General features: G+C 33.1%; 57 protein-coding genes, 2 tRNA genes and 1 pseudogene (2 of these 60 cut by a window edge). 24 read left to right on the forward strand and 36 right to left on the reverse strand.

Annotated elements, in window-relative coordinates; translation table 11 throughout:
• On the reverse strand, nucleotides 1–211 hold the beginning of the coding sequence (folE, locus tag C1X07_RS20405) for a GTP cyclohydrolase I FolE (RefSeq protein WP_103071900.1). Its footprint begins 467 nt before the window's first position; the window shows 211 of its 678 coding nt (coding positions 1–211); its start codon is at nucleotides 209–211; the stop codon falls past the left edge of the window.
• 298 nt (nucleotides 212–509) lie between these two features.
• Here folE and C1X07_RS20410 point away from each other — a divergent pair, with 298 nt between their 5' ends.
• Nucleotides 510–2,018, forward strand: a complete 1,509-nt coding sequence (locus C1X07_RS20410) for a T9SS type B sorting domain-containing protein (protein WP_164914212.1) — start codon at nucleotides 510–512, stop codon at nucleotides 2,016–2,018.
• A 79-nt stretch (nucleotides 2,019–2,097) separates the two neighbouring features.
• Here the strand turns inward: C1X07_RS20410 and C1X07_RS20415 are convergent, their stop codons facing one another.
• Nucleotides 2,098–3,612 carry an OmpP1/FadL family transporter gene (locus C1X07_RS20415; protein ID WP_103071902.1) on the reverse strand — a complete coding sequence of 505 codons (1,515 nt, stop codon included), beginning with the start codon at nucleotides 3,610–3,612 and terminating at the stop codon, nucleotides 2,098–2,100.
• Nucleotides 3,613–3,711: 99 nt separating this feature from the next.
• Nucleotides 3,712–4,776, reverse strand: a complete 1,065-nt coding sequence (locus C1X07_RS20420) for a hypothetical protein (RefSeq protein WP_103071903.1) — start codon at nucleotides 4,774–4,776, stop codon at nucleotides 3,712–3,714.
• 99 nt (nucleotides 4,777–4,875) lie between these two features.
• Between C1X07_RS20420 and proS the strand changes: the two genes are divergently transcribed.
• The 4 genes from proS (at nucleotide 4,876) to rpsT (ending at nucleotide 6,928) form a co-directional block, all read left to right on the forward strand.
• Entirely contained in the window at nucleotides 4,876–6,354 is a 1,479-nt protein-coding gene (gene proS, locus C1X07_RS20425; RefSeq protein ID WP_103071904.1) for a proline--tRNA ligase, read from the forward strand.
• Between the two features lie 78 nt (nucleotides 6,355–6,432).
• Nucleotides 6,433–6,504, forward strand: a tRNA-Glu gene (locus C1X07_RS20430).
• Between the two features lie 69 nt (nucleotides 6,505–6,573).
• Nucleotides 6,574–6,645, forward strand: a tRNA-Glu gene (locus tag C1X07_RS20435).
• A gap of 34 nt (nucleotides 6,646–6,679) precedes the next feature.
• Nucleotides 6,680–6,928 (forward strand): 30S ribosomal protein S20, encoded by a 249-nt coding sequence (gene rpsT / locus C1X07_RS20440; protein WP_103071905.1) that lies wholly within the window; start codon nucleotides 6,680–6,682, stop codon nucleotides 6,926–6,928.
• Nucleotides 6,929–7,121: 193 nt separating this feature from the next.
• Here the strand turns inward: rpsT and C1X07_RS20445 are convergent.
• The 7 genes and pseudogenes from C1X07_RS20445 to C1X07_RS20475 form a co-directional block, all read right to left on the reverse strand.
• Nucleotides 7,122–7,301, reverse strand: a pseudogene (locus tag C1X07_RS20445) (transposase); the annotation flags it as partial.
• A 29-nt stretch (nucleotides 7,302–7,330) separates the two neighbouring features.
• On the reverse strand, nucleotides 7,331–7,663 hold the full coding sequence (locus C1X07_RS20450) for a transposase (RefSeq protein ID WP_103071906.1): 333 nt from the start codon (nucleotides 7,661–7,663) through the stop codon (nucleotides 7,331–7,333).
• 21 nt (nucleotides 7,664–7,684) lie between these two features.
• Complete coding sequence (locus C1X07_RS20455; protein ID WP_103071907.1) at nucleotides 7,685–7,867, reverse strand: hypothetical protein; 183 nt, start codon at nucleotides 7,865–7,867, stop codon at nucleotides 7,685–7,687.
• 99 nt (nucleotides 7,868–7,966) lie between these two features.
• Nucleotides 7,967–9,676 carry an OmpL47-type beta-barrel domain-containing protein gene (locus C1X07_RS20460; protein WP_128755343.1) on the reverse strand — a complete coding sequence of 570 codons (1,710 nt, stop codon included), beginning with the start codon at nucleotides 9,674–9,676 and terminating at the stop codon, nucleotides 7,967–7,969.
• 346 nt (nucleotides 9,677–10,022) lie between these two features.
• Nucleotides 10,023–11,267, reverse strand: coding sequence for a glycosyltransferase (locus tag C1X07_RS20465; RefSeq protein ID WP_103071909.1), 1,245 nt, complete (start codon nucleotides 11,265–11,267; stop codon nucleotides 10,023–10,025).
• A 64-nt stretch (nucleotides 11,268–11,331) separates the two neighbouring features.
• A complete protein-coding gene (locus tag C1X07_RS20470; protein WP_103071910.1) occupies nucleotides 11,332–12,108 on the reverse strand; it encodes a zinc ribbon domain-containing protein in 777 nt (258 codons plus the stop codon).
• Between the two features lie 3 nt (nucleotides 12,109–12,111).
• Complete coding sequence (locus C1X07_RS20475; protein WP_103071911.1) at nucleotides 12,112–13,206, reverse strand: Nif3-like dinuclear metal center hexameric protein; 1,095 nt, start codon at nucleotides 13,204–13,206, stop codon at nucleotides 12,112–12,114.
• 114 nt (nucleotides 13,207–13,320) lie between these two features.
• On the opposite strand from C1X07_RS20475, the gene lpxK reads away from it, so the two are divergent.
• On the forward strand, nucleotides 13,321–14,334 hold the full coding sequence (gene lpxK / locus C1X07_RS20480; protein ID WP_103071912.1) for a tetraacyldisaccharide 4'-kinase: 1,014 nt from the start codon (nucleotides 13,321–13,323) through the stop codon (nucleotides 14,332–14,334).
• Between the two features lie 73 nt (nucleotides 14,335–14,407).
• On the opposite strand, the gene C1X07_RS20485 is transcribed toward lpxK, so the two are convergent.
• From C1X07_RS20485 to lipA, 3 genes are all read right to left on the reverse strand, one after another.
• Nucleotides 14,408–16,588 carry a response regulator gene (locus C1X07_RS20485; protein WP_103071913.1) on the reverse strand — a complete coding sequence of 727 codons (2,181 nt, stop codon included), beginning with the start codon at nucleotides 16,586–16,588 and terminating at the stop codon, nucleotides 14,408–14,410.
• 73 nt (nucleotides 16,589–16,661) lie between these two features.
• Nucleotides 16,662–17,666, reverse strand: coding sequence for a type I glyceraldehyde-3-phosphate dehydrogenase (gap, locus tag C1X07_RS20490; protein WP_103071914.1), 1,005 nt, complete (start codon nucleotides 17,664–17,666; stop codon nucleotides 16,662–16,664).
• A gap of 26 nt (nucleotides 17,667–17,692) precedes the next feature.
• Nucleotides 17,693–18,565 carry a lipoyl synthase gene (lipA, locus tag C1X07_RS20495; protein ID WP_103071915.1) on the reverse strand — a complete coding sequence of 291 codons (873 nt, stop codon included), beginning with the start codon at nucleotides 18,563–18,565 and terminating at the stop codon, nucleotides 17,693–17,695.
• Between the two features lie 510 nt (nucleotides 18,566–19,075).
• On the opposite strand from lipA, the gene C1X07_RS20500 reads away from it, so the two are divergent.
• Complete coding sequence (locus C1X07_RS20500; protein ID WP_103071916.1) at nucleotides 19,076–19,306, forward strand: hypothetical protein; 231 nt, start codon at nucleotides 19,076–19,078, stop codon at nucleotides 19,304–19,306.
• Nucleotides 19,307–19,326: 20 nt separating this feature from the next.
• Here the strand turns inward: C1X07_RS20500 and C1X07_RS20505 are convergent, their stop codons facing one another.
• The 4 genes from C1X07_RS20505 to C1X07_RS20520 all read right to left on the reverse strand — a co-directional run bounded on the left by C1X07_RS20505 (nucleotide 19,327) and on the right by C1X07_RS20520 (nucleotide 22,466).
• Nucleotides 19,327–19,899 (reverse strand): RNA polymerase sigma factor, encoded by a 573-nt coding sequence (locus tag C1X07_RS20505; RefSeq protein ID WP_206604261.1) that lies wholly within the window; start codon nucleotides 19,897–19,899, stop codon nucleotides 19,327–19,329.
• A 38-nt stretch (nucleotides 19,900–19,937) separates the two neighbouring features.
• The gene (locus C1X07_RS20510) at nucleotides 19,938–20,144 is read right to left on the reverse strand and encodes a membrane or secreted protein (RefSeq protein ID WP_103071918.1); all 207 of its coding nucleotides are present in this window, start codon (nucleotides 20,142–20,144) and stop codon (nucleotides 19,938–19,940) included.
• 118 nt (nucleotides 20,145–20,262) lie between these two features.
• Complete coding sequence (gene murB / locus C1X07_RS20515) at nucleotides 20,263–21,276, reverse strand: UDP-N-acetylmuramate dehydrogenase (RefSeq protein WP_103071919.1); 1,014 nt, start codon at nucleotides 21,274–21,276, stop codon at nucleotides 20,263–20,265.
• The gene (locus C1X07_RS20520) at nucleotides 21,276–22,466 is read right to left on the reverse strand and encodes a pyridoxal phosphate-dependent aminotransferase (protein ID WP_103071920.1); all 1,191 of its coding nucleotides are present in this window, start codon (nucleotides 22,464–22,466) and stop codon (nucleotides 21,276–21,278) included. The genes murB and C1X07_RS20520 overlap by 1 nt, the downstream gene beginning before the upstream one ends.
• 104 nt (nucleotides 22,467–22,570) lie before the next feature.
• On the opposite strand from C1X07_RS20520, the gene C1X07_RS20525 reads away from it, so the two are divergent.
• The gene (locus tag C1X07_RS20525) at nucleotides 22,571–23,929 is read left to right on the forward strand and encodes an aspartyl protease family protein (protein WP_164914213.1); all 1,359 of its coding nucleotides are present in this window, start codon (nucleotides 22,571–22,573) and stop codon (nucleotides 23,927–23,929) included.
• A gap of 54 nt (nucleotides 23,930–23,983) precedes the next feature.
• Here C1X07_RS20525 and C1X07_RS20530 read toward each other — a convergent pair whose 3' ends face one another.
• A complete protein-coding gene (locus tag C1X07_RS20530; protein ID WP_103071922.1) occupies nucleotides 23,984–24,379 on the reverse strand; it encodes a DUF1573 domain-containing protein in 396 nt (131 codons plus the stop codon).
• Nucleotides 24,380–24,505: 126 nt separating this feature from the next.
• Here C1X07_RS20530 and C1X07_RS20535 point away from each other — a divergent pair, with 126 nt between their 5' ends.
• On the forward strand, nucleotides 24,506–27,139 hold the full coding sequence (locus C1X07_RS20535) for a valine--tRNA ligase (protein WP_103071923.1): 2,634 nt from the start codon (nucleotides 24,506–24,508) through the stop codon (nucleotides 27,137–27,139).
• Between the two features lie 67 nt (nucleotides 27,140–27,206).
• Here C1X07_RS20535 and C1X07_RS20540 read toward each other — a convergent pair whose 3' ends face one another.
• From C1X07_RS20540 to rsfS, 6 genes are all read right to left on the reverse strand, one after another.
• The gene (locus tag C1X07_RS20540) at nucleotides 27,207–27,476 is read right to left on the reverse strand and encodes an acyl-CoA-binding protein (RefSeq protein WP_103071924.1); all 270 of its coding nucleotides are present in this window, start codon (nucleotides 27,474–27,476) and stop codon (nucleotides 27,207–27,209) included.
• Nucleotides 27,477–27,603: 127 nt separating this feature from the next.
• Nucleotides 27,604–28,251, reverse strand: coding sequence for a phosphatidylserine decarboxylase family protein (locus C1X07_RS20545; protein ID WP_103071925.1), 648 nt, complete (start codon nucleotides 28,249–28,251; stop codon nucleotides 27,604–27,606).
• Nucleotides 28,241–29,053 (reverse strand): phosphatidate cytidylyltransferase, encoded by an 813-nt coding sequence (locus C1X07_RS20550; protein WP_103071926.1) that lies wholly within the window; start codon nucleotides 29,051–29,053, stop codon nucleotides 28,241–28,243. The genes C1X07_RS20545 and C1X07_RS20550 overlap by 11 nt, the downstream gene beginning before the upstream one ends.
• Nucleotide 29,054: 1 nt before the next feature.
• Complete coding sequence (locus C1X07_RS20555) at nucleotides 29,055–29,666, reverse strand: LUD domain-containing protein (protein ID WP_103071927.1); 612 nt, start codon at nucleotides 29,664–29,666, stop codon at nucleotides 29,055–29,057.
• A 116-nt stretch (nucleotides 29,667–29,782) separates the two neighbouring features.
• Nucleotides 29,783–31,735 carry an ATP-dependent zinc metalloprotease FtsH gene (gene ftsH, locus C1X07_RS20560; RefSeq protein WP_103071928.1) on the reverse strand — a complete coding sequence of 651 codons (1,953 nt, stop codon included), beginning with the start codon at nucleotides 31,733–31,735 and terminating at the stop codon, nucleotides 29,783–29,785.
• Between the two features lie 13 nt (nucleotides 31,736–31,748).
• The gene (rsfS, locus tag C1X07_RS20565; protein ID WP_103071929.1) at nucleotides 31,749–32,120 is read right to left on the reverse strand and encodes a ribosome silencing factor; all 372 of its coding nucleotides are present in this window, start codon (nucleotides 32,118–32,120) and stop codon (nucleotides 31,749–31,751) included.
• Nucleotides 32,121–32,209: 89 nt separating this feature from the next.
• Here rsfS and C1X07_RS20570 point away from each other — a divergent pair, with 89 nt between their 5' ends.
• Complete coding sequence (locus C1X07_RS20570) at nucleotides 32,210–32,941, forward strand: biotin--[acetyl-CoA-carboxylase] ligase (protein WP_103071930.1); 732 nt, start codon at nucleotides 32,210–32,212, stop codon at nucleotides 32,939–32,941.
• Here the strand turns inward: C1X07_RS20570 and C1X07_RS20575 are convergent, their stop codons facing one another.
• Nucleotides 32,942–33,334 carry an SRPBCC family protein gene (locus C1X07_RS20575; protein ID WP_103071931.1) on the reverse strand — a complete coding sequence of 131 codons (393 nt, stop codon included), beginning with the start codon at nucleotides 33,332–33,334 and terminating at the stop codon, nucleotides 32,942–32,944.
• 13 nt (nucleotides 33,335–33,347) lie between these two features.
• Nucleotides 33,348–33,989 (reverse strand): orotate phosphoribosyltransferase, encoded by a 642-nt coding sequence (gene pyrE, locus C1X07_RS20580; RefSeq protein ID WP_103071932.1) that lies wholly within the window; start codon nucleotides 33,987–33,989, stop codon nucleotides 33,348–33,350.
• A gap of 8 nt (nucleotides 33,990–33,997) precedes the next feature.
• Here pyrE and C1X07_RS20585 point away from each other — a divergent pair, with 8 nt between their 5' ends.
• Nucleotides 33,998–34,606, forward strand: a complete 609-nt coding sequence (locus tag C1X07_RS20585) for an NUDIX hydrolase (protein ID WP_103071933.1) — start codon at nucleotides 33,998–34,000, stop codon at nucleotides 34,604–34,606.
• A 94-nt stretch (nucleotides 34,607–34,700) separates the two neighbouring features.
• The gene (locus C1X07_RS20590) at nucleotides 34,701–35,936 is read left to right on the forward strand and encodes a glycosyl hydrolase family 18 protein (RefSeq protein ID WP_103071934.1); all 1,236 of its coding nucleotides are present in this window, start codon (nucleotides 34,701–34,703) and stop codon (nucleotides 35,934–35,936) included.
• Between the two features lie 4 nt (nucleotides 35,937–35,940).
• On the opposite strand, the gene C1X07_RS20595 is transcribed toward C1X07_RS20590, so the two are convergent.
• A complete protein-coding gene (locus C1X07_RS20595) occupies nucleotides 35,941–37,686 on the reverse strand; it encodes a M14 family metallopeptidase (RefSeq protein WP_103071935.1) in 1,746 nt (581 codons plus the stop codon).
• Between the two features lie 151 nt (nucleotides 37,687–37,837).
• Here C1X07_RS20595 and C1X07_RS20600 point away from each other — a divergent pair, with 151 nt between their 5' ends.
• The gene (locus C1X07_RS20600) at nucleotides 37,838–39,679 is read left to right on the forward strand and encodes a SulP family inorganic anion transporter (RefSeq protein WP_103071936.1); all 1,842 of its coding nucleotides are present in this window, start codon (nucleotides 37,838–37,840) and stop codon (nucleotides 39,677–39,679) included.
• A 259-nt stretch (nucleotides 39,680–39,938) separates the two neighbouring features.
• Here the strand turns inward: C1X07_RS20600 and C1X07_RS20605 are convergent, their stop codons facing one another.
• Nucleotides 39,939–41,093, reverse strand: coding sequence for a hypothetical protein (locus C1X07_RS20605; RefSeq protein WP_103071937.1), 1,155 nt, complete (start codon nucleotides 41,091–41,093; stop codon nucleotides 39,939–39,941).
• Nucleotides 41,094–41,493: 400 nt separating this feature from the next.
• Here C1X07_RS20605 and C1X07_RS20610 point away from each other — a divergent pair, with 400 nt between their 5' ends.
• The 5 genes from C1X07_RS20610 (at nucleotide 41,494) to C1X07_RS20630 (ending at nucleotide 45,555) form a co-directional block, all read left to right on the forward strand.
• The gene (locus C1X07_RS20610) at nucleotides 41,494–42,234 is read left to right on the forward strand and encodes a prolipoprotein diacylglyceryl transferase family protein (protein ID WP_103071938.1); all 741 of its coding nucleotides are present in this window, start codon (nucleotides 41,494–41,496) and stop codon (nucleotides 42,232–42,234) included.
• Nucleotides 42,224–43,618, forward strand: a complete 1,395-nt coding sequence (locus tag C1X07_RS20615) for a radical SAM protein (RefSeq protein ID WP_103071939.1) — start codon at nucleotides 42,224–42,226, stop codon at nucleotides 43,616–43,618. The genes C1X07_RS20610 and C1X07_RS20615 overlap by 11 nt, the downstream gene beginning before the upstream one ends.
• Nucleotides 43,615–43,830 (forward strand): hypothetical protein, encoded by a 216-nt coding sequence (locus C1X07_RS20620; RefSeq protein WP_206604262.1) that lies wholly within the window; start codon nucleotides 43,615–43,617, stop codon nucleotides 43,828–43,830. Before C1X07_RS20615 ends, C1X07_RS20620 begins: the two co-directional genes overlap by 4 nt.
• A 94-nt stretch (nucleotides 43,831–43,924) precedes the next feature.
• Nucleotides 43,925–44,125 (forward strand): hypothetical protein, encoded by a 201-nt coding sequence (locus C1X07_RS20625; protein WP_103071940.1) that lies wholly within the window; start codon nucleotides 43,925–43,927, stop codon nucleotides 44,123–44,125.
• Between the two features lie 674 nt (nucleotides 44,126–44,799).
• The gene (locus C1X07_RS20630; RefSeq protein WP_103071941.1) at nucleotides 44,800–45,555 is read left to right on the forward strand and encodes a hypothetical protein; all 756 of its coding nucleotides are present in this window, start codon (nucleotides 44,800–44,802) and stop codon (nucleotides 45,553–45,555) included.
• A 231-nt stretch (nucleotides 45,556–45,786) separates the two neighbouring features.
• On the opposite strand, the gene C1X07_RS20635 is transcribed toward C1X07_RS20630, so the two are convergent.
• On the reverse strand, nucleotides 45,787–46,608 hold the full coding sequence (locus C1X07_RS20635) for a class I SAM-dependent methyltransferase (protein WP_103071942.1): 822 nt from the start codon (nucleotides 46,606–46,608) through the stop codon (nucleotides 45,787–45,789).
• A gap of 104 nt (nucleotides 46,609–46,712) precedes the next feature.
• Nucleotides 46,713–46,955 carry a hypothetical protein gene (locus C1X07_RS20640; RefSeq protein ID WP_103071943.1) on the reverse strand — a complete coding sequence of 81 codons (243 nt, stop codon included), beginning with the start codon at nucleotides 46,953–46,955 and terminating at the stop codon, nucleotides 46,713–46,715.
• A gap of 273 nt (nucleotides 46,956–47,228) precedes the next feature.
• Between C1X07_RS20640 and C1X07_RS20645 the strand changes: the two genes are divergently transcribed.
• Both C1X07_RS20645 and C1X07_RS20650 read left to right on the forward strand, forming a co-directional pair.
• Entirely contained in the window at nucleotides 47,229–47,546 is a 318-nt protein-coding gene (locus C1X07_RS20645) for a roadblock/LC7 domain-containing protein (protein WP_103071944.1), read from the forward strand.
• Nucleotides 47,547–47,593: 47 nt separating this feature from the next.
• The gene (locus C1X07_RS20650; protein WP_103071945.1) at nucleotides 47,594–47,968 is read left to right on the forward strand and encodes a hypothetical protein; all 375 of its coding nucleotides are present in this window, start codon (nucleotides 47,594–47,596) and stop codon (nucleotides 47,966–47,968) included.
• 171 nt (nucleotides 47,969–48,139) lie between these two features.
• Here C1X07_RS20650 and C1X07_RS20655 read toward each other — a convergent pair whose 3' ends face one another.
• The 6 genes from C1X07_RS20655 to C1X07_RS20680 all read right to left on the reverse strand — a co-directional run bounded on the left by C1X07_RS20655 (nucleotide 48,140) and on the right by C1X07_RS20680 (nucleotide 53,439).
• Complete coding sequence (locus C1X07_RS20655; RefSeq protein WP_103071946.1) at nucleotides 48,140–48,598, reverse strand: GyrI-like domain-containing protein; 459 nt, start codon at nucleotides 48,596–48,598, stop codon at nucleotides 48,140–48,142.
• Between the two features lie 128 nt (nucleotides 48,599–48,726).
• Nucleotides 48,727–49,920: a DUF1501 domain-containing protein gene (locus tag C1X07_RS20660; RefSeq protein WP_103071947.1), complete on the reverse strand. Its 1,194-nt coding sequence runs from the start codon at nucleotides 49,918–49,920 to the stop codon at nucleotides 48,727–48,729.
• Between the two features lie 13 nt (nucleotides 49,921–49,933).
• Nucleotides 49,934–51,328 (reverse strand): DUF1800 domain-containing protein, encoded by a 1,395-nt coding sequence (locus C1X07_RS20665; protein WP_164914214.1) that lies wholly within the window; start codon nucleotides 51,326–51,328, stop codon nucleotides 49,934–49,936.
• Between the two features lie 207 nt (nucleotides 51,329–51,535).
• Nucleotides 51,536–51,931, reverse strand: a complete 396-nt coding sequence (locus C1X07_RS20670) for a VOC family protein (protein ID WP_103071949.1) — start codon at nucleotides 51,929–51,931, stop codon at nucleotides 51,536–51,538.
• A 6-nt stretch (nucleotides 51,932–51,937) separates the two neighbouring features.
• Nucleotides 51,938–52,393, reverse strand: a complete 456-nt coding sequence (gene coaD / locus C1X07_RS20675; RefSeq protein WP_103071950.1) for a pantetheine-phosphate adenylyltransferase — start codon at nucleotides 52,391–52,393, stop codon at nucleotides 51,938–51,940.
• A gap of 62 nt (nucleotides 52,394–52,455) precedes the next feature.
• Entirely contained in the window at nucleotides 52,456–53,439 is a 984-nt protein-coding gene (locus C1X07_RS20680) for a D-alanine--D-alanine ligase (RefSeq protein ID WP_103071951.1), read from the reverse strand.
• A 94-nt stretch (nucleotides 53,440–53,533) separates the two neighbouring features.
• Between C1X07_RS20680 and C1X07_RS20685 the strand changes: the two genes are divergently transcribed.
• The 4 genes from C1X07_RS20685 to C1X07_RS20700 all read left to right on the forward strand — a co-directional run.
• On the forward strand, nucleotides 53,534–54,118 hold the full coding sequence (locus C1X07_RS20685) for a PASTA domain-containing protein (protein ID WP_103071952.1): 585 nt from the start codon (nucleotides 53,534–53,536) through the stop codon (nucleotides 54,116–54,118).
• Between the two features lie 2 nt (nucleotides 54,119–54,120).
• Entirely contained in the window at nucleotides 54,121–55,170 is a 1,050-nt protein-coding gene (locus C1X07_RS20690) for an RluA family pseudouridine synthase (protein WP_241507298.1), read from the forward strand.
• Nucleotides 55,171–55,238: 68 nt separating this feature from the next.
• Nucleotides 55,239–56,333 (forward strand): helix-turn-helix domain-containing protein, encoded by a 1,095-nt coding sequence (locus C1X07_RS20695; RefSeq protein WP_103071953.1) that lies wholly within the window; start codon nucleotides 55,239–55,241, stop codon nucleotides 56,331–56,333.
• Nucleotides 56,334–56,423: 90 nt separating this feature from the next.
• Nucleotides 56,424–57,671, forward strand: the 5' portion of a protein-coding gene (locus tag C1X07_RS20700) for an amidohydrolase family protein (protein WP_103071954.1). It continues 87 nt past the right edge of the window; 1,248 of the gene's 1,335 nt are visible here — the first part of the coding sequence; it begins with the start codon at nucleotides 56,424–56,426; its stop codon lies beyond the right edge, outside the window.

Below are 57,671 nucleotides of genomic sequence, written 5' to 3' on the forward strand. Positions count from 1 at the left end.
TTGCAACACGCTGTGGGGTTCCTTTAAGGCTATCATCTGTTAGATCTAATCCCAGGGTTTCCATAATACGTTTTACATCTTCTTTAATCAAAGTAATTTTTTCTTTATCACTAAGTTTAAAGGCATCTTCTCTAAGAGGAGTAGTTGCGCTAGTAGCTACATGATTATCACCTAGCGCTTCAATAGCTTCGAGGGCCTTGTCAATTTTCACACTTCAAAATTTTATAATTTATCAAAATTCTTTCCAAAAAAGAATAAAACCAAAAATGAGGTTGTTATAAACAGCTATCTATAAAAACCTTACTTCGTTATCCTTTTTGGACATAACTAAAAAAATATTAATAATACCTTCTTAATTATGGGTTGCAAAGATACGATTTTGTTGTTTTACTTAGTAAAAGCTATGTTAAACAATTCATGATGTTAGTTTTCTTAAAGAAGTTCTGTATATTTAAATCCCAAATAAGAACTTTAACACACGAAAAACACAGTTTTAACGTTATATGAAAATGGCAAAAGTAGTACCTCAAGTTTCGTTATTTTTTATCTTTCTATTTTTTAAAACCGCACTTGTCTATACTCAGGACTTTGATGTGGCTTGTAGATTAGCTCAACCTTTTTGTTCTGATGCGTCCTTAGAATTGACTTTTCCTAATGTCATAGGTGATATGGATGGTTTAGGAGAAATAGGTTGTTTAAATACAACTCCTAATCCAGCATGGTATTATATTCGTATTGATGAGCCTGGAGAATTGGTTTTTGATATTCAGCAATGGGTTGATGGTAATGGGAATAGTACTTTGGATAGAGGAGAACAACAACTCGATGTTGATTTTATTGCCTGGGGACCGTTTGCAACTTCTTTTATAAATTGTGATCTTCTTTCACAAGGATGTGATAATAATGGTGATGGAGATAATATACGCCCTGCAGAATGTGTAAATAATGTCGATGATCCAGATTATTATTATAACAATCTAGATAATACCAATATTGTAGATTGTAGTTATGCAAGAACGCCAGATGATGATGTTTTTATAGAAACATTAACGATGCCTAATGCTCAATCAGGAGAGTACTATATTATTTTGATAACAAATTTTGCTAATGAGGCTGGAGTTATACAGCTTCAACAGACTAATTTGGATGAGCCTAATGCTGGAACTACTGATTGTAGTATTTTGGAGCCTGGTGTAGGACCTGATGTTGCTACTTGTGGAGAGTTTCCGATTACTATAGAAGGCAGGTTTCCTGGAAGTCCTCCTGATATACCAAATGCAGTTTCTTTTAGGTGGGCTAGAGCAGATGTGGGAACCACTAATTTTATTGATATTCCTGATCCAGAGGGAATGGTTCCTTTTTTAGAAGTAAATTCTGAAGGAGTATATAGATTGAGTGGCTTTGATGCCTTTGGAGTTGAGGTTCCTGATTCTCCAGATGAATTAGTAGTGTTGGATGTGTCTGATGCCGTGGTTTCAGTAGACTATTCTATTGCCGAAGAATCTTTTGCAGGGAGTTATACAATTACTGCTGAGGTAGTAGCTGCTCCCGAAGTCGAAGCCGCTGGCTTTGATAATTTTGAATACAGACTTGATAGAAATTTGGGTAATGGTTTTGTAGAGTACAGACCTTTTCAGTCTTCTCCTGTGTTTTCTAATGTTCCACCAGGGGATTATTTTGTTAGAGCTAGGTATGCCAATTGCCCTGATAGTGAGGAAAGATCTGATGTCATTATGATTTTGGGGTACCCTAAGTATTTTACACCAAATGGAGATGGTTTTCATGATACCTGGAGTCTTATTAATATTGAAGATCAACCTACAGCACTAATTTATATATTTGATAGACATGGTAAGTTGTTAAAACAATTAAGACCTGGTGGTCCTGGTTGGGATGGTACCTATAACGGTAGAAATATGCCTTCTACAGATTATTGGTTTAGAGTAGAATTTAATGAGCCAAGAGATCCAAATATGAGAAGAAGGGTTTTTGCTGGTAATTTTTCTTTAATTCGTTAATGATTAGATATGGTTGTTTATATACAAGAAAACCAAGGTGTTTAACCTTGGTTTTCTTGTGTTAAATTTAGATTATATTTTAGAAATTCATCCCTAAAGTAAAAGTAAGATTTTCAATATAATTATCTACCAGAGCGGCATTGGTAAAGCCTGAATTTGGATAAAATTGCTCTATTCTTTGTTGTTCTGTGTAGTCATAAGCGACATCAAATTTGAATTTGCCAAAAGTCCAGCCAGTTCCTATAGAAAATCCTGTTTTGTCTCCGAGAATTAACTCATTTTTATAAGGACTTTCTTCAAAACTATATCCACCTCTGATACTCCAGTTGTCATATCTCCACTCTGTTCCTATTCTTATGGTAGATGAGCCTTGTAAGTTTTCATCAATATCCCTGTTGACATTTGAAAAATCAACTCCCTCATCAGAACTAAGCTTTATTGTAGAATAATCTTTGTAAGAATAATCTAAACTTATTAAGCCTTGTTGGCTAAATATTATAGCAATACTTCCAGTAGCTTTTGCAGGAGTGCGTAATCGGTACTCTGGAAAAAGATTGAGTATATTAGGGTCAACAATAGATCTACCATCTGTATCGCTAAATGTTTCTAATCGTTGTGTAGTTTCTTCCTCGATAAGGAACCAAGTAGGAGACTCAAAAGAAGCTCCTAGACGAAGAATTTCTGATACTTTAGCAATACCACCGATTTGAGCCGAAAATCCAGCACCAATTGTAGAAAGTCTATTGGTAAATAGAACTTCGTTTACATTACTCCCGGGATTGTTATTTCCTTCAAAAAACTCTGTAAACTTATCAAAATTAATGAAGTGAGTATTTAAATTCCCTCCTACATAAAAATTTTGATTAATTTGCATTCCTCCATTTATAGTAAGTTTTCCGTTTATTCCGGTATTTCTGATGTAGTATTCCTGATCAAAAACCCCTGGGGCAATATTTGAAGAATATGAAGTGTTATTTGGGTTGTCAGGATCGTTTGCTTCTATAACAAAAGCTTCATGTCCTAAAAATGCTTGTTGTGCACTATATCCTTCATTTTCTCCTAAAAAACTATATAGTTCATCTATGTTTTCTCCTGTTCTTCTGGTAATAAGGTCTAAAGGAAGTCCTTGAGTTTCATTAAGGAAAAAATTACTTATAGAGTTCGAGCTTCTTCCAAAAGCAAAAAGCTTGTTTGCGTTGTCAGTAGTTTGGTCGTAGGTTAGACCAAGCGAGAATTTGTTGATACCTGAAGTGTTAGGGTCAAAATTGTCATAAATAAAAACAACTCCAACCTGATTAAAGTTTAAACTTCTGTAATCTCTATTACTGAATCCATCAAAATAATTTACATCATTATCAATTTGGCGTGAAGAAAGTGTAACTGAACCATGGGAGTTTAAAAAAACAGCAGACCCAGCAGGGTTGATTTGTAATGAGGATAGATCTCCCCCAAGAGCGCCAAAAGCGCCACTCATTCCTCTGTATCTAGCTGTGCCTAGAATTTCTTGTTGTGAATACCTCAATGCATCTGTAATATCTTGAGCGTTCAAAAAAGACACAGATAATACACCTATTAGTAAAAATAGTTTTTTCATTAGTTTTCTTACTTTTTGATTTAAGAATTCCCTTAACACTAAGTGGGTAGACATTCTATGCGATTGTCATTTGTGCGCGTTTGATTTGAGATTAGATTTTTAATTTCTTCCTCGACTTCTACCGCCACTTCGACCTCCACTACTTCGGGATCTACTACTTCCTCCAGATCTGGAATATCCACTACTACGAGAAGAATTGCTTCTTGAGTATCCAGAGCTTCGGGATCTTGATCTATTGCTATTCGAAGGAGAGTAGCTTCTACTTCTGCTTGTAGAAGAGCTGCTTCTGGTACGGGTTGAAGGGTATCTAGAGCTACTTCTGTTTACAGAAGAGCGAGAGCGAGAATTTACATTATTTGATGATCTATTGTAGTAATTGCTTGTAGAACGAGTTCTTCTAGCGGCATCTACTCTTCTATTAGAAGATTGTCTGCTTCTGTTACTGTAGGTTGATGCTCTTCTTGTTCTTGTGTTGTAATTTGTGCCATACGCTCTGCGACTTCTTGTAGAGTATGAGTATCTGGATCCTCTGTTGTAAGCTATATGTCTACTTCTTCCGTAGTATGGGTATCTGTTGTAAAAAGGACGGTTATAGCCTCTAAAGTAACCAGAATAGTAGCCACCATAAAAAGGAGGACAGTAAAAACCACCACCATACCAAAATGGATTATTCCAGCCTATGTTCCAGTTCCAGTAGGGGTTGTAATAACCTCCCCATCCCCATCCGGATCCATACCATCCGCCATATCCAATACCCCAGTAGGGACGACCATACCATCCTGTATTGACTACGTTAACACTAATTTCTGTGGGATTGCTTCCCCAAGAAGGTTGTCCAACTTCGTAGTCTAAGGCAATAGACGTAGTGTCTTCGGCATCATAACCTTCACTAGAATAAGAATCAATATCTGTAAAAACTACATCATCCTCAATCGCATTGTCTATTTGCGCAGACTTTTCGGCAAAATAACTAGCGTAATAGTTAGAATTGTCCGTTGGGTTGTTGGGTTGAGGTTCCTGATTGTTTTGGCTTCTTGCTTCACTATAAATGCCATCTCTATAAGGAGCATATTCATAAGAGCCGCAAGATGTCAACATAAGGATGGTAGCCAAAAGTAAAAATCCAATGGTACCAGTTCTCTGAAAATAATTTTTAAGTCGCATATCTTCTTATTTTATTGTTGAACATTACAAATTTAGTTAGTTTTGCGCTAATTAAATTATATTTAACAAAGCCACAATATTTGTGCCAAATAGCAAATTATGAGCAAGAATTTAACAAAGCGTAGTGAAGATTATTCAAAATGGTATAACGAATTGGTTGTTAAGGCTGATTTAGCTGAGAATTCGGCGGTAAGAGGTTGTATGGTTATTAAGCCCTATGGGTTTGCTATTTGGGAAAAAATGCAGGCAGAATTAGATAAAAAATTTAAAGAAACAGGGCATCAAAATGCATATTTCCCATTGTTTGTCCCTAAAAGCTTGTTTGAAGCAGAAGAGAAAAACGCAGAAGGGTTTGCAAAAGAGTGTGCTGTGGTAACTCATTACAGGTTAAAAACTGATCCAGAAGATGCTTCTAAGTTGATTGTAGACCCTAACGCAAAATTAGAAGAAGAATTAATTGTTAGACCTACTTCTGAAGCAATTATATGGAATACATATAAAGGGTGGATTCAATCCTATAGAGATTTACCGTTGCTAATTAACCAATGGGCAAATGTAGTGCGATGGGAGATGAGGACAAGATTGTTTTTGCGTACTGCAGAGTTTTTGTGGCAAGAAGGGCATACGGCTCATGAGACTAGGGAAGAGGCAATAGCTGAGACTGAACAGATGAATAACGTATATGCAGATTTTGTAGAGCAATTTATGGCAATTCCTGTGATAAAAGGAAGAAAAACAGAAAGCGAGCGTTTTGCTGGGGCTGAAGATACATATTGTATTGAAGCATTGATGCAGGATGGAAAAGCATTACAGGCAGGAACATCGCATTTTTTAGGTCAAAACTTCGCAAAAGCTTTTGATGTGAAATTTACTTCTAAAGAGGGTAAGCAGGATTATGTATGGGCAACATCATGGGGGGTTTCTACTCGCTTGATGGGAGCTCTCATAATGACTCATAGTGATGATAATGGTTTAGTGCTTCCGCCAAATCTAGCGCCTATTCAAGTGGTTATCGTTCCTATATATAAAGGAGAAGAGCAATTAGCGCAAATTTCTGAGGTTGCTAATGAGCTGGTGTCGGATTTAAGAGCAAAAGGAGTTTCTGTTAAGTTTGATAATAGAGATACGCATAGACCAGGGGCAAAGTTTGCTCAATATGAATTGCAAGGAGTTCCGCTTAGAATTGCGATTGGACCAAAAGATTTAGAAAAAGGAACTGTAGAGTTGGCGAGGCGTGATACGCTAACAAAGCAATTTGTTGCCAAAGATGAGGTAGTTAAAACTATTGAGGCTTTGCTTGAGGAGATCCAGGTAAGTTTACATCAAAAAGCTACTCAGTATAGAGATGAGCATATTACCGAGGTGGACTCTTTTGATGAGTTTAAGGAGGTTTTAGAGCGTAAAGGAGGGTTTGTTTCTGCACATTGGGATGGATCTATTGAAACCGAACAAAAGATAAAAGAAATCACTAAAGCTACAATACGATGTATCCCTTTTGATGCAAAAGAAGAAAAAGGAGATTGTGTTTATAGTGGTAAACCCTCTAAAATGAGGGTGTTGTTTGCTAAAGCGTATTAAGTTTTAGAAAAAATTAAAATAACACTTGTGGCATTCAAAAATAGTTGTATTTTTGCATCCGCAATTAGGCAAACAAATGGCCCGTTCGTCTATCGGCTAGGACGCCAGGTTTTCATCCTGGTAAGAGGGGTTCGATTCCCCTACGGGCTACGAGTAATGAAATTAGTTGCAAGTTTAAAGTGAAAGCTATAAATTTGCAATCCTTGAAAAGGGAAAAATGGCCCGTTCGTCTATCGGCTAGGACGCCAGGTTTTCATCCTGGTAAGAGGGGTTCGATTCCCCTACGGGCTACAAATTTTATAGTAAGAAATTTAATAGAAGAGAGATGGCAAATCATAAGTCAGCATTAAAAAGAATTAGAAGTAACGAGACTAAGCGTCTTAGAAATAGATATCAGCATAAAACTACGCGTAATGCTATTAAGAAATTGCGTGAGGCTGATAAGAAAGAAGCAGAGACTTTGTTTCCAAGTGTTGTTTCTATGCTTGATAAGTTAGCTAAGAATAATGTTATTCATAAGAATAAAGCTGCTAATTTGAAATCACAATTAGCAAAGCATGTAGCTGCTCTATAAGTAGTAGGTACTGTTAGAAAGTATTAAGCTTTTCCGTTATGGAAAAGCTTTTTTTTGTTTTAAAAAATGGAATTATATGAAAATTGGGAGATCAAGGGGATCAAGACCAATTGTTGTGTTTATGCAAATATTCTAGTTAATCTAAAGAGAAAGAATTCTACATTTTTGACGGATCAAGATCAAATGTTGTGTTTTACGCAAAAATTCTAGTTAATCTAAAGAGGAAGAATTCTACATTTTTAACTCCTCTGAATTGAGCTCTAAACGCTTTTATTTTTGCATTAAAAGATTCTGCTGAAGCATTAGTACTTCTATTAATAAAATAGTTTAGTATAGATCTGTAGTTGATCGTTATAGTATTGGCTATGGTATTAAAAGCTTTAAAAGATCAAATGTTGTGTTTTACGCAAAAATTCTAGTTAATCTAAAGAGGAAGAATTCTACATTTTTAACTCCTCTGAATTGAGCTCTAAACGCTTTTATTTTTGCATTAAAAGATTCTGCTGAAGCATTAGTACTTCTATTAATAAAATAGTTTAGTATAGATCTGTAGTTGATCGTTATAGTATTGGCTATGGTATTAAAAGCTTTAAATCCAGTTTGCTCTACATCTTTGTACCAGTGAGTCATTTTGGTATAGCCGGTTTGTATAGAAGTAGCAGTATTGGATATGTTTCTTAACCCTTCTGCTAAATCGTATGCTTTTTTAATATCTGGGTATTGCTCAAAGAGAATCTTGGATCTTAGGTATTGATTTTACGTCCAGTTACTGGGTGCTTTATAAAGTAGATACCTACTTCGGGCTAAGAGTTGTTTTCCGGTGTCTCGGTTAGAAAATGTTTCTGGATAGAAATCTTTTTGTTTGGTTTTAGCTTGTTTGATCTGTTCATTCTCTTGATCTATAGCTCCCCAACGATGTTTGATTCTGATATCCTGCAAGGAAAAAACTGTGTTTATGGTGTTGACTGCTGGTTGAAATGTAAAAACAGACTAGCTTTTGTAAAAACTAGTCTGTTTTTTGGATTGTTGAGGTATGTGTTATTCTTCTACAGAGAATTCAATTGTAGTGTAGTCTTCGTTACCTAGATAGTCTATTCCTCTAACTTTTACAGTGTAGTTTTTGCCAGTTATAAAGTTTTTGATGGGGTTGGAGTATAAGGATTCTGGACCGCCATTAATGCTGTAGTATAGTTTGTCTGTTCCTACAGAGTTGTCTGTTCCTGCGAGGTATAATTTACTGTGTTTTGAGTAAATCTGAATCTCTTTGTCTCTTATTTTTTTAAATCCTAATGGCTCACTTCCGAAATGAGTGTGAATTTTTGGAGCTTCGTTGTCTACAACAAAAAAGAAATTTTTACTTGTTTTATTGTTCACATTGTCTGTCGCGGTATAGTTTATTGTATGGAAACCTTTGTTTGTAGATGAGAACGGTGTGTTGTATGTGTTGCTCGTTTTGTTATCGATAGAGTAGGTGATGTTTTTTACTTTAGATTCTGAGTCTTGAGCGGATAATTTTATTTTTGTGGTTGCTCTTATGAACATGGTGTCTCTGGTAAAAAAGTTTGGACCGCTATATCTATGTGAGATAGTTGGGGCAGTATTATCAAAATAATAAGTAGTTTGATCTCTTTTGGCTTTGCCTTTGTTTTTTACTTTATCTGTTCCGTAGGTATATAAAGTTGTGTTGTTTTTTATGCTAATCTCGTTTTTGTAGTTGGTGAATTTATTTCCTCCTAGGGAGTAATAAATTTCTTCCACTCCTGCTTTGTTGTCAGTTGCTGAAAGTACTAGTCTTGTTCTTTCTGAGACATAAGTTGTCTGACCAGAAACGTGGTAATCAGAGTTGATTTTTACGTTTATTTCTGGAGCTGTTTTGTCAAGAAAGAAATGATTTGTTTTTTGTTTTTCTTCGTTTTTCACGTTGTCAATCGAGTGGTAACTGATAGAGTGTTTTCCTTCTTTAAATGATCTTATGTAAAGGGGGTCTCCGTTGTATGTGTTGAGTTTTTTTATGTTGTCATATGTGTAATACGTTTTTTTTACGCCAGATAAGTTGTCTGTGCTTTTGATTGTGTATTTTCCAGATGGACCTAGAATAAGTTCGTTGTTAACGGTGTTTTGAGGACCGGAATAAACAAGATCTGTTGTTGGGGTGCTAGCATCAATAGTGAAGTCTTTGATAATGCTTTTTTCTACATTTCCTACGTTATCTACTGAGTAGGCTTGTATATGGTGTTTTCCTTCTGCTGTGATATGTTCTGGTTTTGTGTATTCTGTGTATTCTTTCTGGTCAAGGGATATGTATTTGTTTTGTATGCCTGACATTTCATCGCTATAAGTCATTTCAATATCTAGTTGAGGACCGTAGAATCTCTCAGAACCATTAGAGTATGTGTTTGTGTTTGTGAAGTTAAGTTTGGATACGGGGGCAATGCCGTCAGCATGTATTTCGAATGTTACTTCTTTTTCGGGAATTGGTTTTACATTATCAAGGTGTTTTATGAAATGAACACCATGACCGTCAAGATACATAGGATTTGCGTATTCAGGTGTTTTTTTGCTGGTGAGTTTGTGAGCGCCTGTTGGCTCAGGTTTTGTTGAGACAAATAAGTATATGGGGAGTTCTACTTGTACATGATATTCGCCTTTTGGGTTAACGTAGCTTTTTTTTTCATGCTCTTTTTGTTCTTGGCTATAGAGGGTAAGGCAGAAAAAAGAGGTTAGGATTATTAGTAGTTTTTTCATCATATGGGGGAATTTTGGGGTTAGTGATATATTATTGTCGTTAAAAATACAATTTATTAGGGTAAAGAGCGCTTTTTTAATTTTTTTAATATTAACATACCTGTTGTTTAATTTGTGTTTTTGATATTTATTGAAAATCACTATAAAGTATAAATGCCATAGTACAAGAAGTTTGTGGTGTTTTTTTTAATATTTTTTAGTTGTTGATAATTTATTAAGAAATGTAAGTCTATTCTTTCTTTATTTTGAAATAATAAATCGAGTGTGAATTTTCGGGTATGCTCATTGCAACTGCATGAGTGAGAAGGGTGAAAAAGTAAAGGGAAACGAAGGAATGTGTTTTTGAAGCTTAATTTTTTGGTTTGTTTTTTTCTTCTATCCAGCGAGACATGTATTCTGTACTACGCAAAGTGTGATACTGTATCATGTTGCCGATAAAATTTTTAGAACGATGCTCGGTTAGGTTCTTTTGTAGTTTTGAGATACGGTTTATAAGCTTGGCGGAGAAACTATTTTTTTGAAACCGTGTGTTTATGATCTCTATTCCATTTTGTTGGGACTGTTTCCATAGATTTTTATTGTGATACAATTCTATGGCAGCTTTTGCAAATGTCGTAGGATTGTCAATTACAAAGCCATTCCAATCTGAGTCTTCTTCAAGCATTCCTTCGGCTCCAATTGTGGTTGTTATACTAGGGGTTCCACAGAGCATGGCTTCTGCTAGTTTGCCTTTGATCCCTGCTCCAAATTGTAATGGGGCTAGGCAAACTCGCGCTTGCGACATTACTTCTTTTGAGTCTTTTGCTCGTCCTTTGATTAGAAAACCTTCTTTTTGATTATGTAATTGAGTGGCTTTTGGAGGAGGGTAAGCTCCATAAATATGTAGTTCGGCTTCAGGGATTTCTTTTTTTATTAATGGCCAGATATTTCTTTTGAGCTGTAAGACACTATTCCAATTAGGTTCGTGTCTAAAATTTCCGATAGTAATAAAGTGATTTCTGTTTTCATACGTAACCCATTTGTTTTTTGTTTCAGTGGTGATATGAGGAAGTAGGAACGGAAGGTAAAATAATAGATCTTTGTTAATGTTGAATGTGTTCTCTAGTAAATCTATTTCAAAATCAGAAATAATTAAGGAAAGATCACACCTGTAAATACTTGCGATTTCTCTCTTTGTAATATCATTGTTTAGGAGGTCTTTGATTTCGAACTCTTTTTGGTTTTTGAAACATTCTTGTCGAGTTCTTCTAAGGGAGTGTAGGTCTTCTGTGTTTAATATTTTTATGGTGTTGGGGCAATGTTGGGTTATTCTCCATCCAAATTGCTCTTCTGTTATGAATCTGTCGAAAACTACGATATTGGGCTGAAGTTTTTTGATAAAATCATCAAAACTAGAGCTGTTTACCTCAATGGTAGCCTTGGAGATTCCTAGGTTGTTCAGGTCGTGTGTATGTTCTGTTTCTGTAGCTGGACTAGCAAAGGTGATTTTCCAGTCTAGAGATCTGAATATATCTATAAATTGCAGCATTCTACTTCCTGCTGCTGTAGAATTAGGTTCTGGCCAAACAAATCCTATGATGAGAATGTGGTTCATTGTTTATGCAATCAAAAAAGCCTCAGTTCTACTGAGGCTATATTTGTATTGAATTACTTTTCTATTATAATTTAGAAAAAAGAGCATTCATTTTTTCTTTTTCTTCTCTTGCGAGTTCTTGATCTACTAAGATTCGACCACTGTGCTCATCTGTAATGATTTTTTTACGAGAAGCAATTTCCATTTGTACTTGTGGTGGAATTGTAAAGAATGATCCTCCTGAAGCTCCTCGTTCAATAGGTACAACAGCTAGACCGTTTTTTACATTATTTCTTATCCTCTTGTATGCGTTGATCAAACGGTCTTCAATTTCTTTTTGGAAATCTTCGGACTTAGATATTAAAGCTAACTCTTCTTTCTCAGTTTCTGCTAAAATGGCGTCAAGCTCACCTTTTTTATGATTAAGGTGTTCGTTACGCTCAGCAAGTTTGCTTTTGGTTTGATCGATGATTTCGTTTTTCTGAATAATCTGAGCCTTATGTTCTTTGATATGCTTTTCGGCTAATTGAATTTCTAATTCTTGAAACTCAATTTCTTTGCTTAAAGAATTATACTCACGATTGTTGCGAACATTTTTCTGTTGCTCTCCGTATTTTTTGATCAAAGCTTTAGCTTCTTCGATTAGATTCTTTTTGTTCTTGGTACCTTCGTCGATGGTATCCAGATCATTGTTTAGCTTTTCTAATCTTTTGTTTAATCCGGCTACTTCATCTTCAAGATCTTCAACCTCTAAAGGTAATTCTCCGCGCACGTTTCTGATCTCATCGACTCTAGAGTCAATTAATTGCAAGTCATATAAAGCTCTTAATTTTTGCTCAACAGTAACTTCTTTCTTTGCCATATTTTATATGTATTGAATAGGATTGGTATTTTTATCCGATAAAATGATTGCAAAATTACTGATTTTTTTTCTAAGATAGCTAACAATTAGGTTTTTTGTGTATTGTTCGCTCTCATAATGTCCAATATCGGCAAGAATCAACTTGTTTTCTGCTTCATAAAATTGATGGTATTTTAAATCTGCCGTAATAAAAATATCTGCTCCGGCACGGTACGCACTAGAAATGGCAAAACTACCACTACCTCCTAAAACAGCCACTTTTTTAATAGGTTTATTTAGTAACGCAGAATGTCTAACACATCCAGTATTAAAAACTTTTTTGAGATGTTTTAGGAAATCAAGCTCTTCCATGCCCTGAGGGAGTTCTCCTATCATCCCCATTCCTATGTTTTCATTTTTATTCTCCAGAGTGGTGATTTCATAGGCTACTTCTTCATAAGTGTGATTTTGAAAAAGGGCTTTAAGTATTTTTCCTTCACAATGTTTAGGATAAGTAACTTGAATTTGAGCTTCCTTTTCTTGGTGGATTTTTCCTATTTCACCAATTGATGGATTTGCGTTTTCAGATGCTCTAAAAGTTCCTATTCCTTCTGAAGAAAAACTACAGTTGTCATAATTCCCTATGGTTCCGGCTCCTGCTTCAAAAAGTTTGCTTCTTAATGTTTCAGCTTCGGCTATGGGTGCAAAAGTGACTAGTTTTTTTATACTTCCTCTTTGCGGAATAAGAATTTTACGATTTATTAGACCTAATTGCTCACACATCATATCATTTACACCATGTAATGCATTATCTAATGCGGTATGAATGGCAAAAATGGCAATATCATTTTTTATAGCCTTCATTATTACTCGTTCTACATAATTGCTTCCATTAAATCTTTTTAAGCCTTTAAAAACGATTGGGTGAAAACTTACAATCAGGTTGCAATCTGATTCGATGGCTTCGTCAATTATGTTTTCTAAAGTGTCTAGAGTAACAAGAATTCCGGTTAGTAATGTTTCTGGGCTACCTACTAGCAAACCAACATTATCAAAATCTTCTGCGTATGTAGTTGGAGCCAAAGTTTCGAGATGTTGTATAACCTCTTTTATTTGCATTATGATGTGTTTTTGAATGAAAATTGAATGTAAAAAAACTTTTGTCAAATATCAAAGTTTCGTTTTATACTTTTGTTGATATTAAATACAATATAGATTAAAAATAATAAGCGAGTGAATTTACTGCGAAAAATACTTTTACCCTTTGTTCCTTTTTACTATTTGATTACATGGGTACGCAACAAATTGTATGATGTGGGGATTAAAAAATCTAAGGAATATGATTTTCCAATTATCGCTGTAGGAAATCTTAGCGTAGGAGGAACGGGTAAATCACCAATGATAGAGTATTTAATAGCAATGCTTCGGGATAAAACTCTGCTGGCGATATTGAGCAGGGGATATAAGAGAGAAACAAAAGGTTTTCAGGTTGTCGATTGTTTGTCCTCAGCCAAACAAGTTGGAGATGAACCATTGCAATTTAAACGAAAATTTGAAAATACTACTGTAGCTGTTGATGCTAATCGTCGTAATGGGATTTCAGAGATAAGATCGTTAATGCCTAGACCTGAAGTCATTTTGTTAGATGACGCTTATCAGCATCGTAAGGTAAAAGCTGGGTTTTATATCTTACTCACTGCATTTTATGAACTTTATAGCGATGATATTGTTTTGCCTACAGGAAACCTTAGAGAACCAAGGTCTGGGGCAAAAAGAGCTGATGTTATTGTGGTCACCAAATGTCCCAATGGTCTATCTCTGGAAGAAAGAGAGAAAATTGCTGATAAACTGGCAATACTACCACATCAGGATTTGTTTTTTACTACTATTGATTATGGAGATGCTATTGTGAATGCTTCTGGGAAAAAGTCAATTAATGATTTATCTAAAATAAATTTCACCTTAGTAACTGGGATTGCTAATCCATCTCCTTTGATTGATTACTATACTTCATTAGGATTGAATTTTGATCATGTGAATTATCCTGATCATCATAATTTTACGGATATCGAATTAAAAGAGCTTAATCAGTTAGATTTTATTGTAACTACTGAAAAAGATTATGTTAGGCTAGTTTCGGATATTTCTGAGGAAAAATTATGGTATCAGCCTATAGAGGTAAAATTTATTGAAAAGACAGATTTATTTGAGAATAAGGTGGTTGATTATGTAAAGTGTATGTCGTAGGTCAAATCATGTTTATGGTGTAAATATGATGAACCATTTTCCAAAAGCTATATGAAGACCATGGTATTAGATACTAGGCTGTAGTTTGTTTCTTAAGAAAAGCTTTATGGAGTTTAGTGAAGAACTCTTCGGTTTTGTACGGTTTTGGTATAATGTCATTAAATCCATTGTTGTAGAATTCATCTAGATTATCGTCTAATGTAACTGCTGTAAGAGCGATAATGGGTATTAGTTTGTTAAATTCTCTAATTTTTTTAGTAGCTTCAATTCCACTAATTCCTGGCATATGAATATCCATAAGGATCAGGTCAAAATCGTTTTCTCTAGTCTTGTGAATTGCGATGTCTCCATTATCGGCAACATCACATATAATTTTATTTTTCTCTAATATTTTTCTGGTAATTAGCTGGTTTATTTTGTTGTCCTCTACGATTAATATGCGTTTATCAATCATTAGATTGTAATCAATTTTTTTGGCTTCTTCGACGTAGTTGGTGCTTTTATCTTCAAAAATTTCGAATTTGAGATTAAATAAAAACTTTGATCCTTTACCAAGTTCACTCTCTAGTTTTATGTCACTATCCATTAGTGATAATAGATTTTTTACAATAGACAGTCCAAGACCTGTTCCTCCAAATTTTCTGTTTATCTGTACCGAACCTTGCGTGAAATTTTCAAATATAGTTAGTTGTTTCTTTTCCGAAATTCCAACTCCATTGTCTTCAATTTCAAAATTGAGAAATACTTTATTGTCAATCTGCTTAGCTGGTTTTACGCGTATCCAGATGTCACCATTTTGAGTAAATTTTATCGAGTTACCGATAAGATTAATTAATATCTGGGAGACTTTTAAAGGATCTCCTTTTAGTTTTTGAGGAATAGATTCGTCAAATTCATAATGAAGCTTGTTGTTTCTGTCTTTAGCAGATTTTCCTAAAGCAATCAATACATCGTTTATTCGTTTCTTTAAATTGAAAGAGGTGTTTTCTAGTTCTACCTTATTGGCTTCTAATTTATTAAGGTCTAGTATGTTGTTGATTAGTGATAAGAGGTATTCTCCAGAAAATTTAAGTGAATTAAGGTGTTCTTTTTGATTTGGAGTGGGGCTTTCTTCAAGAAGTAGATGGGTTAACCCAGTAACAGCATATAATGGCGTTCTTAATTCATGAGTAATAGTAGAGAGGAATTGAACTTTTGCTTCACTCGCTCTTTCTGCGTTTTCTTTTGCTAATATAAGTTCGGTGTTTTTATTTTGTAATAATTCATTGGCTCTAGCTCTTAGGTTATTGTTTTTGTATAAAGAAAGAGTTAAAAGTGATAATATTGTTATTAGGGCAATGCTTAATATAGTTGTTAATCGCCCTAATTTTAAGGATTTTTGTTGTTGAATATTTTCCTCTGTTAGCTCTTCAATTAAAACATTGTTTTCATTCAGGTTTAATTTTGCTCCTGCTTCTTGAGCTATAATTTCTTTATTTGTATTGAATAAGGAATCTTTTATTTTTTCGTGAGCCCTAAGGTAGTTTAGAGAGGTTAGGTATTCCTCCTTTTTCTCATATATTTGGCTATATAGTTCATAGCAATTTGACCTTATTTCTGGATACCCCAGGTCTTTTCCAATTTGCATAGCAAGATCATTTGTTTCTTTTGCATCATCAGATTTGTTAAGAAGTAATTGTGCTCTGGCTTTATTTGAATAAAGTTTAGCTATGGGATAATGTAGGTTAAAAGAATTTATAATCGGGAGACTGGTATTAAAATGTTGTATAGCTAATTCTGGTTGATTTTGCGCAAGAGCTAATAGTCCAAGGTTTAATTTGATTCTTCCTTCCTGATCCTTTACATCATTTTTTTTTGCTAATACAAGAGCTTGATTAAGAGTTTTTGATGCTGTGTCGTATTTTTTGAGCTCTGTAAGGATAGATCCATAGATGTTGTAAGAGCATGCTAGAAGAGTTTCATTTTTGTTTTCTTTCTGTATTGCTATAGCATCAAGAATTTGATCCTCTGCTTTTTTTAAATCTCCTAGCTCTCTATATAATTTAGCAAGTACTAGGTTGGTTTTTCCTATATAGACTTTATCTTGCTGTTGTAATGCAATTTCTTTTGCTTTACCTATATTAGAAAGTGCTAGTTCTAGTCTCGCTTGATCAATAGATCGCGAACCATTTGTTAAATAACTCTCGATAGAGTCTTTTGTTTGATCATTTATTACATGTTCAGTTGTTTGGGAAGAACCAACAAAGCAACACATAAGTATGAATTTCGATATTAAATTTCTGATTTGGGTTGACATTTTTTCCTCTAAAAAATCTCAACTAAGATAGTTATTTCTTACAAATGTTAATAATTAAATCAATTATTCTATTACTATATCCTATTTCATTGTCATACCAACCTATGATTTTAACCATTTTTCCTATGACCGATGTCATTAAAGAATCAAATGTGCAAGAGTTAGGGTTTCCAACAATATCAACAGATACGATAGGGTCTTCTGTATAGGCTAGTATCCCTTTTAAGTCGGTTTCTGAAGCTTTTTTGAATGCATTGTTAATTTCTTCAATTGAGGTTTGTTTTTTTACATTAAAGGTAATATCTGTTAGTGACCCATTAGGGACAGGTACTCTAATTCCACAACCACCAATAACATTGCTTAATTCGGGGAAAATTTTTGTTAATGCTTTTGCAGCCCCCGTTGTTGTTGGAACAATAGATTGACCAGCTGCTCTAGCTCGTCTAAGATCTCTGTGAGGTTGATCATGCAGGCTTTGGTCTGTGGTATAACTATGTACTGTAGTAATATAAGCTTGTTCAATCCCACACAAATCATTCACCACTTTAATCATAGGCGCGGCATTATTTGTAGTACATGATGCATTTGATAAGATCATTTCAGAACCATCAATGATGTGGTCATTGACGCCTATTACAATGGTTTTTATGCTATCCTCGATCGAAGGAGCTGAAAGAATAATCTTTTTTGCTCCGGCTTTTAGGTGTTTTTCTGCATCTAGTCGGGTTTTAAATTTTCCCGTGGATTCTATGACAATATCTACATTGAATTTTTTCCAATTACAGTGCTCTGGGTTTTCTTCGTTCAGTAATGGGATTGATTTGCCTTCTAATACAATGTGATTTTTGTCATGAGATATTTCTAAAGGTAATACACCGTGAATACTATCGTATTTAAGGAGATGGCTTAAAGTCTTAGAATCTGCAAGATCATTTATTGCTACTACTTGTATGTTGGAGTGATTGATTAATGTTCTAAAGAGGTTACGACCAATCCTTCCAAAACCGTTGATGGCAATTCTAATAGGTGTATTCATTAAGTTCTTACTACTTGATTATTGAACTAAGTTAAATGCTTTTGTGCTTTATATGAAGATCGTACCAAAGCACTACTTTCTACATGTCTGAAGCCCATGTCTAGACCAATCTCTTCATATTTTTTAAATTGATCAGGAGTTATGAATTGTTTTACAGGTAAATGCTTTTTACTTGGTTGTAAGTATTGTCCAATGGTTACTATATCCAAATCAACAGCTCTGAGGTCTTTTAGTGTTTGTATCACTTCTTCCTCTTTTTCTCCAAGTCCAAGCATGATTCCACTTTTAGTACGTCTAATTCCGTTTTCTTTAAGATATTTCAGTACTTGCAAACTTTGTTCATATTTAGCCTGAATACGAACCTCTCGGGTCAATCTTTTAACTGTTTCCATATTATGAGAAACAACTTCTGGTTTTACTGCGATGATTCGATCTATGTTTTTTGTTTTTCCTTGAAAATCAGGTATTAAAGTTTCTAGTGTGGTCTCAGGATTCATTCTTCGGATTGCCTGAATGGTCTCTGCCCAAATAATTGATCCTCCATCAGAGAGGTCGTCTCTATCTACAGAGGTGATAACTGCATGTTTTATACCCATTTTTTTTATAGAACGAGCTACCTTTTCTGGTTCTTCCCATTCTACTGTTTCTGGTCTTCCTGTTTTTACTCCGCAAAAACCGCAAGAACGAGTACAGATATTACCTAAAATCATAAAAGTAGCTGTGCCTTCACTCCAGCATTCTCCCATATTTGGACAACTTCCAGAAGTACAAATGGTATGTAGGTTGTATTTATCTACTATTCCTCTAAGTTCTGTGTATTTTTTTCCTGTAGGAAGTTTAACCCGTAACCATTTTGGTTTTCCTTTTGGAGGTGCTACACCAGCAACATCGTTATTCATACAAGCAATATTTTTAGCAAAAATACAAAGAATGCTTAGATTACTATGTAGTTGATTCAAAAGTTATGATTTTGAAATAAATTTATATGAAAAAAATGACGGTTTTGTGGTTTTTGTTTTTGCGAAATTTTTAAGATAACTCTGATTGAGTTCTATAGGATCTTTAATCGTTTTGTTAGAGTTATAGAAAATGTGGTGTCATATTTTAACATTAATTTTTGTAGAATAAAGTTCTGAAATAGGCGAAATCTGCTTCAAAGATGTTGGTTTTTATAGAGGAATTTAGAAACAATAATGAAAATTAACTATTTAATAATCAGGCTTTATTTTGTTAAAATTTAATAAGAAAACCATTTTTTGATCTGTTTTGTTGAATTAATTTCTTTTTTGTTGCTCTGTGTTCTACAGTATAACCTCATGTGTATAAAGTCTTAACATCAGGTTAAAATTAAGTTAACATAAAATTTTTTTTGAATTTGGAAGTTATCATGTTTACTAAAGAGAAAAATCATGCTCGAAGAATTGGTAAGCCCCAAGAAAATACAAAATAACCGAAAGCGTGTAGAAAAATGGTTAGTCAATAACCAGAGGTATATTAATATTACCGCTATAGAAAAAGAAATTTCTGCCCCAAAAGGATTAATACAAAAATTTGTAAAGTACGATAAGAAGATTAATGATAAGTGGATTGATCCATTATATAATGTTATCAAACGATTTACATCTTTTACCTTGCGATAAGTCTTTTTGCTTTTTTTTAATCAACGTTTTGCACTGGTGATTATTTCGGATAACAATTTTCTGGCACGCAATAGTTTTACTTTTACGTTATTAATAGGTTCATTAAGGTGTTCTGCAATTTCTTTGTAGCTTAATTCTTGAAAATACCTTAAGTTGATTACTTGTTGATAATGAGGTTTTAATTGTTTAATATAAAGAAGTAGTCTGTCTAAATTTTGCTCAGTAATTAATTTGTCCTCGGGAGTAGGGTTGTCATCAATGATTTTGTAAACAGATTCATCTACGTTTGATGTTGTTTTTGACTGTATTGAGGCGTTTTTTTTACGTAAAAGATCGATATGGATATTCTTTGAAATTTGAATTAACCATGTCTTAAAGTTGTATTCTTCTTTAAATGTATTTATTTTATCAAATGCTCTAGAAAAACTTTGAATTGTAATGTCTTCAGCCTCATACTCATTTTGGGTTCTTTTCAATTGAAAGTTGTATATCTCATTCCAAAAAGTATCTAGAAGGTAATTAAAAGATATTTGTTTCCCTTCTTTGGCTTTTTTAATATGAGTTTCTAAAAGAGTGAGATTTTCTTTTTTCAATGATTTGTTTTTGAGAACGATTGTGTAATGACAGGAGACTAATCAGTGTGTTTTTCGTCATTACAGTTTGAAAATTGATCTGGAGTTTTGCCACACAGAGAACATGATTCACCTTCTTTATTTAAAAACGGACTTTGGCTAGCGCATGTACCAGCAAATTTACCATCTTTTTTTGCCCATAATTTAATGGCAATACCTCCAAACGCTAAAAGTAATAAACCAATTGTAAGAAATACAAGCTTCATAAGTATATAAAATCAAAATTATGTGCAAAGATACAAAGAATGTAGGTTTAATACTATTATATGTGTCATAGTAATTGATTAGAATAGATTTCCTGCATTTTTATCACCTTTTTACTAACTATATAATATTGACTTCTGTCTCCAGAGTAATATGGAACTTTTCTTTTATCTCTATTTGAATTCTTCGCGATAAATCTAAAATTTCTTTTCCTGATGCATTATTGTAATTAACCAAAACCAAAGCCTGTTTTTCATGAACCCCAGCATCTCCCCAACGTTTTCCTTTAAAATTACATTGTTCTATTAACCAACCCGCAGGGACTTTTAAATGCTCACCATCTATTGTATAAGAAGGGATAGAGGGATGTTGATCTCGAAGTGTGTTAAAATGACTTGTAGTAATAACCGGGTTTTTAAAAAAACTACCACTATTTCCTATTTCTAAGGGATCTGGGAGTTTGCTTTTACGAATTTTTATTACAGCTTCAGAAACATCTTGGATTGTTGGTTTGTGAATTTCTTGATCTAACAAAGCACTTTCAATAGCTCCATAACTTGTATTTAGGATATGGTCTTTTTTTGTTAATCTAAATGTAACTTTTGTAATTATGTATTCCCCTTTTATTTCATTTTTAAAAATAGAGTTGCGATACCCGAACTTACAATCTTTATTTGTGAAAACCTGTTTTTTGCCAGAGCTTATGCTAATAGCTTCGCATTGAACCATGGTGTCCTTTAGTTCAACTCCGTAAGCTCCAATATTTTGAATTGGAGCACTCCCGACATAACCAGGTATTAGTGATAGGTTTTCTAGCCCGCCATAATTGTTTTTGATACAATATTGTACAAAGTTATGCCAGTTTTCTCCTGCTTTTGCAGAGACAAGAACATGATTGTCTGATTCATCTATAACTTCAATCCCTTTTATTGCAATATGTAAAACCAAAGAGTCCAGATCTCGGGTTAATAACATATTACTTCCTCCACTTAAAATAAAAAGAGGGTTTTTGTTGTCTTTAGAAAGTATATTGTTAAGCTCAGATTCTGATGTAATAGTTGCAAATTCTGCAGCTGTTACATCAATTCCAAACGTATTATAGGCTTTTAGAGATTTGTTATATTCAATTTTCATTAATCATTATATTTTTCTAAAGCTATTCTTAATATTTCAATTGCTTTGCTAAGATCTCTTCGATTTAGTACATAAGCAATACGAACCTGATTTTTTCCTTTATCAGGACCGGAGTAAAATCCAGCTGCTGGAGCTAACATTACAGTTTGATTATCCAAATCAAATTTGTCTAGAAGCCATTTTGCAAAATGATCTGCATCTTTAACAGGTAACTCAGCAATACAATAAAAGGCGCCTTTTGGCATAGCTACTTTTACACCCGGAATTTTTTTGAGTCCTTCTACCAAAGTATCTCTTCTGGATTTGTATTTGGCAATAGTTTCTGTGTAGTAGGATTCAGGGGCTTCTAAAGCAGCTTCACTTGCGATTTGAGCAAATGTAGGAGGGCTTAATCGTGCCTGAGCAAATTTCATTGCGGTTTCGATGACACTTTTGTTTTTACTGACCAGGCAGCCAATACGTGCCCCGCACATGCTATATCTTTTAGAAACAGAATCTACTATAATGGCATGATCTTCCATACCTTTTTCTTGTAAAATAGAATAATGTTCTGATTTATCATATACAAATTCTCTATAGACTTCATCCGAGATCAGAAACAGATCGTATTTAATAGCAAGTTGGGATAATTGTTTTATCTCTTCTTTACTATACAAGTAGCCTGTAGGGTTGCCAGGGTTGCAAATAAGTATTGCTTTAGTCTTTTTTGTAATAAGTTTTTCGAATTCTGAGATTGATGGCAAGGCAAAACCTGTTTCGATTTTAGAGATTACAGGAACGACCTTAATTGTTGATTGGGTTGAAAAACTATAATAATTAGCGTAGAAAGGTTCAGGGACAATAATTTCATCTCCGGGGTCTGTAATACTTCCCATTGTAAAAATTAGTGCTTCGCTACCACCAGTAGTTACTAAAATATCATTAGATGAAACAGCAATGTTATGTTTTGCATAGTAGGCTGCCAATTTTGTCCTAAAGCTTTCAAAACCGGCAGAATGACTGTAGGCTAAAACATCTAATTTGTGATTTCGCACGGCCTCCATTGCTTCGATAGGAGTTTTGATATCGGGTTGACCGATATTTAAGTGATAAATATGTTTGCCTTCTTTAGCAGCTTTTTCTGCAAAAGGAACCAATTTTCTAATTGGTGACTCAGGCATAGTTTTGCCTTTATGCGACACTATTGGCATCTGATCTAATTTAAAAAATAAAATAGCGGTAAATTTCTTAAATATTTTAGGAAATAGAGGTATAATTGATGGGATTTTTCAACTATTTTTCTATATTTAGTGTAATGAAGATTTCGCCACTAGATTTTTGCTATCGTATTAAAAGTAAACTTTTACTTCTATTTTTGATTTTTTACTGTAGTCTTTCTGCTCAAAATAACTTCAAATTACCTCTAACACAAAAGAATGATAAGATTAAGTTCAAATTAGCAAATAACCTTATTGTTATTCCTGTTATGGTTAATGGGGTAGAGCTTTCTTTTATTCTTGATACTGGTGTTGGATCGACAATTATATTTGGTGTAGATAACACAAATGCTATCGAACTGAATAATACTTCAAAAATTTACCTTAGAGGGTTAGGGGATGATGAACCGGTAGAAGCTATTAAATCAGTTAATAACCAGTTAAAAATTGGTGATGCTATAAGTGCCGATCATAAAATTTATTTGGTTTTGGACGAGTCGATTAACTTCTCACCTCGAATGGGATTTCCTATTCATGGTATCATCGGTTATGATTTTTTTAAAGATTTTGTTTTAGATATTAGTTATACAAAAAAAACCATAAGAATATATAAACCGGAGTCTTATGTGTATAAGAAATGCAATAAGTGCTATAGAACTACGATAGGTTTTATAAATCAAAAGAAAAGACCATTTGTAAGTGCACGATATAAATCTGATAAGGGAATGACAGATGTTAATCTCTTACTAGATTCTGGTTCTGGTTCTTCTTTATGGTTGTTTGAAAATAAAGAAAAAGGAATTCATGTTGGAAATAATTTCTTTAGAGATTTTTTAGGAAAAGGTTTTAATGGAGATATATATGGAAAGAAAACTAAAATTGAAGAGCTTCATATAGGTAAATTTAAAATGAGAGAAGTAAAAGCTTCGTTTCCTGATTCTATTTATATTCAGGGAGTATCCTTAAAAAATAGACAAGGATCATTAGGAGGTGATATCTTACGAAGATTTGACCTTGTTATAGATTATCCTGGAAGAAAGATATCTTTTAAAAAGAATAGTTTTTTTGATACGCCTTTTCATTATAATATGAGTGGGCTTACTATTCAGCATAGTGGCTTTACTATTGCTGCAAATTTTTCCAGTTTTACCGAAAAGGATAGGTTTTATTTGGGGTTAGAAAAAATAGTTAGCGAAAAAATACTCCAGTTATCAAATGATTTTGTCCTTAAGCCTAAATATGAAATTTCTGATGTTAGACCTGGTTCACCAGCTGATCTTGCTGGTTTGCAAAAAGGAGATGTTATCCTGGCAATCAATGGAAAAAAAGCCTATAAATATAAACTTTCTAGTCTTACCGATTTGTTTTATCTGGAAGAAGGGAAAAGAATAAAAATGAAAATAGAACGATTTGGGATTGAAATAGAGTATCAATTCTATCTTAAAAAAGTTATATAAAAAAAAGAGGCATTACACGTAATGCCTCTTTTTTTATGTATGTATTTTACTTGTTTAGTTTTTCTCTAAAACACTTTTATCTAGAACAGTACCCTTTATTTTTATCGCTTTTGTAGCTTCTACAGCATTAGAATATACTGTTATTGTTTTGCGAATAGGTCCTACTCTTTTAGTGTCATACTTAACCTCAATAATACCCGTGGCTCCTGGAGCAATAGGTTCTTCAGGTTTTTTAGGAATAGTGCATCCGCAGCTTGAGTATACTCTGGAAATAACTAAAGGAGCATTTCCTGTGTTTGTAAATTCAAATTGGCGAACACCATCACTGCCTTTGGCTATTTCACCATAGTCAACAACTTCAGATTTAAATTTTATTTGTGCCTTAGCATCTTGTGCATAAATGGTCGTGCCAAGAAAACCAATAAATAAAATTATCATTACTTTTTTCATAATGTAGGTTTTTATTAAATGTAAAAGTACTTACTTTTTATTCAACTGCAAAATCATAAAAGACTTTCAAGTTGTCGTATATAATAATTACTTTTGCACTTCAAAACTCAAAAATCAGACCAAAGTATGTCTTTAGCAGGAAAATATGATGCAAAATCGATAGAAGAGAAGTGGTATGCCTATTGGATGGAAAACAATTATTTCCATTCTGAAGTTGATGAAAGAGAGGCGTACTCGATTGTTATTCCACCGCCAAATGTTACAGGTGTCTTGCATATGGGGCACATGCTTAATAATACAATTCAGGATGTGCTAATTCGAAGAGCTCGTCTAAAAGGCTATAATGCTTGTTGGGTTCCCGGAACGGATCATGCGTCTATTGCAACAGAGGCAAAGGTTGTTGCCAAGTTAAAAGAAGAAGGGATAGACAAAAATGATCTTACCCGAGAAGAATTTTTAGAACATGCCTGGGAGTGGACTCATAAGCATGGAGGTATTATTCTGGAACAACTAAAGAAGCTAGGAGCTTCATGTGATTGGGAACGTACAGCTTTTACTATGGATGACAATTTGTCTGCGTCTGTAATAAAAGTTTTTGTGGACCTGTATAATAAAGGGTTGATTTATAGAGGGTATAGAATGGTCAATTGGGACCCTCAGGCTAAGACTACCTTATCTGATGAAGAAGTAATTTATGAAGAAAAACAAGGTAATTTGTATTACCTTAAATATAGGATTGAAGGAAGTGAGGATACGTTAACCATAGCTACGACTCGCCCAGAAACAATTATGGGGGATACTGCAATTTGTATTAACCCTAATGACGAGAGGTTTACGCATCTTAAGGGTAAAAAAGCAATTGTGCCAATTGCTAATAGAGTAATTCCAATAATTGAGGATGAGTATGTTGATATAGAGTTTGGTACAGGGTGCCTTAAAGTTACTCCAGCTCACGATCCTAATGATAAGGTTTTGGGAGACAAGCATAACCTGGAGGTTATTGATATATTTAATGATGATGCGACATTAAATACTTTTGGATTGCATTACAAGGGCAAAGATCGTTTTGTAGCTCGAAAAGAGATTGTAAAAGAGCTTGAAAGTATTGGTGTTCTAGAAAAAGTAGAAACTCACCTTAATAAAGTTGGTACTAGTGAACGTACCAAAGCTGTTATAGAACCAAAGTTAAGTGATCAGTGGTTTTTAAAAATGAAAGACTTAGCTCAACCAGCATTGGATTCGGTATTGAATAAAGATGTAAATCTGGTTCCGGAAAAATTTATAAACACCTATCGATACTGGATGGAGAACGTTAGGGATTGGAATATTTCTCGCCAATTATGGTGGGGACATCAGATCCCAGCATATTTTTATGGAGAAGGGAAAGAAGATTTTGTAGTTGCAGAGAATAAGGAAGATGCTCTGATTTTGGCAAAAGAAAAAACAGGAAACAATGAACTTACTGTTACTGATTTAACCCAAGACCCTGATGCTTTGGATACTTGGTTTTCTTCTTGGTTATGGCCAATGAGTGTTTTTAATGGTATTTTGGAACCTGATAATAAAGAAATCAACTATTATTATCCAACTAATGATTTGGTTACGGCGCCAGAAATCTTGTTTTTCTGGGTAGCTCGTATGATTATTGCTGGCTATGAATACAGAAAAGAAAAGCCGTTTACAAATGTATATCTTACCGGTATAGTAAGAGATAAGCAAAGACGCAAAATGTCTAAATCCCTGGGTAACTCACCAGATCCTTTAGATTTAATAGATCAATACGGAGCAGATGGGATTAGAGTAGGAATGTTACTAAGTTCGCCTGCAGGAAATGATTTAATGTTTGATGAAGATCTATGTAAGCAGGGTAGTGCTTTTGTAAATAAAATATTTAATGCTTCGAGACTTATCTTGGGATGGAAGGTAGATGAGACGATCGATCAACCTGAAGCTTCTGCTATTGCTATTAATTGGTATCAAGCTAAATTTCAGAAAGCTCTAATAGAGTTAGAGAATAATTATGGGAAGTACCGTATAAGCGATGCTTTAATGACTACCTATAAATTAGTGTGGGATGATTTCTGTAGTTGGTTGTTAGAAATGATTAAGCCAGCTTATGGTAACCCTATTGATGTTAAAACATACCAACAAGCAATTGCAATTCTAGAAGATAATTTAAAAATTCTGCACCCTTTTACTCCTTTTATCTCTGAAGAGATTTGGCAACAAATCAAAAATAGAACACCGGATGAAGCCTTAATTATTGGAAGTTGGCCAGAGTCTAAGTCCATTGATGAAGGATTGATTTCTGATTTTGAAGTTGCAGCAGATGTAATTTCAGGAATTCGAACAATACGTAAAGAGAAAAATATTTCGTTTAAAGAGACAATTGAGTTGTCGGTTCTTAATAATGATCGTCTAAAAACAACTTTTGATGCTGTAATTAGTAAGCTTGGAAATTTATCAATGTTAAATTATGTAGATGCAAAGGTAGATGGAGCGCTTTCTTTTAGGGTAAAATCTAATGAATATTTTATTCCGATTTCTGGAGCGATAAACATTGAAGAAGAGATTAAGAAGTTAACAGATGAGTTGCTCTATACTGAAGGGTTCTTGAAATCAGTACAAAAGAAATTGCAGAATGAACGCTTTGTTAATAATGCTCCAGATCAGGTTATTGCCAATGAAAGAAAGAAAGAGGCAGATGCTGAAGCAAAAATAGCAACACTTAAATCAAGTATAGAAAATTTAGGAAGTTAAGCTAGTAAACTAGTTGAAGCTAATTGTACTAAAAAAGCCTTGATTAAGTTAATAATCAAGGCTTTTTTTAATCTGTAATATGCTTATTTACTAGTTCGATGTATTTAATTTTGGCTTCTCTAGGAGTTAAGTGCTTAGCCTGAAAAAAAGCATTTAGTTTAAATGCATTTCTAAGCTCACTATTTCCTGATGGTTTGAAAAAACCTTCTGTTGTGTGAGTTGCGCGTTTGTAATACGCGTAGAAATGGAGCATTATATCAGGAGGCAATTGTATTTTGGTATTGCTAGCACGTTTATAGGCTTCGTCAAAGGCTGTATTTAGTTCTTCTTCAGTCATGTTAGTAAAACTCCTTGTTAAGAATTCATCTTGGGAGAGAATTCAAAATCAGTTAGTTGAGCTAGTTCTGGGATGCGGCTATATTATATAATGTATGTATCCAGTAGAACTTGTTGTTGTTTTTGGTTTATACTATTGCAATAACGTTTTCTCCTCCTTTGACTTTTTGATCCAAAGTGACTTTTACTTCGGTTCCTATAGGTAAATAGACATCTACTCTTGAGCCAAATTTAATAAACCCACTGTCAGAACCTTGAGTAACTTTTTCTCCTTCTTCTGCGTAATTTACTATTCTTTTGGCAAGCGCACCGGCTATTTGGCGATATAATATTTCGATATTATTGTTTTTTACAACTACGGTTGTTCTTTCGTTCTCTTCTGAAGCTTTAGGGTGCCAAGCAACAAGGTATTTGCCAGGGTGATATTTGCTAAAAACAACATCTCCATTGATAGGGTGTCGTGTAACATGAACATTTATTGGAGACATAAATATGGAAACCTGCAACCGTTTATCTTTAAAGTATTCTTTTTCAAAAACCTCTTCAATAACAACAACTTTTCCGTCAACAGGAGAAACTACAGTATTGTCATTAATTTCCGTGTTTCTTTTTGGGTTTCTGAAAAATTGCAAAATCAAGATCAGAAACACTAGTGTAACCGAAAATATTGCGATTTGCCATTCATCTATTTGGATGGCTACATATGAGGCTAGGTTGATGCCTAAAAATAGCACTACGGCTATTGAAATTATTTTATATCCTTCTTTATGAAACATACTTTAGTATTTGTAAAAATGCATATAGAAATGGGCTAGCAAAAATAATACTATCTAATCGATCATATATACCACCATGACCAGGCATGATAGTACCACTATCTTTAACTCCTGCTTGTCTTTTAAACTTAGATTGAATTAAGTCTCCAAGTGTGCCAAAAATACTCATAATTATGCTTATAATCAACCAAATTCCTATGGATAATGTCTCAGAAAAAATAGCAATTAGATAACCTCCCAGTAATGAGAAAATAAAACCTCCAATAAAACCCTCAATGGTTTTTTTGGGAGATATTCGTTCTAGAAGTTTATGTTTGCCAAAATTTTTTCCAACTAAATAAGCAAAAGTATCATTGATCCAGATTATTAAAAACGCTCCTGCAATAATAAAGGGTTGATAACCTCCAGAGTAATAGGGTAATAGTGTGGCAAATATGATAGAGGTGATCAGATAAAAAACTGTAGTTAGGTATTTTCTTTTTTCGAACATAGGGATGATTCGAATAGTAACCAGGTCTTTTACGAGAAACAACTCTGTAATAATGGTTAGAGTAAGAACCGGAAGAACCAGATAAAAATAAAGTTCATTCTGATATAAGTGTAGCGCGATTAGGAGAGCAATAAAAATAACATATAATCTTTTGTTTTTGAGGTAAATTAATTTTTGGAATTCATAAATGGTGATTATTCCGAAAATGAAGAATACCCCAATAAAAGCATATTTATTGTTGATAAATATTGATAGTAATAATATTGAGACATATAGCAGTCCCGATAAAGATCTTGTAAGCAGTTCCTTCATATTATAAGTCTTCCAGCAGGAGCAAATATAAATTTTTTGAACTACTTCCGTAGCTTAAGAAATCCTTTTCTTTTTGTGGTTCGAAATCCTTGATGGTTGTAATGTTTGATGGGATAGAATTTTTATTTTTATTTTTGATTCCTTTCAATCCTTCTCCAATGTTTTTAACTAATTGACTGGTAGAAGCTAAGATTATAAAATTATCAGGAAGCTCAGTAAGCTTTTTCTCCCTAAGTTGGTTTGAAGATATTAATATAGCCCCACTGTCAGAAATTAAATATTCACAAGTAGCAAAAAAGAAAGAGGAAGAAAAGGTGTTTACAAAATTTAAGTTGAAATTAGAAAACTTATGTTTTAAAGAAGTATCAAAACAGCATACATCTTTTTCATACCAATCATTTTCAAGAAGAATCTTATCAAAAGAGTCTAAAACTTCATTATCATTATCGCAATAAAGAAACTTACCTCCATTTCTTTTGAAATTTATCATAAAGCTTTCATCAATCGGTAGATCGATTTCTGGCATATACTTACTGCGATCATCAATATGACGTTCCTTACTCTTCTGGTCTGATTTAGATTTTGAGAAAAATATTCTTCTAAATAGACTCATTTTTTAGATTGAGATTGGGGTTTACGGTTTTACAATACCTCCAAAGATAAAAAAAATCTTAACCTAATGATTCCATTAGGGTAAGATTTTTCAATTTACAAGTAAAAATTAAAAGGTTAAGAAGGTTCTATAATAGTTTCTTCTTCTTTTTTTCCAAAAGGTCTTTCTCCAAAAATTTTCTCAAGATTATCTTTGAAAATAACCTCTTTTTCTAGTAATACTTCTGCTAGCTCAGTTAATTTATCTTTGTGTTTTTCTAGGAGATCAATAGCTCTTTTGTATTGCTCTTCTACTATATTCGAAATCTCCTTGTCAATTAGTTCACTGGTTTGTTCGCTATAAGGTTTTGTGAAATTGTATTCACTTTGTCCAGAAGAATCATAATATGTTAGGTTTCCTACTTTGTCATTTAGACCATAAACAGTAACCATGGCTCTTGCTTGTTTGGTTACTTTTTCCAAATCACTTAAGGCTCCTGTAGAGATTTCGTCAAAAATAACTTTTTCTGCTGCACGTCCTCCTAGGGCTGCACACATTTCATCAAGCATTTGGTTTGGTCTTACGATTAATCTTTCTTCAGGAAGGTACCATGCGGCACCAAGAGATTGTCCTCTGGGCACAATAGTAACCTTTACCAAAGGAGCGGCATGTTCTAACATCCAACTTACGGTTGCATGACCAGCTTCATGAAAGGCAATAGCTCTTTTTTCTTCTGGCGTAATAATTTTATTCTTTTTCTCCAATCCTCCTACAATTCTATCAACAGCATCTAAGAAATCTTGTTTACCTACAGCTTTATTACCTTTTCTGGCTGCAATTAAGGCTGCTTCGTTACACACATTTGCTATGTCAGCACCAGAAAAACCTGGAGTTTGTTTTGCCATAAACTCTGTGTCTAATTCATTTTCAACTTTTTTCAAAGGCTTTAAATGAACATCAAATATCTCTTTACGTTCTCGAATATCGGGTAGGTCTACATATATCTGGCGGTCAAAACGACCGGCACGAAGTAGTGCTTTATCAAGTACATCTGCACGGTTGGTAGCTGCTATTACAATAACGTTGGTGTTTGTGCCAAAACCATCCATTTCTGTAAGTAGTTGATTTAATGTGTTCTCTCTTTCGTCATTAGATCCAGAGAAGTTACTCTTGCCTCTGGCTCTACCAACAGCATCAATTTCATCAATAAAAATGATTGCAGGAGATTTTTCTTTTGCTTGTTTAAACAAATCACGAACACGAGATGCACCTACACCTACAAACATTTCAACAAAATCAGATCCTGATAAGGAGAAGAATGGTACTTTGGCTTCACCAGCTACAGCTTTAGCTAGTAACGTTTTACCAGTTCCTGGAGGTCCTACTAATAGGGCTCCTTTCGGTATTTTTCCTCCTAAAGAGGTGTATTTTTCTGGATTTTTTAGGAAATCTACAATTTCTTGTACTTCTTCTTTTGCTCCTTCTAAACCTGCAACATTCTCAAAAGATACTTTTACTTCAGTATTTTGATCAAAGAGCTTGGCTTTGGATTTTCCTATGTTAAAAATTTGCCCTCCAGCACCACCGCCAGAGCCACCACTCATTCTACGCATAATAAATATCCATACTCCGATAATTAAAGCAAAAGGCAGTAAAGTGATAAAAATTTCTCCCCACACATTGCTTTCGGTATCATAATTTACCTGAGTGGTTACGTTACTCTCATTTTTTATTGTGGCGATTTTGTTTTCAAAATTCTGTAAATCTCCAAACTCGAACTGATAATCAGGATCATTAGGGCTAGCAGGAAGAATAGATTTATTCTTGTTTTTTTGATGCTTTTCTAATGATTTGGCTTCTGGAGTAAGAAAAACCTTGGCATTTCTACGATTGACAATTACCACTTTTTCTACTTCTCCATTACTCAAAAAGTCCTGAAATTCTGAAGGGGAGGTTGTTGGTGCAGACCCTAGTCCGCTTCCTCCCATAAAATTCAATACTAAAAAACCAACAATAATAATTGCGTAAATCCAATATGCGCTAAATTTTGGTTTTTTATTCGGTTCTGTTTTTTTATTTTCTTTCGCCATTTACGGTTTTCTTTTAATAATTTGTTTCGATAACTGTGGTTTTGGCATCTCCCCAAAGCCCCTCTATATCATAGAATTCTCTAATATGTTTTTGAAAAACATGTACTACAACATTGACATAATCAATTAACACCCATTCTGCATTTTCACTACCTTCTACATGCCATGGTTTGTCTTTAAGCTCTTTGCTTACTGTTTTTTGAATAGAATTAACAATTGCATTTACTTGAGTGTTAGACGTTCCATTGCAAATTACAAAGTAGTTACATACGGTATTTTCGATAGCTCTTAAATCCAAAATACTAATATCACTACCTTTTACTTCTTCAATACCTTTTAATATTTGAGTAATTAATTGATCGTTACCGATTTCTTTTTTAGTCATGCATTTTTTAAATTTGCGTAAAGTTATTACTTTTTATGATTTTAATGTCTGTATTTAACCGACATTTACAAAACTTTTACACCTTATACATGCATATAATCAAAGTTGATGCCATTGACTCTACAAATACGTTCTTAAGAGATTTAAATAGAGAAAAACAACTTACTGATATGGTTTGTGTTGTAGCAAGAAAACAACTAGCAGGTAAAGGGCAGATGGGAACAACTTGGCAGAGTAGCCCTGGAGAAAACCTTACATGTAGCGTGTTTATGCCAGTTAAGGAGATATTGTTGACAGATCAGTTCTATGTATCTATCGCAACTTCTTTAGCTGTTTATGATGTTTTAGGGAATTTAATGGTTCCTAGATTATCAATTAAATGGCCTAACGACATTCTGTCAGATCGACAGAAATTATGTGGTATTTTGATAGAAAATGTAGTAAAGAATGGCAGAATGATGGGGGCAATTATAGGAGTGGGACTTAATATAAATCAAAAGGAATTTGATAATCTTCCTCAAGCGGGATCTTTAAAACAAATTATGGGGCAAAACTTTAATATTGAAGAAATTTTACATTCGTTAATGGCAAGTTTGGAAAAACGATTTGACGAATTAAAAATTTCAAATTTTAAAAAACTGAAAGAAGCATATGAAGCAGTGTTGTTTAGAAAAAATAAACCCTCTACATTTTTGAATATAAAGGGAGAATCTTTTGTGGGTATTATCAAGGCTATAAGTAATGATGGTAAGCTTCAGGTTTTGATAGAAGACGAAGTTATATCCGATTTTGATCTTAAAGAGATTAAACTGCTCTATTAATTATAGCTTTCCTATATTTTCACTTAATGTATTGATGAAGTTCTGAATAGGATTTTTAATCATCATTGACATCATCGCATTAAACTGTCCGTCAAACGTTAATTTTGTAGTGCTTTTACCATCGCCAGAATCCAAGATGTCAGCAGTAAGGGTAAATGGAAGTTTATCACTTGCAGCTCCTAAAACAACTTGGCTTGGACTTGTGTTTTCTTTTTGATCTAATACTAATTCCGGCATTCCTTTTAATTGGAAAAGAAATCTAGTATCGCTGATTTTTTCAAACTTTTGTTTGCTTTCTGGCATAAGCTGTTCAAAATTTTCAACTTTGGTTAAAAAATCGAATACATCTTCTGCAGTTTTGTTAACTGTTACTGTAGGACTTTCTAAATTCATAGTGTTTTCAATATTATATACTCCATTCAGCAGGATTTGTTCTCCAGCTTTGTAGTGTTTGTTGTTGGTCTTGTGTAATGTAATTTGTGTCTAATGCTTGCTCCAAAAGGTTTTCATAACTGCTTAAGGTATGCAAAGATAGTGCCGCTTGGTTGAAGTTTTCTACAGCAATATCAAAGCCATAATTAAAAATAGCTACCATTCCTTTTACATTGGCATTGACTTCTTTTAATGCTTTTACGGCATTAAGACTACTTTTTCCTGTGCTAATCAAGTCTTCTACCACCACAACATTTTTACCTGTTGGGACAATGCCTTCGATTTGATTTTTTCTTCCATGTTTTTTTGCCTCAGGGCGTACATAGATAAAAGGAAGATCAAGTTGTTCTGCGACAAGCATCCCTATACCAATAGCTCCAGTTGCAACACCGGCAATAACATCGGGTTTGCCATATTCTTTTTCAATAAACCCTGCAAGAGTCTTGCTTAGATACTTTCGTATTTCTGGATATGAAAGGGTTACACGGTTATCACAATAGATCGGAGATTTCCACCCAGAAGCCCATGTAAAAGGTTCTTGCGGTTGTAATTTAATTGCATTAATTTGCAGTAGTAGTTCAGCAGTTTTTTTTGCTGTATCTTTATCAAAAATCATAGTTGCAAATGTATAAAGTTTTTGTGAATAATACTCCTATTATTCTTTCTACAAAAAAGTCTGTTGAGGATTATGAAACGATCCCAATTAAAGAGGCTGATTTTCCTACTATTATAAGAGATATCTTGATCAAAGAAGCCAATAATGAAGAGGCAAAATTTCATCTTTATCATAAAAAGGAAGATAAACTTATAGAACATCTATACGCCAAACTACCCGTAGTTATTGCAGGAGGAGGAAAAGTTTACAATAAGGATAAAGATATTTTGTTTATTCGCCGTAACGGAAAATGGGATCTGCCAAAAGGAAAGGTAGAGAAAAAGGAAGATATGGAAACTGCTGCAATGAGAGAGGTAGAAGAAGAAACTGGTGTTTCTGGGTTAGAGATTACCAAATTTTTGTACCGTAGTTACCATGTGTTTAAAAGAAATGGAGAATTTAGGTTGAAGGTTACCTATTGGTTTGAAATGAAAACAAATTATAATGGTGAATTGGTGCCACAGAAAAATGAAGGCATCACTAAGGTGAGGTGGAAAAATACCAAAAAAGCTAAAAAAGCTTTGCAAGATTCTTATGCTAATATAAAATTATTGTTCTCTCATGATTATTTAACCTAAAAATAATATAAGTAAAAAGGAAGATCACCATCTTCTTAGAACCTGCATATGACCAACATGCGGGAGTAACTCTTAAACCTAAAATATCATAAAAATGAAAACTAATGGACTTACCCTTCTTTTTTTCATCTTTACCTTAACCGTTGCTTGTAGTACTAAAAGAAATAAAGAAAAAGAACGAGAGGTAAATAGTAAAGACTCTTTAAGTGAGTATGTTGGGCCTAATTATAAGCACTATAAACAATTTTCTAATTATAATTTTACTACAGAGAAGCAATGGGACAGTCTAAATAATGTGTTCGAGTACCCTAAACACTCTAGTAATGATGTTGTTCATAAGGACTATAAAACTTTTGGATGGCACCTTTATTCAAAAGGATCTGCATATAAAAACTATAACTTCTCTTTATTATGGGGTATTTCTTATTTCTCTTATATAGTTAATCCAGAGACAGGTAGTTACAAAAATATACATCAATGGAAAACAACAGCTCTTATTGATAGTGCAAAAGTGAAAAACTGTAAAGTGTTTCTTAGTGTATCTAATTTTGGAGCTCGTGATAATACTATTTTTTTAAACAATCCTAATGCTCAGAAAACATTAATTGATAGTTTAAGTTCTTTATTAACCTATAGAGGAGCCAGTGGAGTAAATATTGATTTTGAGGGAATTCATTCTAAAAGTAAAAAGAAATTTAGTGATTTTATAATTCTATTATCTAAAGAATTGAGAAAAAAGAACCCTGGTCATATGGTTTCTGTAGCACTATATGCTGTAGATTATAATACTATTTTTGATATAAAACTAATAAATCCATATGTAGACTTTTATACATTAATGGCGTATGATTATTATGGAGGATTTAGTAAAAATGCTGGACCCGTATCTCCTTTAAGAAGTAGTGAAGTTTGGGGAAGAAATAGTATTGAATCTTCTGTAGAATATTATTTAAAAGAAGGAGTTGAGTCAAAAAAACTGATTGTAGGGCTTCCTTATTACGGAGCAAAATGGCAAACTGATAACGTGCCCATACCTAGTAAGGTAGAAAAATTTCTAGCACATGAGGAATACAGTTCTACAAAAGAGCTACTTGATTTGAATAAGTATCCTACAAGTTTTGATACAATAAGTTCTACTCAATATAGTGTTTATGAAGAAAATGGAGTAATGAATCAACTCTGGTTTGATGATAGTTTATCTCTGTCGCATAAGTATGATTGGGTTAAAAGCAAAAAACTGTCAGGGGTTGGGATATGGGCATTAGGTTATGATCATGGGGATACAGAGTTGTGGGTATTACTAGCAAATAAGTTTGGGCAAAAAAAATAAGGTTTTATCTTGCAATTCTGTATATAGGATATTTCATATGTGCATCTTCATAATTACTAGATTGTTTGTGTAACCAGTCTAATTGAGCGTACCAATTATTGGCAAAAGTTGTATCCTTTTTTTTGAGTAAAAATTGATCTTGTAACTCACGATTACTATCTAAAAGTTTAGCCGCTTTGTCCTCCCAGACATAAGGTGAAAATCCTTCTTTTTGCTGTAAAATTGTATCAAAGAAGTTCCAGTTAAAAAAGGAGTCAGGCGCTTCGGGTTCTAATGTTTCTATAAGATACCTAAAGCCTTTTTGGTTAGTGTGGACAATAATATCTCCTTTTTTCAAAGTAACTTTCTCGCTGTTTTTTCTAATAGAGGTTTGATAATGCAGATAGTGACCTTCATAAGGAGAAGTTCGTGTTTTGTAATCATGGATATGATATACTTCGACTACTGCAACAGAATCATTTTCTAAAACATTAAACTCGATATTGTTTAATTGTAATAGATTGGTTACGTTCCACCATCCTTTAGGTATAATATATGCTTTGGGAACAGTTATTTGAGTAGTAGGCTTGAAATAATTTTGGTATTTTACTTCCTTTATAAATGGTTTGCTTCTATTGTACTTTAATCGTTTTGCTCCAGTAATTTTGCTATCTATAAACTCTCCTTCATATCCTTTAAAATTAAACTTTGTTACCTGTGCAGTGTCTACTTTCCAATTTATAGAATATACCTCTTGTTTGGATTGTTCTATGAATGCTTTTTTACGCATTTGCCGAATTTTTTCACCATCTTTTTCTACAATATCAATCATAGATTTCATAAGCTCATAAGTTCCTTCTACTCTTTGTTTGTATGGTTTTAGCATATGAGTTTCTACCATCATGCCTAGCGTGTTCCAAAGTGTGGTATACCCGGTAGAATATCTAGGAGAATCCATAAACTGTGTCCAGCCTTTGTCCGGAGTTGTTCCCCATACATTTACATATGGAGTAATGTCCCATTTTTTAGTGTTAAGCAATGTTTCTAGTTGAGGGTGCATTTTTGTATGTAGATAATTTCCTAATTCGCCACCTAATTTATTATGTTGGGTAAATAAATGCGTAAGAGTGTATTGGTAATCTGCTCCATTACTTACGTGATTATCAATAAAAACATCAGGTTGTAGTAAATGGAAAATTTTAGAAAAAGCTTGTGCATTTTTAGTATCGTTTTTTATAAAATCGCGATTTAGGTCATAATTTCGGGCATTCCCTCTAAAGCCATACGATTTAGGACCATTTTGATTTGTTCTAGTTCCTGAGTTTCTATTCAAAGCTCCTCCGATATTATAAACAGGAATTGTAGCTATGACAGTAGCTGCAGGGAGCTTAATTTTGCCAATTGCAATATCTCTAAACAATAACATAGTGGCATCTATACCATCACTCTCTCCAGGGTGTATGCCATTATTGATTAGTAATACTCGTTTTGTTTGTCTAATTTTTTCAAAATCAAAGATTGCATCTGGATTAAGGGTGACTATATGTAAAGGATTTCCACTGTCTGTTGTTTCTATTTCCTTGATATTGATAAAAGAATATGTTTCTGCCAGATTTTGATAGAACTTTATTATTTCGGGATAAGTTGAAGTTTCGGTTCCTTTGCTTTTCTCAAAAATAGTAGTAAAGTCATAATTCTCTGTATCTTTTTTTTCTACAGTATTACATGATACAATGACTAGGAAGCATATAATAGAAGTGATTTTTTGCATGTAAATTGTTTATGAGGGCTAAATATACTAAGATTTCAAGTTTTAGAATCTTCTATAACGTTTTAGTAGGATTGTAGAAACAGAATAGACTTTTATTTTACTTGTCAACCAGTAAAATAACTGTATTTTTGCAGCCTCAAATACCACAACTATGACAGAGTTTGTACGAAAAAGAGTAGCAAATGCCAAGAATGATGTTTTATCTGGCTTAACAGTTGCGTTAGCATTAGTTCCTGAGGCTGTAGCTTTTGCCTTTGTAGCCGGAGTAGATCCACTAGTAGGATTGTATGCTGCATTTATGATTGGATTAATAACTTCTGTTTTTGGAGGGCGACCAGGGATGATTTCGGGTGCTACCGGAGCATTAGCAGTAGTTATGGTAAGTCTGGTGGCAGAAGGTAATGCAATGGGAGCTCCTGGAGAAGAATTAGGGTTGTATTATTTGTTTGCAACAGTAATTCTTATGGGAATTATTCAAATGTTAGCTGGTGTTTTGAAGCTAGGTAAATTCGTGCGTCTAATACCACACCCTGTAATGATGGGATTTGTAAATGGTTTGGCAATTGTAATCTTTCTTTCTCAGCTAGGAATGTTTAAAGAAGGAGAGAAGGATATATTTGGAAATGACAAGTATGCCACTGAGTCAATCGATAAAAAATTTGAAATTAGAGATGATAATAAGGTATACGATATTGTAACTGGAAAAGCTTTATTTACTTTAAATAATAACCGATTAGAAGATATAGATTCTAAAGAAGGAAAATATATGCTGCATGAAGGGCAGGTCTTTGATTTGGACTCTAAAGAGGTAGTATTTAATTTTAAAGATAAGGCGATCTATAATATTACTAAAAAAGGTAAGGTTAAATCCTGGATTCCTACCGATCAGTTGTTATTAATGTTTGGGTTGGTGTTGTTAACTATGTTGATAATGTGGGGGCTACCAAAATTAACAAATAAGCTTCCTGAAGCATTACTAGCTATTGTTGTGGTTTCTGCAATTGTAATATTAGGAAAACTTGATGTAGCTACTGTAGGAAGTTTTATTAGAGATGGTGGTGGAGAAGGTTTAAAAGGTGGTTTGCCGCAATTTCAGTTTGATATTTTTAATAAAATACCAATGAATTGGGAGACGTTTAGGTTTATAGCACCTTATGCAGTGATACTTGCTGCTATTGGACTAATAGAATCTTTGATGACATTAAATCTTATTGATGAATTAACAGAAACCCGAGGTAATTCTAACCGAGAATGTTTGGCGCAAGGTGGAGCAAATATCATAACAGGACTATTTGGAGGAATGGGAGGATGTGCTATGATAGGTCAATCAATTATTAATATAAAAGGAGGAGGTAGAACTAGACTCTCTGGTATTGTTGCTGCCGTAACGTTATTGTTGTTTATACTGTTTGCTTCTGGTTTAATAGAGCAAGTACCAATTGCAGCTTTAGTTGGAGTGATGTTTATGGTTGTAATCGGAACTTTTGCATGGTCAAGTTTTAGAATTCTGAATAAGATTCCTCTTTCAGATGCTATTGTTTTGATTGCTGTTTCTTCATTAACCGTATTTTTTGATTTGGCAGTAGCAGTAATTGCAGGTGTAATTATGTCTGCCTTGGTGTTTGCCTGGGAAAATGCAAGACGTATCCGTGCAAGAAAGCATGTTCTGGAGAATGGTACTAAAGTATATGAAATATGGGGACCTCTATTTTTTGGAAGTATACAAGCTTTTAATAATAAATTTGATGTTGCAAATGATCCCGAAAATATAGAAATCGATTTTATCGAGTCTAGAGTAAGTGATCACTCTGCTTTGGAGGCTATTTTTAATCTAGTAGGAAAATATGAAGAAGCAGGTAAGAAAGTGAAAATAAAACACCTTAGTGAAGAGTGTCAGGCATTAATGATTAAAGCATCTCCTAGATTGGCTAGTGTTATAGAACATGATATTGATGATCCAAGATATCATGTCATGGCTAGAGCAATGGAGTAGGTCTTAAGCTTTTAAAATAAGTAAAGAAACAAGGGGTGAGATTTAGAAATCTTATCCCTTGTTTTTGTGTTAATAAGGATAACTTATTTAATTATTCGGTCTACATACTAGCTTCTAATTTTAATACTATATGAAGTAATTGATGATCTAGGATAACATGATGTGCTGGTATGAGTGAATAATCAAAAAGCACAGGGATAAGATTTAGAAATCTTATCCCTGTTTTTATATCAATAAGGATATCTTGTTTGCTACTTGATTAATTACTTGGAGTAATATTAGCTTTACTATCTATCCAGATATTAGCTCCAGTAAGTTTGTCAATTTCAAAACTATAAGAAGTAGTTGGTGTGTCAAACTGCTGAGAGTAGTTGTTAGGAGTGTTAAATTTAGACGTACCATAATCAAAGTTTAGATCACACATTTCATAACCTTCACTTAATTGGTATTCTATTTTTAATTTAGTCTCACTGATAGAAGAAATATTTAGATGTCCTACTTCTGGGCTGTTTGTAATATCACATCCATCAGGATTAGTTATTAATTCTACATCAACTCCAGCTTCACCTCTACTGTCTAGAAAGCTATATGCAAAGAAAGTATTGAAAACATCGTTTTCACAAACACCACAATCTTCATGGTACCCATAAGCCTGTACACAATCAGCTTTACAATCTTGTTTGCAATATCCAAAAGATCTTACCCAATCACCATATTGTACACAGCTCCACCATCCATAATAGCTGTATTGCTGGTCTAGAGTTTTGTCATAAGCAAAAGATGTGTAATAACATCCACTGTCTTTGTTGTATACTTTAGAATAAGCTACTATCTCGAAGCAATCAAGATCTATTGAAGATAGAGGGATTACATAAGTAGCTTCTTTCATTCCACCATAGTAATAAGGAAAAGCTTTGTAGTTGAACTTACGAAGATTAGGAAAACCATTAGAGTAAAATGGTATGTTTTCTTTTGCTCCAACATAAAGATATACTTTCTTCATAAGGTTACGATACCTAGCCTTAAAAGTCAAGTATAAGTTTTCTCCATCATTAGATACAGTAACTCTACCAACTCGTTGCTTTCTTGAGCCAACTAATAAAGGCATAGTTGTAGTCTCTCCACAAGCTTCGATATTTACATCAGCTGGTGTTAGTAATGTGTAGTTGCAATGTGAATAGCTTTTTGAACCAGTATCAGTAGTAAGGATAGGTTCATCTTCTTCCAATTGTAGTTCATCTTCTATTCCTTCTGAACCATCGTTTTTAATAAAATCTGGCTCAACAGCGGTTTTTTCAGATTGTACAATAATTTCATTCTCTACTATTTCATTTTCTGTTTCTTCTGAGTTACAAGAAGCAAAAATTAAAAATAGAGCCATTAAAGAATACCCCAATAAGTATTTTTTTTTCATAATAAGTGATTTTGATTAATTTGTATATTAACAATAATTTTGGACGAAGTTAACAAGAAATTATTATTTGAGCCCCTAAAAAACTTAAGAAAAATCAATGTACTAGGTTGATTGCCAAGGTTATGGGATTATTCTTACAAAGCTAACCGTTGATTAATGTTAAAATGCAAATAAAGTCGTTAGGTGTAAGAGGATTGATTTTTGGAGAAAGAATTTATGGTGTGCAAAAAAGGGGTATTTTCCCCTAAATTTTAAGGGAAAAACAGAAAAATATTTTCAAAAAGAAATTTTTAATGCGAAAAAAACGTCAATTTTTGACCTAAAGATTCTGATTTATTACCAAATTACTTCTATAATTTAGATGTATATTCCGATTCTAAAATTGAATTAATTAAACAAAATGAATATTCCTTTTGAGCCTATTGTTTTTGGATATAAGATAAATGTTCATTTGATTTTGGAGTATGCTGCTTTTTTTGTTGGTTTCAGATACTATATGTATCTTAAAAGGAGAGTTCGAGATCCTATTTCCTCTTCGAATAGGCTTTCTATTATTATTGGAGCTGTATTTGGTGCTTTTTTTGGTTCGAGATTTTTTGGCTTTTTAGAAAACCCCGTTTTTTCCTCAAAACCAGAATATATAATAGAATTGCTTAGTGTTAAAACAATAATGGGAGGTCTTTTTGGAGGTTTGCTGGGAGTGGAACTTGCAAAGAAGATAATAGGAGAAAAACAATCTTCTGGAGATTTGTTTACTTTTCCTATTATTTTGGGAATTATCATAGGAAGAATAGGTTGCTTTTTGGCAGGGATTAAAGAGTTTACTTTTGGTAAACAAACATCATCTTTTTTGGGGATGGATCTGGGTGATGGTATAATGAGATATCCTATAGCTCTGTTTGAAGTTGTTTTTCTATTAATGTTGTGGGTGATTTTAAGAAAATACAAGTGTAAACTAGAAAAGCATAGTGGCTTACAGTTTAAATATTTTATGATTTCTTATTTTTTGTTTAGGTTTTGCATCGAATTTTTGAAACCTAATACTTTTTTTGTCTTGGGTCTAAGTAGTATTCAGTATTTATGTATATTATGCATTATTTATTATCAAAGAACTATTCGAAACCTATTTCATGCCCACTAGAAAATATACGTATTACGACTATACATTAAGCCTTTGTCCTACTTGCCTTAAAAGAATTGATGCAAAAATTGTTTTTGAAGACGATAAAGTTTTTATGCTTAAACGTTGCCCTGAGCACGGTAGGTCAAAAGTTCTGATCGCAGATGATATAGAGTATTATAAGAATATCAGAAACTATAATAAACCATCAGAGTTTCCGTATAAGTTTAATACAGCTACAGATTATGGATGTCCTTATGATTGCGGATTGTGCCCCGATCATGAACAGCATTCTTGCTTATCCATTATTGAAGTAACAGATCGTTGCAATCTTACTTGTCCAACATGTTATGCCTCTTCATCACCACATTATGGGAGGCATAGGTCATTAGATGAGATAAAAAAAATGTTGGACACTATAGTAGAGAATGAAAAAGAACCTGATGTAGTGCAAATAAGTGGCGGAGAGCCTACCATACACCCTCAGTTTTTCGAAATTTTGGATTACGCAAAGCAATTACCAATTAGACATCTTATGGTAAATACTAATGGGGTACGAATTGCAAAAGATATTAAATTTACTAAACGGTTGGCGGGATACATGCCAGATTTTGAGATATATCTTCAGTTTGATGCTCTTAAACCTGAAGTTCTGGAGAAATTAAGAGGAGAAGACCTTACTAAAATAAGAAAACAAGCGATCAAAAATCTTAATGATGTTAATTTATCAACTACATTAGTAGTTACATTAGAAAAGGGATTAAATGATGATCAAATTGGTGATGTTTTGGCATTTGCAGTGCAACAAAAGTGTGTTCGTGGAGTAACATTTCAACCCACTCAGATTGCTGGAAGATTAGAGGGGTTTAATACTCAGACAGATAGAATAACGTTGACTGAAGTACGAAGAAAAATATTAGAACAGTTCCCCGTTTTTGAGTCTGATGATCTTATTCCAGTACCTTGTAATCCAGATGCCTTGGTTATGGGGTATGCTTTGAAAAATGAAGAAGGAATTTTACCTCTTACCAGATATATCAACCCTGCAGATTTGTTGGATAATGGAAAAAATACCATTGTTTATGAGCAGGACGAGGAACTACATGGTAAGGTTTTAGAATTGTTCAGTACAGGAAATTCTGTAGAAACGGCGTCAGAAAATCTAAAATCTATAATGTGTTGTTTGCCTGAGATAGATGCTCCAGACTTGGGGTATGATAACCTGTTTAGGATTATAATCATGCAGTTTATTGATGCATATAATTTTGATGTTAGGGCAATTAAGAAGTCTTGTGTACATATAGTAAATAAGGATTATAAGATAATCCCCTTTGAGACTATGAACCTTTTTTACAGAGATGATAAACAAGAATACCTAGAACAATTAAGAAACGAAATGATATGATTACAAATATGATTCTTTTAGAGCCTAATCTTAATGGGATAATTCCTCTAATTCTTTTAATTCTTATTGGGCCTCCTATCATTCTTGCCATTATTGGTCTAATCTTGTTTAAAAATAAATTGCGAACTGCAGGAAAAGTTTTGTTTATTCTCTCAGGAGTATATTTATTAGTAGGATTAGGGATTTGTGGTATTCTTATGACAGGATTTTAGAATGAAGACGATACTATTTGCTTGATTGGGATCATTAATAATTGATGAAGTCTGTCAATCCAAGATTAGTGTAGAATATTAAAATAGAACAGGTATGATTGTATTGGTTTCAGATTTTAGTGGATTAATTCCAGCGATTTTTTTATTGCTTTTTGGCCCCCCAATACTTCTTACTATTATTGGTTTAGGTTTGTTCAAAAATAAAAAGCAAACGGCAGGAAAGATTATGATTATTCTTTCTGGAGTATATTTAATAATTGGATTTGTTTGTGGTATTCTTATGATGAGACACTAAAAAAATTATTGTTATGCCTGCTAATTATATAACCAAGTTGATTTTGTAAATAGTTTTAGCTAGATATCCGATTCTTTCTTCTAGGTGTCAGTTTTACAACAACCTTTTTGTTAAGAGGGGGAGTAATGATTAGAATCTTTATTTTATGTAAACAAATAAATATCCTCTTTTATTCTAGACAAAAATTAATGGACTAGTTTTTAGTAGCTCTATTTTTTTTTTTTTTTCAAACCAAATGTGAAATTTCCCCATTTCTATGCCAAATGTTTCTAAGGCATAATCGATATTAATTACTAAAAAGATTACGAAGTAATTTATACTGTTTTATTAGTAAAACCGCCATAGGTACTATAGCGCATGATTCGGAAACAACCGTAAAAAATATTAGGGTTTAATGTTTTGATTTACAGGTAAATACCATAATAAAAAGGCAATATTAACAGTAGGAATATGGTAAGATTTCCGTAGTAATTTTTTAAAATTAATTTATACATTTAAAGTATTGGATTACTATTAAAAACTAATCTAATTAGTGCGCACAAATTAAATACTAATAACCAAGGGTAATCAAAATAATATTCGATTGAGTGGCTACTATCAATTTTAGATTACGGCAAGAGGAACCTGAAAATCTTATTAACTAGAGTAGGGACTAAAATTAAAACCAATAAATCATGTCAACAATTAACTGGAATAATGGGGGTTTAATAGAGTTATCTCAAGGAGATACGGCAACGAGTACAGGTAGTTTAAATAATGGACAGTTGTATTGCTTATTTTTTTATAATGCTGCGGGAAATGATGCTTCGACAACAGTAGATATTGTTTGGTCGAACTCTCAGCCACCAATACAGGTTACTGTACCTGGTACTACTATGAATCAAGGGTTGGCTGCGTTATGTTTTGTTAATGGAAGCCAAACTAATACAGTTTCTGCGGCAGTAACAAGCGGGAATCAAGGAGCAAAAATTCAAGCTTTCATAGGTAGCGTTAAAATGCCTTTGGATACTCAAGGAATTAATAATGAACAATTGCAGTTGAATGGACAGGAGCAGCCATTTAAGAAATTTACTCGTTTTTATGCTGTTCCAGAATCTCACTGGTATTCTGGTCATATCCAAAGCGATATTAACCAATTTACTTCTGTGCAGTTTACAGAAAGTAAAGCCCAGGTTTATATTGTAAACAAACTAGTAGATCCAAACAACGTAATTAAATATGCTGGAGATTCTCAACAGTATGTTACCATAATACCATCAGATACTCAATCTGTAGCATTTAACTTGCAGGGTAACGGTCAACAGCTAGTATGGATAAATGCAGATAGTGCACAAAATAGTAATGATGCCGTTATTGCAGTACAATCATTAAGTGGGCTTTATAACGAAAATGTTACTAGACAAGCTGAAGCTTTGACTAGTCTTGTATAAATAAATCATAACCAACCATTTTTTAGAATTATCAGATGATTTTTTTGTTAAGCTGTGACAGTTGTGAATAAATTGTTTTTTTGGATTGAAGAATCATCATGATAATTCTTTTTTGCACTATTTAATTGAGTGTGAAAAATGTTAGACTCACGAAACTTACTGGATTGATTGTTTTATCATATTAAAAAGTGTTCTATTCAAGTAAGTTTCAGTAGTCTGGCATTTATCTGCTTATGTCATTTCTAAAAGATACATGTTCTCATTAAGTATAGAAGATTTACTTGTAATAGCGGAGTTCGAAGTATAAATTTGAGATAACTGAAATTCATCTATATGTTCTTTTAACAGATATCCTTCTGTGTTTTGGTAATAAGAAGTGGGGATGGTTTGATGATTAAAAGAGTCGCCAACGTCGTTGTTTGCATTAAAATAACGCAATAATCTCTGGTATACTTCTGTGGTTTCAATTTCTGGAAGATAAGAAACACTACCCACAAGATCTCCTGGAGATTGGATTCTCCTAAAAATTCTAAATAGTTTATTCGTAGTATCTCTGTTTAAAAAAAACAGCACTCCTTCTATTAAAATAAATGTAGGTTTATTTTGTAGTAGAGGTAGTAATATTTTAATAATTTCTCTTTCGGTTAGTATATTAAAATCAATTGAAGTGTAAAGGATTTTTCTAAAAGGTAATTTGCCTTGGGTAATCCATTTGTCAATTTTTTCTTTTTTATAATTAATAATATCCTTTTTATCAATCTCTATAGTGGTTACATTTTTATTAATTTGAAATTGATACATGCTAAAGCCTGAACCAAAATTGATAAAAGTACCACCATCATTTTTATCGAAAAAAGACTTTACACGCTCATAAAAGAAGCGATTCCTAAGGCTATGCAAAATAGCTTCATCTTTAGAAACGTTTTTCAAAATAGAAGGGATCAGTGAATTTGTTTTGGGATTATTCCATAATTTGGCATACAAATCCTTACTGATATCTTCATGATATGATCTATACATAGATGTGATAAAGGCAGTTTCATGGATTTGCATGAGTTGTTATAAAGAATTCTTCTATCCTAAAGATATTAAATAAAATATTCTTTTTTCAAAAAACTGTTCTATAAGTCGATAGATTCTTTTTTTTTGAAATAATATTAATAGCGACTTCTTCTTCTTCCGAAATATCCTCCTTTGATTTTTTCGGTGTAAGTTTTTGTAGACTCGGTAGCATTTCCTGAATTAGTAGATTTTATAGAGACAGAAGATTCTTTTTCTTCTGTTTTCTCTATGATCTCGATGGTTTTGGTGTTCCCAATTCTATATTGGTTGAATTTTTCTTTTTGACTAGTTAAAATAGCCTTCAGTTCTATGCTGCTGGATAATGCTATCGAAATCATATTTTGTTTTTTAGGTCAGTATAATATTATTGTAGGATTTAACATTTTGTTGATAATAAATTTATTTAAAAAATCGATAAAATGCAAGTAATTTAGATTAATGGGTTATTTTTTTTCTCTCTATGTATTTTATGTACAAAAACTACGTAAAAAACATAATAATTTCGATTTAAGGTTAAAATAATCGATAAAATGCTATTTTTGAGATCTTTTATTGTATTTTTATCAGTATGTTTGTTAAATAATAAAAGTATTTATAATTAATATTAGAGGATGATTGATCTAAAAAAGATAAAAGAAGATACTGGTGCTAATATGATTGTTGTTGCAGATAAAGAGGGTAAAGTAATAGATTCTTTGGATGCAGAATATGATAGTAATATTGCTTTAATGACCGAAACGGTATTTTCAATGTGTAGAGATTTATCTAAAGACTTATTTGAAGGAAATTTAGAACAATTAGTTGCCAAATCTCCTGAAGGATATTTCATAGTAAATAGACTTGGTTCTGATTCTGTAATACTCCTATTGTCTAAAGATTTATCAAAATTTGGGTTACTACTTAAGTATGTAAGCACCATTGAAAAATAACTTTGTCTAAAATAATATTGTAAATAAATTTAAATTAAATAAAAACTATGTCAGATTTTCTAAACCAATTTATCGAGGATATCAAAACCAATGTACCAGGTTATATTGCTGTTACTGTTACAGAAGTAAGTAGTGGGGTGTGTTATGCTTCACATTCTGAAAAAAAAGAGTTTGATCCAGAAACGGCTTCTGCTTACAATTTAGAAGTGGTTAAAGCAAAACGAAGTGCTATAAAAGCTTTGGGTTTAAAATCCAATGTGCAAGATATTATGATCACACTTTCTGATCAAATTCATATCATAGATGTTTCAGAAAATGGAGAATATTTTATATACTTGGCCGTAGATTCATCAAAGGCAAATCTAGGAATGACTAGAGCCCTGTTAAAAAAGTATAAAAAAGATGTAGTTGCAAACCTCTAATAGAAAGAAAGGTTGCGCTTTTTTGTCTTTTATAAAAAATATAAGTTGAAAATAAACAAAGAATGCCTATTGTGTAAATAATTACAATACAAAGTCTTATAGATTTACGGATCTATAAGGCTTTTTTTAAAACATCAAGCATGTTTTATAGAGCTCAAATACAAGCTACGCTTATTGTATTGCCACATAAATATCTACTTCAGCATTCTTAGGGTTTTGTGCTTCCTCTCCATACATTTCAAAATCTGTTGTGTAAGTTCTATTCATATCAATTTCCCATATTTTGGACCATTCATTAAAAGTAATTCCTTTAGTGATATCACCTTCTGCCGTAAATCTAGAATAAGTACTTCTTTGGATTTGTGCACTAGTCATTCCATCCGGAATAGTATCCAGATTTTTTACTTTACAACCTAATACCACTGTGTATTCTTCTGAATACTCATTCTTATAATCCATATACATTAGGTAAATAGTGTCGTCAATTTTATTTGGGATTGTATACAACATACTTTCATTTATAAATCTATCCCATAGGGTAGAAATGTCTTTTATAAATCGCTTATCTTTTTTGGATGTTTTTACCGAAATCCCTACAATCCAGAAAGGACCAATTTTAGTTTTTATCATAATTCTAAAGATTAAAATTAGTAGTGCTGCAAAGTTATATGGGGTAGGTGACAAAGGTGTGTCAGGAGAGATATTGATACATTAATTCTATTTTTTGTAGCCTGTGGGATTAAGAATACAAGGTTGAGTTAGACAAATCGTAGTTTTTCAAATTTTTTATTTAAGATAGATTGATCATCGACTTCTAACCAATTCCCTAAGATTGTAGCATATATACTTCTAAAGTCTATTGAGTATTTTATATCGCCATTTTTGTCTAAGTCAAAAAGATTAGGTAATTCATTATAGACACCAGCCTTTTTTAATGAACCACCAATAACAATCACATTATTAGCTGCACCATGATCTGTACCTTTACTTCCATTTTGTTTTACTCGTCTTCCAAATTCTGAAAAAGTAAGAATAAGAGTATCTTTAAATCGGTTGTTTTTCTTTAAATCGGAAACTAAGGCACCAACAGATTTGGAGTAGATTTTAAGTAACCTATCCTGACTGCTTAGTTGATTGGCATGACTATCAAATCCTCCAAGGGAAGTATAGTATACTCTTGTTTTTAAACCGGATATTACAAAATTAGAAATAGTTTTTAGGCTTTTCGCAAAAGGGTTTTGTGGATATTCTGCTGTGGTTCTATAAATTTTTGAAGTAGAATGAATATGAGAAACTGAGGAGTACGTTTCTAACATAGTTTTATACAGGTATCCTTGATTATCGTCATCCAACATTTCTTTTTGGGTTGTAGAGATTAGATTTTTAAAAAGTGGCTCTTGAGTGGTTCGATACAATCGATCTGGGTCAGAAATAGCCATTCCATTTATAGACTTTCCTTTCATTGCCAGGGATAATGAATTATCTACTTCTATCGCCTGATATGAATGTTGGCAATTGGCATCGAGATATCGACCTATCCAACCGGTGTGTAAATATTGGTTTGTATCGCAAGCCGATTGCCAGATATCTGTACTTCTAAAATGTGATCTATTTGGGTTAGGGTATCCTACATTGTTAATGATGGATACTTCACCTTTATCATACAGTTCTTTGATTTCTTTTAAATTATCATTAAACGCTAAGTCATTCGTTATTTTAATAGTCTCTGTTTTCTTTTTGGCAATTGATGGTCTAAGACTATGGTAAATATCATTACTGATAGGAATAATACTATTTAACCCATCATTACCACCAGAAAGTTGAATGATAATTACATTCTTGTATCCAGATAGCTGATGCGCAGATAAAAATTCCATCCCTTTTAAAAAAGAAGGAACTAAAGTCATTCCCGACGCAAAAACTGATTGTTTTAAAAAATCTCTTCGCTTCATGGTAGTTTGGTTTTTAGCAAAGTTGATACTCAGGCAAGCTCAATAAACCAATAACAAAGCTTTTGGTATCCGTTATATCTATAGCTGCCATAACTCTTTTTGCTGTTGAGGATAATTCTGGTTGAAGTATAAATTTGGTTAACTCAGTTTCATCTATACTTCCTAGGGTGGAGAGAAAAATATTCCAGTTTGAGGTGGTTTTTACCTTTTTCTCTACCTTAGATTTTATTTTTTTATATAACTGCTCTTTCGCCATCATATTTTCAGTCTTTTTTTGATCAATCAATGGGATTACTCCGCCATTAAGGAGTATGGATGGTAGTTTTAGCCGAAGCATTAGGGTAGAATTATCAATCCATGTTTTTCCTCCTGGCCAACCTGCTACATTAGGAGGAAAAAATAACATTTGATTTAGTTTTTTTTGTAAATAGAGTACTGTTTTTGGATCATTGTATTTGATTTCAAAAGATCTGCTGAGTCCAATCAATAATTCAATTGGAGATTTAATTTTGGCACCAATATTTTCATCATTATAAAACCAATCACTTTTAATAATTGATCTAATGAGTGTTTTAAGGTTGTAATTGGAATCATAAAAGATTTTGGATAGCTGTTCTACATGATTTTGATTTATAATTGGATTTACCAAATAGGTATACAATTTTTGAGTAATATATTTGGCAGTTTGCTTTTCTTCTAAAAGAATTTTGATAATATCTTCTCCTTTAAAGTTTCCAGTTTTTCCCAAAACTGTTTTAGAACCATAATCATGCTGTTTTATTCTAAAAATAAATGTTCCGTTTTTATCAAAATTCCAACCGGTAAAAGCTCTGGCAGCTTCTTTAATATCTGTTTCTGTATATATGTTGTCTCTGCCAAGAGTAAAAAGTTCCATAATTTCTCGTGCAAAATTTTCATTAGGATGATTTTTTCTATTTTGGCGATTGTTCAAAAAAGTAAGCATTGCAGGAGATTTTGATACCTCCAATAGCATGTCTCCAAAATTTCCTAATGCGTGTTTACGGATTATGTTATTAAGATGCACATTAGCTCTGGGCATTTTGATTCTCACCGCAAAATGATCATGAAAAAACAAAGTCATCTTTTCTCGTAGCGTTTGGCGAGTATCAATTAATTGTTGAAACCAAAGTACGTTAAGCTCATTCATTTTTTTTCTACGAAGCTGGCTCAATTGCTTGCGCTCTTGTGGGGATAAATTAGCAGGTCGTTTTTCTAATACTTTATCAAATATGGATAATGTAGAACTTGATTTACTTTCTGTAAACAATCTATCAGTAATTTGATTCTTAGAAAGCGTTCTTACTTTTTTAAGATCTATAGCAGAAATCCCAAAGCCTACTCGCCAATAAAGGTGTTGGATTTGTTTGTCGGATAAGTGATTATTCATACTCATAACATTTGGATGTTTGACTATGATAATAGGATAAAGGTTTAATTAGTTATGCTAATAAAGCCTGGTTTTGAAGTTGGAAACAGGGGTTTTGTCCAGTAAATAGGTAGGTAAAAGGTGTTTGGGATAGGGTAGAGCCTTACAAATTATTTTTGTAATTTTTTAATTTTAGAGAGTAAGTAAAATAATTATTGTAGAGCTACGCTATTGTTTTTTTAACTCTAGTAGATCCCATTTATTACCATATAGATCTTCAAAAACAACTACAGTACCGTAGGGCTCTTCTCTTGGTTGTTCTAGAAACGAGATTCCTTTAGATTTCATATCGTTATAGTCTTTCCAGAAATCATCCGTATGTAGAAAAAGAAATACGCGACCACCAGTTTGGTTGCCAATTGATTTTTCTTGTTTAGAGTTAGCAGCTTTTGCTAACAAGATATTAGTTTCTGCTTGATTATTAGGAGCAATAAGAACCCATCGTTTGTTATTGTCTAGTTGAATGTCTTCAATAAGCTCAAAATTAAGCTTGTCTACATAAAAACGAATAGCTTCGTCATAATCCCTGACGACAAGTGCAACAGACCCAATTTTTCTTTTCACAAAAATCTATTTTAATCGTACCGTATCAGGAACCAACTCAGAGACATCGCCTCCATTACGAATTACATCACGCACAATCGAAGAAGAAATATAGCTTTTACCAGAAGAAGTCAGTAGAAACACGGTTTCAATTTCAGACATTTTTCTATTCGTATGAGCAATTGCTTTCTCGAACTCAAAATCACCGGGATTGCGTAATCCTCTCAAAATAAATTGAGCATTTTGTTTCTTACAAAAATCTACTGTTAACCCCTTATAGGTCATTACTTTGATTTTTGGCTCATCTTTAAATGCCTCTTCGATAAAATGTTTACGTTCTTCTAAAGAAAACATATACTTTTTCTCAGAATTTACGCCTATTGCAAGAATAACTTCATCAAAAAGAGTAAGACCTCTTTCGATAATATCATAGTGTCCTAAAGTGATTGGGTCAAACGATCCCGGAAAAACGGCTCTTCTCATTACTGACTATTAATGGTGTATGTACAAAGATAATTCAAATTATAATTTTATGAGTACTACCTTTATTTTGATTGGTTTATACAAGATTCTATTGCATTAGAGAACAACTCCTTTAGGCTTATTCCCGCTTTTTGAGCTTGCTGAGGTAAGATACTTGCCTCACTTAGTCCTGGATTGGTGTTCATTTCTACAAAATGAGGTTCTCCATTATGAAAGATATATTCACTTCTCGAAAACCCTTTCATTTTTAAAATCTGATATACTTTTAATGCCAGGTCATGCACTTTTTTGGTGTCCTCTGTAGATAAACGAGCTGGGGTGATTTCTTCAGATTGCCCTAAATATTTAGCCTCATAATCAAAGAATTCATTTTCTGTTACAATCTCGGTAATTGGTAATACTGTATCGATACCATTATGTTGTATAACCCCTACAGAGACTTCGGTGCCACTCAAAAAAGATTCTATAATAATTTCATCATCTTCTTTGTAGGCAGTTTCAATAGCAGGAAGGAGTTCTTCTGTTTTTTTAACTTTTGATACTCCATAGCTGCTTCCTGCTTTATTTGCTTTTACAAAACAAGGCAGTCCAACTTTATCTAGGATGGCTTTACTATCTATAGCATCTCCTTTGTTTAAAAAATAATTCGTAGCGGTTGGTATTCCATAAGGCTTTAATGCACTGATACAATCACGTTTGTTGAAAGTAAGTCCGGCCTGATAGAAGTCACATGAAGTTTGCGGGATTTCTATTAACTCAAAATATGCTTGTAATAGACCATCTTCTCCCGGAGTACCATGAACCGTATTAAAAGCTGCATCAAAGGTAATTTTGGTTCCTTCTAATAGTACTGAAAAGTCATTTTTATCAATATTGTGTTTTTGATCATGATCATCTACATAATACCAGCCATCTTTAGTGATGTGTATTCTAAACGGGCGATATTGATCTTTGTCGAGATATTTATATACAACATTTCCGCTTTGGATAGAGATTTCAAACTCACTTGAATATCCTCCCATCAAAATGGCGATGTTTTTTTTCATAGTGTAACTTTTAAAAACAAAAATATCATTTATCTTATAAGAAAAGCTTAAAACTCTTCGTTTTTATATATTTGTCCAAATTATTGATGTATTTATGAATTTCTTTAGAGACCTTTTTAAGTTTTTGTACAGTAAAATCTTCTTGATACAACTGGTATTGGCAGTTGCGATGCTTGCTATTCTATCCTATGTAGCGTTGCAATGGTTAGAAAGCACAACAAATCATAATCAACGAATTGTGGTGCCTAGTTTGAGTAAAAAAACGCTGGATGAAGTTGCCCAAACTCTTGAGGCAAAGGATTTGAGATATGAAGTTCAGGATTCGGCAAATTTTAATCCTGATTATCCTAGATTTTCTGTTATTGAACAAAACCCTACTGCCGGTAGTGAGGTTAAAGAAAATCGTAAGATATACGTGACTTTAAACCCTTCTGGATATCGCAAAATTGAAGTTCCTAATGTGGTACAGAGAACAAGAAGACAAGCCGAACCAAAACTAAAAGCTTTAGGATTTGAAATAGGAGATGTTACTTATAAGCCAAATATTGCCAAAGATATGGTCTTAGAGCTTAGACATAAGGGTAAAAGACTAAAACCAGGTACCAAATTAATGAAAACCTCTACAATAGATTTGGTTCTCGGAGATGGACAAGAAAGTACATTAAACCTATCTAATTGATTTTGGACAAAACTATACATACAGGAGATTTTGATGCCAGTGATGATGAACTCTATGAACATCATCGTTTTGTTGCTGGAGCTGGTCAAGTACCTTTGCGAGTTGATAAGTTTTTGATGAATTTTGTTGAAAACGCGACCCGTAATAAAATACAACAAGCTGCAAAAGAAGGTAGTGTTTTTGTTAATGATATTGCCGTAAAATCAAATTATAAGGTAAAACCAAATGATGTGGTAAGGGTATTGTTTTCACATCCACCTTACGAAAACTTACTTACTCCAGAGAATATCCCATTAGATATAGTCTATGAGGATGAGGTATTATTGGTTGTTAACAAACCTGCAGGAATGGTAGTGCATCCTGGTCATGGTAATTATTCGGGCACATTGATAAATGCTTTGATCTATCATTTTGATAATTTACCAAATAATAGTAGTAACCGTCCAGGGTTGGTACATCGAATAGATAAAGATACTAGTGGGTTGTTAGTGGTAGCCAAAACAGAAGAAGCTATGACCCATCTTGCTAAGCAGTTTTTTGATAAAACCAGTAAACGTGAGTATGTTGCTCTTGTATGGGGAAATATAAGCGAAGATGAAGGAACTGTTGAAGGAAATATAGGTCGCCACCCTAAAAATAGGTTACAAAATACGGTTTTTGAAGGAGAGGAAGAAGAGAAAGGAAAACCAGCGATTACACACTATAAAGTTATAGAGCGATTAGGGTATGTAACCATGGTTTCTTGCAGGCTAGAGACAGGTAGAACTCATCAGATCAGAGTTCATATGAAGCACATTGGGCATACGCTTTTTAATGATGAACGCTATGGAGGAGAGAAAATATTAAAAGGAACTACATTTACGAAATATAAGCAGTTTGTAGATAACTGTTTTAAAGTATTACCCAGGCAAGCTTTGCATGCCAGAACGCTTGGATTTGAACACCCCATAACTGGAGAACATATGCATTTTGAAGCTCCAATCCCAGATGATATAAAACAATGTGTAGAACGTTGGAGAAAGTATGCCAAAAACCAATTATCCGGTGATTAACATATAGTTCACTACTTTGTAATATATAGGAAAGTACCGTCAGTATGCTTTCTTAAAATAAGTAACTAATGGAAATTTCTTTTTTAGAAATATTTATCCTGATCGGTATAATTCATGGTTTTGTTTTAGGTATAATTATCCTATTTTCTAAATTTTTTAAAGATCAAAGTAATGCTTATTTAGGGTATACTTTGATCATATTATCTGTTATAGGATTGAATAACTGGTTTTGGGATCTGGGAGAAAACCCGTTTTTGATATCAGTATTTGATTTGTTTTTATGGCAGTTTTTATACCCAGTAACATTATTTGTGTTTTTTGTCAAAAAAATAAGACATCCTTTATGGAAAAGTAATGTCGTTTATTTTCTTTATGTTCCTTTCCTAATTTTAAGTATAATTAATACCATTATCTCATTCGATACCGTTTTTGGGTATTATGAAATTATACTACCTAATAAAGAAAAGGCAGTCTATCTTTTTTATAAAATAGTTAGCGTACTTTCAATTGTTTTTCCTACCATTTTTATTGTAATATCTTTTATATATCTATTTTGTTTACGATCTGATTTTGACATAAAATGGATTAAAAGAATATGGATTTTTATTACTCTTTTAGAGATTTATGGTATGGCTTTAGAAGGGTTTAGGTTTATGTATGATTATAAAATGTCATTAACCTACTTATGGGTGGGGGTTTCTGTTTTTATGTACTGGTTAATTTATAAAGGATTGTATCGGTTTAAATTATCTAATGATAAATACGAAATTAGAGATTATCTAAGACAGACCACTACTCACGAAGAAATAAGAAAAACAAAAGAGACTAATTCTCATATAGAACAGCTATTGATATTGATACAACAAGAAAATATTCATCATAATCCAAGTCTTAATCGAGATATGGTTGCAAAAAAGTTAGGGATAAGTAGTGGATATCTTTCAGAACAAATCAATAAAAAGAGCGGTAAAAACTTCTCAGAGTTTATCAATAGTTATAGAGTACAGGATATACTAAAAATGATTCTTGACCCAGAGTTTGATAAATACAGTATGTTAGCTATTGGTCTTGAGGCAGGTTTCAACTCTAAAACTACTTTTTATACTGCGTTTAAAAAGGAGATGGGAATGTCTCCTAACGAATATAAAAAACGAAATAGATAGGTTCGGTTTTCTCAGATCCTTACAATATAGAACTCGACAATTATAAGCGCTTATTAGGTTTGACATCGATAATTTTAAAAAAAAATAAAGATGCGTAGTTTAATAAAGAGTTTTGTGCGGTATAGTATTATACAAATAAGTAGTATAGTAATATTACATGCTCAAGAAAATAGTATTTCTTTTGAGAATGTAAATGTCATCCCTATGGATAGAGAAGTAATATTATACAATCAGCGGGTTATTGTTACAGCTGGAAAGATTACGACAATTGAACCTGCTTCTCAAAAAATAAAGCAAAAAGTTAGCACCGCTATTAATGCCACAAATAAATATTTGATCCCTGGATTGGCAGAAATGCACTATCATTTACAAAACGATATCCGCGATGAGTTTAAATTGCTAGTTGCTAATGGTGTTACAACAGCACGAAATATGGCAGAGTATGAAGGTCAAGATCAAATAAAAATTAAAGAAGATGCTAATAAGAATAAATTTTTGGCACCCTATTATGTAACTACAGGACCATATTTAAAATCTAATGATTTACAAACAATAAGTGATGTGATTAAGGTTGTAAAAAAACACCACGAAAAAGGATATGATTTTTTAAAAATTGCTGATAATTTACCTAAGAAAGTATATTTAAAGTTATTAGAAGAAACCAATAAATATAAGATTCCGGTTGTTGGGCATGGTCAAAGAAAACTTCCATTAGAATACTCTTTAAGGATGAAATCGATAGCCCATATAGAGGAGTTTATGTGTATTTTTAATACAGAGCAAAAAGCAGATACTACATACTTAAAACAAGCTGCCATTGAAATTAAAGCTAGTGGGGTATATGTTTCTCCTACTTTGGGGATTTTTGAAATGATTAGTAGGTATGCCGATAATAGGAAGTTTGAAATTCTAAAAAAAAGTGATGAAATAAAGTATCTTCCTCAGGCATATGCAGCTTATTATACATCCGATAGTATCCACTATAGAATAAATACCTGGTTTACTGCTCCAGAGTCTCTTATTCGACTTCAGAAAGAATTAGAATGGCAAAAGAAATTTACTAAAATATTAAATGAAGCCAATGTACCTCTATTGGCAGGAAGCGATACATATGGGCTATTTATCCAGGGATTCTCACTACATAGAGAACTTGAACTATTATCAAGTAGTGGAATGTCTAACTACGAAACCTTAAGAACAGCTACCATAGTTCCTGCACGATATTTGGATCGATTAGCAATCAGCGGCACGATTAGTGAAGGGAAGCTAGCAAATCTGGTATTACTCAATAAAAACCCTCTTAAGGATATTAGAAACACTAAAACTATCGAAGGAGTG

Source organism: Aquimarina sediminis (assembly GCF_002895435.1).
Lineage (GTDB): Bacteria > Bacteroidota > Bacteroidia > Flavobacteriales > Flavobacteriaceae > Aquimarina > Aquimarina sediminis.

Bases quoted from the DNA above. Each gene is read 5' to 3' on its own strand.
- C1X07_RS20410 (WP_164914212.1), top strand. From the start codon at position 510: ATGGCAAAAGTAGTACCTCAAGTTTCGTTATTTTTTATCTTTCTATTT.
- C1X07_RS20415 (WP_103071902.1), bottom strand. From the start codon at position 3,612: ATGAAAAAACTATTTTTACTAATAGGTGTATTATCTGTGTCTTTTTTG.
- C1X07_RS20420 (WP_103071903.1), bottom strand. From the start codon at position 4,776: ATGCGACTTAAAAATTATTTTCAGAGAACTGGTACCATTGGATTTTTA.
- proS (WP_103071904.1), top strand. From the start codon at position 4,876: ATGAGCAAGAATTTAACAAAGCGTAGTGAAGATTATTCAAAATGGTAT.
- rpsT (WP_103071905.1), top strand. From the start codon at position 6,680: ATGGCAAATCATAAGTCAGCATTAAAAAGAATTAGAAGTAACGAGACT.
- C1X07_RS20460 (WP_128755343.1), bottom strand. From the start codon at position 9,676: ATGATGAAAAAACTACTAATAATCCTAACCTCTTTTTTCTGCCTTACC.
- C1X07_RS20465 (WP_103071909.1), bottom strand. From the start codon at position 11,267: ATGAACCACATTCTCATCATAGGATTTGTTTGGCCAGAACCTAATTCT.
- C1X07_RS20470 (WP_103071910.1), bottom strand. From the start codon at position 12,108: ATGGCAAAGAAAGAAGTTACTGTTGAGCAAAAATTAAGAGCTTTATAT.
- C1X07_RS20475 (WP_103071911.1), bottom strand. From the start codon at position 13,206: ATGCAAATAAAAGAGGTTATACAACATCTCGAAACTTTGGCTCCAACT.
- C1X07_RS20485 (WP_103071913.1), bottom strand. From the start codon at position 16,588: ATGTGTTGCTTTGTTGGTTCTTCCCAAACAACTGAACATGTAATAAAT.
- gap (WP_103071914.1), bottom strand. From the start codon at position 17,666: ATGAATACACCTATTAGAATTGCCATCAACGGTTTTGGAAGGATTGGT.
- lipA (WP_103071915.1), bottom strand. From the start codon at position 18,565: ATGAATAACGATGTTGCTGGTGTAGCACCTCCAAAAGGAAAACCAAAA.
- C1X07_RS20500 (WP_103071916.1), top strand. From the start codon at position 19,076: ATGCTCGAAGAATTGGTAAGCCCCAAGAAAATACAAAATAACCGAAAG.
- C1X07_RS20510 (WP_103071918.1), bottom strand. From the start codon at position 20,144: ATGAAGCTTGTATTTCTTACAATTGGTTTATTACTTTTAGCGTTTGGA.
- murB (WP_103071919.1), bottom strand. From the start codon at position 21,276: ATGAAAATTGAATATAACAAATCTCTAAAAGCCTATAATACGTTTGGA.
- C1X07_RS20520 (WP_103071920.1), bottom strand. From the start codon at position 22,466: ATGCCAATAGTGTCGCATAAAGGCAAAACTATGCCTGAGTCACCAATT.
- C1X07_RS20525 (WP_164914213.1), top strand. From the start codon at position 22,571: ATGAAGATTTCGCCACTAGATTTTTGCTATCGTATTAAAAGTAAACTT.
- C1X07_RS20530 (WP_103071922.1), bottom strand. From the start codon at position 24,379: ATGAAAAAAGTAATGATAATTTTATTTATTGGTTTTCTTGGCACGACC.
- C1X07_RS20535 (WP_103071923.1), top strand. From the start codon at position 24,506: ATGTCTTTAGCAGGAAAATATGATGCAAAATCGATAGAAGAGAAGTGG.
- C1X07_RS20540 (WP_103071924.1), bottom strand. From the start codon at position 27,476: ATGACTGAAGAAGAACTAAATACAGCCTTTGACGAAGCCTATAAACGT.
- C1X07_RS20545 (WP_103071925.1), bottom strand. From the start codon at position 28,251: ATGTTTCATAAAGAAGGATATAAAATAATTTCAATAGCCGTAGTGCTA.
- C1X07_RS20550 (WP_103071926.1), bottom strand. From the start codon at position 29,053: ATGAAGGAACTGCTTACAAGATCTTTATCGGGACTGCTATATGTCTCA.
- C1X07_RS20555 (WP_103071927.1), bottom strand. From the start codon at position 29,666: ATGAGTCTATTTAGAAGAATATTTTTCTCAAAATCTAAATCAGACCAG.
- ftsH (WP_103071928.1), bottom strand. From the start codon at position 31,735: ATGGCGAAAGAAAATAAAAAAACAGAACCGAATAAAAAACCAAAATTT.
- rsfS (WP_103071929.1), bottom strand. From the start codon at position 32,120: ATGACTAAAAAAGAAATCGGTAACGATCAATTAATTACTCAAATATTA.
- C1X07_RS20570 (WP_103071930.1), top strand. From the start codon at position 32,210: ATGCATATAATCAAAGTTGATGCCATTGACTCTACAAATACGTTCTTA.
- C1X07_RS20575 (WP_103071931.1), bottom strand. From the start codon at position 33,334: ATGAATTTAGAAAGTCCTACAGTAACAGTTAACAAAACTGCAGAAGAT.
- pyrE (WP_103071932.1), bottom strand. From the start codon at position 33,989: ATGATTTTTGATAAAGATACAGCAAAAAAAACTGCTGAACTACTACTG.
- C1X07_RS20585 (WP_103071933.1), top strand. From the start codon at position 33,998: ATGTATAAAGTTTTTGTGAATAATACTCCTATTATTCTTTCTACAAAA.
- C1X07_RS20590 (WP_103071934.1), top strand. From the start codon at position 34,701: ATGAAAACTAATGGACTTACCCTTCTTTTTTTCATCTTTACCTTAACC.
- C1X07_RS20595 (WP_103071935.1), bottom strand. From the start codon at position 37,686: ATGCAAAAAATCACTTCTATTATATGCTTCCTAGTCATTGTATCATGT.
- C1X07_RS20600 (WP_103071936.1), top strand. From the start codon at position 37,838: ATGACAGAGTTTGTACGAAAAAGAGTAGCAAATGCCAAGAATGATGTT.
- C1X07_RS20605 (WP_103071937.1), bottom strand. From the start codon at position 41,093: ATGAAAAAAAAATACTTATTGGGGTATTCTTTAATGGCTCTATTTTTA.
- C1X07_RS20610 (WP_103071938.1), top strand. From the start codon at position 41,494: ATGAATATTCCTTTTGAGCCTATTGTTTTTGGATATAAGATAAATGTT.
- C1X07_RS20615 (WP_103071939.1), top strand. From the start codon at position 42,224: ATGCCCACTAGAAAATATACGTATTACGACTATACATTAAGCCTTTGT.
- C1X07_RS20620 (WP_206604262.1), top strand. From the start codon at position 43,615: ATGATTACAAATATGATTCTTTTAGAGCCTAATCTTAATGGGATAATT.
- C1X07_RS20625 (WP_103071940.1), top strand. From the start codon at position 43,925: ATGATTGTATTGGTTTCAGATTTTAGTGGATTAATTCCAGCGATTTTT.
- C1X07_RS20630 (WP_103071941.1), top strand. From the start codon at position 44,800: ATGTCAACAATTAACTGGAATAATGGGGGTTTAATAGAGTTATCTCAA.
- C1X07_RS20635 (WP_103071942.1), bottom strand. From the start codon at position 46,608: ATGCAAATCCATGAAACTGCCTTTATCACATCTATGTATAGATCATAT.
- C1X07_RS20640 (WP_103071943.1), bottom strand. From the start codon at position 46,955: ATGATTTCGATAGCATTATCCAGCAGCATAGAACTGAAGGCTATTTTA.
- C1X07_RS20645 (WP_103071944.1), top strand. From the start codon at position 47,229: ATGATTGATCTAAAAAAGATAAAAGAAGATACTGGTGCTAATATGATT.
- C1X07_RS20650 (WP_103071945.1), top strand. From the start codon at position 47,594: ATGTCAGATTTTCTAAACCAATTTATCGAGGATATCAAAACCAATGTA.
- C1X07_RS20655 (WP_103071946.1), bottom strand. From the start codon at position 48,598: ATGATAAAAACTAAAATTGGTCCTTTCTGGATTGTAGGGATTTCGGTA.
- C1X07_RS20660 (WP_103071947.1), bottom strand. From the start codon at position 49,920: ATGAAGCGAAGAGATTTTTTAAAACAATCAGTTTTTGCGTCGGGAATG.
- C1X07_RS20665 (WP_164914214.1), bottom strand. From the start codon at position 51,328: ATGAATAATCACTTATCCGACAAACAAATCCAACACCTTTATTGGCGA.
- coaD (WP_103071950.1), bottom strand. From the start codon at position 52,393: ATGAGAAGAGCCGTTTTTCCGGGATCGTTTGACCCAATCACTTTAGGA.
- C1X07_RS20680 (WP_103071951.1), bottom strand. From the start codon at position 53,439: ATGAAAAAAAACATCGCCATTTTGATGGGAGGATATTCAAGTGAGTTT.
- C1X07_RS20685 (WP_103071952.1), top strand. From the start codon at position 53,534: ATGAATTTCTTTAGAGACCTTTTTAAGTTTTTGTACAGTAAAATCTTC.
- C1X07_RS20695 (WP_103071953.1), top strand. From the start codon at position 55,239: ATGGAAATTTCTTTTTTAGAAATATTTATCCTGATCGGTATAATTCAT.